Annotated in this window: 55 protein-coding genes (1 of these 55 cut by a window edge); 23 read left to right on the top strand and 32 right to left on the bottom strand. The window is 47.1% G+C overall.

Annotated features, from left to right (window positions below; all coding sequences use genetic code 11):
* On the top strand, positions 1 to 298 hold a 298-nt coding region (locus tag B2X00_RS11380), incomplete at its 5' end, for a helix-turn-helix domain-containing protein (RefSeq protein WP_290487714.1).
* A 31-nt stretch (positions 299 to 329) separates the two neighbouring features.
* Complete coding sequence (locus B2X00_RS11385) at positions 330 to 1,178, top strand: TraB/GumN family protein (RefSeq protein ID WP_290487716.1); 849 nt, start codon at positions 330 to 332, stop codon at positions 1,176 to 1,178.
* Between the two features lie 4 nt (positions 1,179 to 1,182).
* Here B2X00_RS11385 and B2X00_RS11390 read toward each other — a convergent pair whose 3' ends face one another.
* A complete protein-coding gene (locus B2X00_RS11390) occupies positions 1,183 to 2,187 on the bottom strand; it encodes a hypothetical protein (RefSeq protein WP_290487717.1) in 1,005 nt (334 codons plus the stop codon).
* Positions 2,165 to 3,076, bottom strand: a complete 912-nt coding sequence (locus tag B2X00_RS11395) for a GGDEF domain-containing protein (RefSeq protein WP_290487718.1) — start codon at positions 3,074 to 3,076, stop codon at positions 2,165 to 2,167. The genes B2X00_RS11390 and B2X00_RS11395 overlap by 23 nt, the downstream gene beginning before the upstream one ends.
* A 194-nt stretch (positions 3,077 to 3,270) precedes the next feature.
* Between B2X00_RS11395 and B2X00_RS11400 the strand changes: the two genes are divergently transcribed.
* Both B2X00_RS11400 and B2X00_RS11405 read left to right on the top strand, forming a co-directional pair.
* Complete coding sequence (locus B2X00_RS11400) at positions 3,271 to 5,814, top strand: TonB-dependent receptor (protein ID WP_290487719.1); 2,544 nt, start codon at positions 3,271 to 3,273, stop codon at positions 5,812 to 5,814.
* Positions 5,815 to 5,838: 24 nt separating this feature from the next.
* Positions 5,839 to 7,632, top strand: a complete 1,794-nt coding sequence (locus B2X00_RS11405; RefSeq protein ID WP_290487728.1) for a phytase — start codon at positions 5,839 to 5,841, stop codon at positions 7,630 to 7,632.
* Here the strand turns inward: B2X00_RS11405 and B2X00_RS11410 are convergent.
* Genes B2X00_RS11410 through B2X00_RS11420 form a run of 3 tightly spaced genes read right to left on the bottom strand, consistent with a single transcriptional unit; the run spans position 7,629 to position 10,499 of the window.
* Entirely contained in the window at positions 7,629 to 9,500 is a 1,872-nt protein-coding gene (locus B2X00_RS11410; protein ID WP_290487730.1) for an EAL domain-containing protein, read from the bottom strand. The two genes, B2X00_RS11405 and B2X00_RS11410, sit on opposite strands and share 4 nt — an antisense overlap.
* Positions 9,493 to 10,074 (bottom strand): heme NO-binding domain-containing protein, encoded by a 582-nt coding sequence (locus B2X00_RS11415; protein ID WP_290487732.1) that lies wholly within the window; start codon positions 10,072 to 10,074, stop codon positions 9,493 to 9,495. The genes B2X00_RS11410 and B2X00_RS11415 overlap by 8 nt, the downstream gene beginning before the upstream one ends.
* Positions 10,075 to 10,082: 8 nt before the next feature.
* The gene (locus tag B2X00_RS11420; protein WP_290487734.1) at positions 10,083 to 10,499 is read right to left on the bottom strand and encodes a YqaA family protein; all 417 of its coding nucleotides are present in this window, start codon (positions 10,497 to 10,499) and stop codon (positions 10,083 to 10,085) included.
* 105 nt (positions 10,500 to 10,604) lie between these two features.
* Between B2X00_RS11420 and B2X00_RS11425 the strand changes: the two genes are divergently transcribed.
* Complete coding sequence (locus B2X00_RS11425; protein ID WP_006955609.1) at positions 10,605 to 10,832, top strand: YgaP family membrane protein; 228 nt, start codon at positions 10,605 to 10,607, stop codon at positions 10,830 to 10,832.
* Here the strand turns inward: B2X00_RS11425 and B2X00_RS11430 are convergent.
* Together B2X00_RS11430 and B2X00_RS11435 are read right to left on the bottom strand one after the other, a co-directional pair.
* Positions 10,829 to 11,059, bottom strand: a complete 231-nt coding sequence (locus tag B2X00_RS11430; RefSeq protein WP_290487735.1) for a helix-turn-helix domain-containing protein — start codon at positions 11,057 to 11,059, stop codon at positions 10,829 to 10,831. The genes B2X00_RS11425 and B2X00_RS11430 overlap by 4 nt on opposite strands.
* Positions 11,060 to 11,188: 129 nt before the next feature.
* Positions 11,189 to 11,659 carry a DUF4199 domain-containing protein gene (locus tag B2X00_RS11435; RefSeq protein ID WP_006955607.1) on the bottom strand — a complete coding sequence of 157 codons (471 nt, stop codon included), beginning with the start codon at positions 11,657 to 11,659 and terminating at the stop codon, positions 11,189 to 11,191.
* Positions 11,660 to 11,778: 119 nt separating this feature from the next.
* On the opposite strand from B2X00_RS11435, the gene B2X00_RS11440 reads away from it, so the two are divergent.
* Positions 11,779 to 12,321 (top strand): DUF6436 domain-containing protein, encoded by a 543-nt coding sequence (locus B2X00_RS11440; RefSeq protein WP_290487736.1) that lies wholly within the window; start codon positions 11,779 to 11,781, stop codon positions 12,319 to 12,321.
* On the opposite strand, the gene B2X00_RS11445 is transcribed toward B2X00_RS11440, so the two are convergent.
* Entirely contained in the window at positions 12,303 to 13,244 is a 942-nt protein-coding gene (locus B2X00_RS11445) for a D-2-hydroxyacid dehydrogenase (protein ID WP_290487738.1), read from the bottom strand. The genes B2X00_RS11440 and B2X00_RS11445 overlap by 19 nt on opposite strands.
* A 171-nt stretch (positions 13,245 to 13,415) precedes the next feature.
* On the opposite strand from B2X00_RS11445, the gene B2X00_RS11450 reads away from it, so the two are divergent.
* Both B2X00_RS11450 and feoB read left to right on the top strand, forming a co-directional pair.
* On the top strand, positions 13,416 to 13,652 hold the full coding sequence (locus B2X00_RS11450; protein WP_290487740.1) for a FeoA family protein: 237 nt from the start codon (positions 13,416 to 13,418) through the stop codon (positions 13,650 to 13,652).
* Between the two features lie 30 nt (positions 13,653 to 13,682).
* Positions 13,683 to 15,500 (top strand): ferrous iron transporter B, encoded by a 1,818-nt coding sequence (gene feoB, locus B2X00_RS11455; protein WP_290487742.1) that lies wholly within the window; start codon positions 13,683 to 13,685, stop codon positions 15,498 to 15,500.
* Positions 15,501 to 15,505: 5 nt separating this feature from the next.
* On the opposite strand, the gene B2X00_RS11460 is transcribed toward feoB, so the two are convergent.
* Genes B2X00_RS11460 through B2X00_RS11485 form a run of 6 tightly spaced genes read right to left on the bottom strand, consistent with a single transcriptional unit; the run spans position 15,506 to position 24,190 of the window.
* Positions 15,506 to 17,338 (bottom strand): cellulose synthase subunit BcsC-related outer membrane protein, encoded by a 1,833-nt coding sequence (locus B2X00_RS11460; RefSeq protein WP_290487743.1) that lies wholly within the window; start codon positions 17,336 to 17,338, stop codon positions 15,506 to 15,508.
* A complete protein-coding gene (gene bcsZ / locus B2X00_RS11465; RefSeq protein ID WP_290487745.1) occupies positions 17,328 to 18,488 on the bottom strand; it encodes a cellulose synthase complex periplasmic endoglucanase BcsZ in 1,161 nt (386 codons plus the stop codon). The genes B2X00_RS11460 and bcsZ overlap by 11 nt, the downstream gene beginning before the upstream one ends.
* Positions 18,489 to 18,491: 3 nt before the next feature.
* Positions 18,492 to 20,726, bottom strand: coding sequence for a cellulose biosynthesis cyclic di-GMP-binding regulatory protein BcsB (locus B2X00_RS11470; RefSeq protein WP_290487746.1), 2,235 nt, complete (start codon positions 20,724 to 20,726; stop codon positions 18,492 to 18,494).
* Entirely contained in the window at positions 20,723 to 23,239 is a 2,517-nt protein-coding gene (gene bcsA, locus B2X00_RS11475) for a UDP-forming cellulose synthase catalytic subunit (protein WP_290487747.1), read from the bottom strand. Before bcsA ends, B2X00_RS11470 begins: the two co-directional genes overlap by 4 nt.
* Positions 23,224 to 23,973: a cellulose synthase operon protein YhjQ/BcsQ gene (locus B2X00_RS11480; protein ID WP_290487748.1), complete on the bottom strand. Its 750-nt coding sequence runs from the start codon at positions 23,971 to 23,973 to the stop codon at positions 23,224 to 23,226. Before B2X00_RS11480 ends, bcsA begins: the two co-directional genes overlap by 16 nt.
* A gap of 1 nt (position 23,974) precedes the next feature.
* Entirely contained in the window at positions 23,975 to 24,190 is a 216-nt protein-coding gene (locus B2X00_RS11485; RefSeq protein WP_290487749.1) for a hypothetical protein, read from the bottom strand.
* Between the two features lie 125 nt (positions 24,191 to 24,315).
* Between B2X00_RS11485 and B2X00_RS11490 the strand changes: the two genes are divergently transcribed.
* Genes B2X00_RS11490 through bcsG form a run of 3 tightly spaced genes read left to right on the top strand, consistent with a single transcriptional unit; the run spans position 24,316 to position 27,662 of the window.
* Positions 24,316 to 25,875 carry a BcsE family c-di-GMP-binding protein gene (locus tag B2X00_RS11490; protein WP_290487752.1) on the top strand — a complete coding sequence of 520 codons (1,560 nt, stop codon included), beginning with the start codon at positions 24,316 to 24,318 and terminating at the stop codon, positions 25,873 to 25,875.
* Entirely contained in the window at positions 25,868 to 26,062 is a 195-nt protein-coding gene (locus B2X00_RS11495; RefSeq protein ID WP_290487753.1) for a hypothetical protein, read from the top strand. Before B2X00_RS11490 ends, B2X00_RS11495 begins: the two co-directional genes overlap by 8 nt.
* On the top strand, positions 26,055 to 27,662 hold the full coding sequence (bcsG, locus tag B2X00_RS11500; RefSeq protein WP_290487754.1) for a cellulose biosynthesis protein BcsG: 1,608 nt from the start codon (positions 26,055 to 26,057) through the stop codon (positions 27,660 to 27,662). Before B2X00_RS11495 ends, bcsG begins: the two co-directional genes overlap by 8 nt.
* On the opposite strand, the gene B2X00_RS11505 is transcribed toward bcsG, so the two are convergent.
* Together B2X00_RS11505 and B2X00_RS11510 are read right to left on the bottom strand one after the other, a co-directional pair.
* Positions 27,659 to 29,416 carry a methyl-accepting chemotaxis protein gene (locus B2X00_RS11505; protein WP_290487756.1) on the bottom strand — a complete coding sequence of 586 codons (1,758 nt, stop codon included), beginning with the start codon at positions 29,414 to 29,416 and terminating at the stop codon, positions 27,659 to 27,661. The two genes, bcsG and B2X00_RS11505, sit on opposite strands and share 4 nt — an antisense overlap.
* Positions 29,417 to 29,522: 106 nt before the next feature.
* On the bottom strand, positions 29,523 to 30,515 hold the full coding sequence (locus B2X00_RS11510; protein ID WP_290487757.1) for a catalase family peroxidase: 993 nt from the start codon (positions 30,513 to 30,515) through the stop codon (positions 29,523 to 29,525).
* 166 nt (positions 30,516 to 30,681) lie between these two features.
* On the opposite strand from B2X00_RS11510, the gene B2X00_RS11515 reads away from it, so the two are divergent.
* From B2X00_RS11515 to B2X00_RS11525, 3 genes are read left to right on the top strand one after another with little or no spacing between them, the layout of a single operon-like run.
* On the top strand, positions 30,682 to 31,110 hold the full coding sequence (locus B2X00_RS11515; RefSeq protein ID WP_290487759.1) for a MarR family winged helix-turn-helix transcriptional regulator: 429 nt from the start codon (positions 30,682 to 30,684) through the stop codon (positions 31,108 to 31,110).
* 15 nt (positions 31,111 to 31,125) lie between these two features.
* Positions 31,126 to 32,229, top strand: a complete 1,104-nt coding sequence (locus tag B2X00_RS11520) for an HlyD family secretion protein (RefSeq protein ID WP_290487760.1) — start codon at positions 31,126 to 31,128, stop codon at positions 32,227 to 32,229.
* A gap of 13 nt (positions 32,230 to 32,242) precedes the next feature.
* Positions 32,243 to 33,790: a DHA2 family efflux MFS transporter permease subunit gene (locus tag B2X00_RS11525; protein ID WP_290487761.1), complete on the top strand. Its 1,548-nt coding sequence runs from the start codon at positions 32,243 to 32,245 to the stop codon at positions 33,788 to 33,790.
* On the opposite strand, the gene B2X00_RS11530 is transcribed toward B2X00_RS11525, so the two are convergent.
* From B2X00_RS11530 to B2X00_RS11565, 8 genes are all read right to left on the bottom strand, one after another.
* Positions 33,735 to 35,300, bottom strand: a complete 1,566-nt coding sequence (locus B2X00_RS11530) for a phosphoethanolamine transferase (RefSeq protein ID WP_290487762.1) — start codon at positions 35,298 to 35,300, stop codon at positions 33,735 to 33,737. The two genes, B2X00_RS11525 and B2X00_RS11530, sit on opposite strands and share 56 nt — an antisense overlap.
* Positions 35,287 to 35,868, bottom strand: coding sequence for a phosphatase PAP2 family protein (locus B2X00_RS11535; protein WP_286681879.1), 582 nt, complete (start codon positions 35,866 to 35,868; stop codon positions 35,287 to 35,289). Before B2X00_RS11535 ends, B2X00_RS11530 begins: the two co-directional genes overlap by 14 nt.
* 194 nt (positions 35,869 to 36,062) lie before the next feature.
* Complete coding sequence (locus B2X00_RS11540; protein WP_290487765.1) at positions 36,063 to 37,793, bottom strand: ArnT family glycosyltransferase; 1,731 nt, start codon at positions 37,791 to 37,793, stop codon at positions 36,063 to 36,065.
* Positions 37,790 to 38,446: a TVP38/TMEM64 family protein gene (locus B2X00_RS11545; RefSeq protein WP_006955593.1), complete on the bottom strand. Its 657-nt coding sequence runs from the start codon at positions 38,444 to 38,446 to the stop codon at positions 37,790 to 37,792. The genes B2X00_RS11540 and B2X00_RS11545 overlap by 4 nt, the downstream gene beginning before the upstream one ends.
* Before the next feature lie 4 nt (positions 38,447 to 38,450).
* Positions 38,451 to 39,185, bottom strand: a complete 735-nt coding sequence (locus tag B2X00_RS11550) for a glycosyltransferase family 2 protein (RefSeq protein ID WP_272977998.1) — start codon at positions 39,183 to 39,185, stop codon at positions 38,451 to 38,453.
* Positions 39,182 to 40,174, bottom strand: coding sequence for a GDP-mannose 4,6-dehydratase (locus B2X00_RS11555; RefSeq protein ID WP_286681880.1), 993 nt, complete (start codon positions 40,172 to 40,174; stop codon positions 39,182 to 39,184). Before B2X00_RS11555 ends, B2X00_RS11550 begins: the two co-directional genes overlap by 4 nt.
* A 92-nt stretch (positions 40,175 to 40,266) precedes the next feature.
* The gene (locus B2X00_RS11560) at positions 40,267 to 41,250 is read right to left on the bottom strand and encodes an LLM class flavin-dependent oxidoreductase (protein WP_286681881.1); all 984 of its coding nucleotides are present in this window, start codon (positions 41,248 to 41,250) and stop codon (positions 40,267 to 40,269) included.
* 1 nt (position 41,251) lies between these two features.
* Complete coding sequence (locus tag B2X00_RS11565) at positions 41,252 to 41,989, bottom strand: SDR family oxidoreductase (protein ID WP_272978186.1); 738 nt, start codon at positions 41,987 to 41,989, stop codon at positions 41,252 to 41,254.
* Positions 41,990 to 42,157: 168 nt separating this feature from the next.
* On the opposite strand from B2X00_RS11565, the gene B2X00_RS11570 reads away from it, so the two are divergent.
* Complete coding sequence (locus B2X00_RS11570) at positions 42,158 to 42,790, top strand: OmpA family protein (protein WP_071462507.1); 633 nt, start codon at positions 42,158 to 42,160, stop codon at positions 42,788 to 42,790.
* A gap of 13 nt (positions 42,791 to 42,803) precedes the next feature.
* Here B2X00_RS11570 and B2X00_RS11575 read toward each other — a convergent pair whose 3' ends face one another.
* Positions 42,804 to 43,709, bottom strand: coding sequence for an SPFH domain-containing protein (locus B2X00_RS11575; RefSeq protein ID WP_071462508.1), 906 nt, complete (start codon positions 43,707 to 43,709; stop codon positions 42,804 to 42,806).
* Between the two features lie 207 nt (positions 43,710 to 43,916).
* On the opposite strand from B2X00_RS11575, the gene B2X00_RS11580 reads away from it, so the two are divergent.
* Both B2X00_RS11580 and B2X00_RS11585 read left to right on the top strand, forming a co-directional pair.
* Positions 43,917 to 45,758 (top strand): S8 family serine peptidase, encoded by a 1,842-nt coding sequence (locus B2X00_RS11580; RefSeq protein WP_290487772.1) that lies wholly within the window; start codon positions 43,917 to 43,919, stop codon positions 45,756 to 45,758.
* Between the two features lie 280 nt (positions 45,759 to 46,038).
* The gene (locus tag B2X00_RS11585; RefSeq protein ID WP_290487775.1) at positions 46,039 to 47,205 is read left to right on the top strand and encodes a methyl-accepting chemotaxis protein; all 1,167 of its coding nucleotides are present in this window, start codon (positions 46,039 to 46,041) and stop codon (positions 47,203 to 47,205) included.
* On the opposite strand, the gene B2X00_RS11590 is transcribed toward B2X00_RS11585, so the two are convergent.
* The 3 genes from B2X00_RS11590 to B2X00_RS11600 form a co-directional block, all read right to left on the bottom strand.
* The gene (locus B2X00_RS11590) at positions 47,202 to 48,035 is read right to left on the bottom strand and encodes an NAD-dependent protein deacetylase (protein WP_290487776.1); all 834 of its coding nucleotides are present in this window, start codon (positions 48,033 to 48,035) and stop codon (positions 47,202 to 47,204) included. The two genes, B2X00_RS11585 and B2X00_RS11590, sit on opposite strands and share 4 nt — an antisense overlap.
* A gap of 232 nt (positions 48,036 to 48,267) precedes the next feature.
* A complete protein-coding gene (locus B2X00_RS11595; RefSeq protein ID WP_290487777.1) occupies positions 48,268 to 48,864 on the bottom strand; it encodes a response regulator transcription factor in 597 nt (198 codons plus the stop codon).
* A gap of 2 nt (positions 48,865 to 48,866) precedes the next feature.
* Complete coding sequence (locus B2X00_RS11600) at positions 48,867 to 49,952, bottom strand: sensor histidine kinase (RefSeq protein WP_290487779.1); 1,086 nt, start codon at positions 49,950 to 49,952, stop codon at positions 48,867 to 48,869.
* Between the two features lie 122 nt (positions 49,953 to 50,074).
* On the opposite strand from B2X00_RS11600, the gene B2X00_RS11605 reads away from it, so the two are divergent.
* Genes B2X00_RS11605 through B2X00_RS11620 form a run of 4 tightly spaced genes read left to right on the top strand, consistent with a single transcriptional unit; the run spans position 50,075 to position 53,917 of the window.
* Positions 50,075 to 50,776: an ABC transporter ATP-binding protein gene (locus B2X00_RS11605; RefSeq protein WP_290487781.1), complete on the top strand. Its 702-nt coding sequence runs from the start codon at positions 50,075 to 50,077 to the stop codon at positions 50,774 to 50,776.
* On the top strand, positions 50,773 to 51,510 hold the full coding sequence (locus B2X00_RS11610; RefSeq protein ID WP_290487783.1) for an ABC transporter permease: 738 nt from the start codon (positions 50,773 to 50,775) through the stop codon (positions 51,508 to 51,510). Before B2X00_RS11605 ends, B2X00_RS11610 begins: the two co-directional genes overlap by 4 nt.
* Entirely contained in the window at positions 51,507 to 52,760 is a 1,254-nt protein-coding gene (locus tag B2X00_RS11615; RefSeq protein WP_290487785.1) for an amidohydrolase family protein, read from the top strand. Before B2X00_RS11610 ends, B2X00_RS11615 begins: the two co-directional genes overlap by 4 nt.
* A 32-nt stretch (positions 52,761 to 52,792) precedes the next feature.
* Positions 52,793 to 53,917: a methyltransferase gene (locus B2X00_RS11620; protein WP_290487786.1), complete on the top strand. Its 1,125-nt coding sequence runs from the start codon at positions 52,793 to 52,795 to the stop codon at positions 53,915 to 53,917.
* A 28-nt stretch (positions 53,918 to 53,945) separates the two neighbouring features.
* On the opposite strand, the gene B2X00_RS11625 is transcribed toward B2X00_RS11620, so the two are convergent.
* Positions 53,946 to 54,338: a BON domain-containing protein gene (locus B2X00_RS11625; RefSeq protein WP_071462518.1), complete on the bottom strand. Its 393-nt coding sequence runs from the start codon at positions 54,336 to 54,338 to the stop codon at positions 53,946 to 53,948.
* Between the two features lie 133 nt (positions 54,339 to 54,471).
* Between B2X00_RS11625 and B2X00_RS11630 the strand changes: the two genes are divergently transcribed.
* Positions 54,472 to 55,347, top strand: coding sequence for a mechanosensitive ion channel domain-containing protein (locus tag B2X00_RS11630; protein ID WP_083405002.1), 876 nt, complete (start codon positions 54,472 to 54,474; stop codon positions 55,345 to 55,347).
* On the opposite strand, the gene B2X00_RS11635 is transcribed toward B2X00_RS11630, so the two are convergent.
* On the bottom strand, positions 55,344 to 55,538 hold the full coding sequence (locus B2X00_RS11635; RefSeq protein WP_290487787.1) for a hypothetical protein: 195 nt from the start codon (positions 55,536 to 55,538) through the stop codon (positions 55,344 to 55,346). The genes B2X00_RS11630 and B2X00_RS11635 overlap by 4 nt on opposite strands.
* Complete coding sequence (locus B2X00_RS11640) at positions 55,522 to 56,139, bottom strand: DUF2238 domain-containing protein (RefSeq protein WP_290487789.1); 618 nt, start codon at positions 56,137 to 56,139, stop codon at positions 55,522 to 55,524. Before B2X00_RS11640 ends, B2X00_RS11635 begins: the two co-directional genes overlap by 17 nt.
* Positions 56,140 to 56,285: 146 nt before the next feature.
* Between B2X00_RS11640 and B2X00_RS11645 the strand changes: the two genes are divergently transcribed.
* A complete protein-coding gene (locus B2X00_RS11645) occupies positions 56,286 to 56,411 on the top strand; it encodes a DUF3149 domain-containing protein (protein ID WP_083405003.1) in 126 nt (41 codons plus the stop codon).
* Positions 56,412 to 56,423: 12 nt separating this feature from the next.
* On the opposite strand, the gene B2X00_RS11650 is transcribed toward B2X00_RS11645, so the two are convergent.
* On the bottom strand, positions 56,424 to 56,965 hold the 3' portion of the coding sequence (locus B2X00_RS11650; protein WP_290487791.1) for a manganese efflux pump MntP family protein. 34 nt of this gene lie beyond the right edge of the window; the window shows 542 of its 576 coding nt (coding positions 35–576); its start codon lies beyond the right edge, outside the window — the gene reads right to left on this strand; its stop codon occupies positions 56,424 to 56,426.

Below are 56,965 nucleotides of genomic sequence, written 5' to 3' on the forward strand. Positions count from 1 at the left end.
GGACTGGACGCAACAACAACTCGCCGACGCATGTGGTGTCAGCTTGCGTACAATCCAGCGGGTCGAGCGCGACGGTATTGGCTCAAAAGACACCGTGCAGGCACTGTGTGCGGTATGCCAACTCGCACGCGAGGAGTTGGTCGAGGATGCCGACAACAGTGTGCGGAGTGAACCTTCCACCGAACAACCCAATCATACACAGCGACCAACCTGGGTCGATGCGCTGCCACTCTTGGTGACTTTGGTGGTGGGAATGTTTATTGGTGTGGCATTAACCTTATTCATTACCCAACGCTGATCGCAAAGAATAAAAATAAAGGATACATATCATGAAATTAAAAATCGTCATCGTTACGTTATTAGCATTGCTCTGGAGTACGCTAAGCTCGGCGGAGGTCTTTTATAAGGCCGTGCAGGGCGACAAGACACTTTGGATCATGGGTACGGTGCATGCCGCGAAGGGAGACGGTTTTGCACTTTCTGACCAGGCACAAGATGCACTGGCTCAAAGTGAAGTGATCTGGATGGAAGTAGCACCAGAAAAATTAAAGAATGCACAGGCAGCGTTTATGGCTCATGCGATGCGCTCACAAGGCTCGCTAGAAGAGAACGTTGATAGTGAGACTTGGCAGGCGTTTACACAGGTCGCTCAACAATATGGCATCCCAGAGCAAAACCTCAACCCACTCAATGCCTGGTTCGCACAAATTGTGTTAGTCGCTACTGCAGTTAACCACGCAGGCTATGCGCAAGAGGCGGGCGTCGAAAGTAAAATTGAGCAATTTGCAGATGCCAACAGCATGCCTATTAAAAGTTTGGAAACAGTTGAGCGTCAGATCAATGCGTTGGTGCAGGCGCAAAGTGATGTAGGTGAGCAAGAGATTATTGAGCAAACGTTGACTGAAATTGACCAGGTTAATGAGGTTCTAGATGGCATTATCGCTAGTTGGCAGGAGGGCGACTTAACCGCACTCGGCAAGCTATTAAACGACTCAATGCCTCCGCAAATGGCTGAAGAACTTCTCTATAAACGTAACCGCGAATGGATCGCTAAACTCGCCACAGATAACCAAAGCGATAGCGCGTTTATCGCGGTCGGTGCGGGTCATCTAGTGGGTGATGAGGGCGTACTGACGCTGCTTGAGGAAACCGGATACCGTGTCAGTGAGGTGGACTAAACGCTTAAAAACTGGCGAGCCAGCGTCGGCGGGCTCGCCTGAGGTTGTTTGCGTGGCTGTAGCCAAGTTTAGCAGCGAGTTCCGCTTGCGTGTGCGGTTTAGCCTCTGAGTGGTAGAGGAAATATTTCAGCCGCGCATAGTCTGCCAGTCGTTTAAAGTTCATGCCTTGTGAGGCGAGTAGTCGCTTACACGTCGAAGCACTCATGTTGAGGGCGCTGGACAGTTCCACCAGTGATGATTCATCCCCCTGCTTTGCTTTCTTTAACATCCAAGAGAGCGCTTCAGTTAGGGGGGCCTGGGTGTTTAGGGTTTCATGTTGCAGTTCGGCAAATGATCGCGCCTGTTGAAAGTTATTGGCAGAGGCTGTTGGATTATTTGTCGGTAAGTGATGCATGGGCAACGAAAGACATGGAATAGGGCGCGAGTCGATAGTGCCTATCCACGTTTGCCAGCTGACGGGGAGGCTATCGGGATTATGTACGCCGATTCGCCAATCGGACAAATTAACTTGGCAATTCCGAGCTATATGTATTACCAACGCCAACATCAATTTGTCGCATGCGTCACGGAATGTTTTATTGTGTTTACCGGACAGCCCCGAAACGGGAAGCCAGTCTATGTGAAGGCGTTGCTGTAACCGCTTAGGGCGTACCAGTATAAAAGGGTGCAACAACGTTTGATAGCGCAGAGAGTATAGTAGTGCAGCGCTAAATGTGTTGGCGTAGCGAATGCAATCAAACGCGGGACACAGCCTTTGCTGGTGCAGGGATTGAACGACTAGGGGCCAGAGCTGCGCATCGCCGATCAGCTGTTCTGCCGCTGTAATAATATACGCCAGATCCTGCTCACTACAGCGTCCTGCTGAAGGCTTGAGTTCAGCATCAAACACGTGCGTGCCTTTAAGCAGTTGATGAGGACTCACACCGCGCCGCTCGGCGATAGGCAGTAGTGCTTTAAGCAGCGGTCGAGCAATGAGCTCGCGTGATTTAATGATGGGCTCGCGACGCATCGGCAATAATCGCTTCTGGTTGCTGCAATAATTGTTTCATCGCGTGTTTCGGAGACACCTCATTAACACGTCTTACACGTGTTTTTATCGCCATATAATGGGGTAAGGCAAGTTGTTCCCGCAGCATTTCTGCCAATAGTCGAATCAGGCTGAGCGCTTCAGGAAAGTCGGTTGCCGGTAATAGTATAAGAAACTGATCACTGTGGTAGCGACATAGGCAGTCGCCGGGACGTAAGTACAAAGCGGTCAGCTCACTCACTTTGTTCAGTAGAAGGTCGCCGGCCTGCATGCCCATCTCTTCATTGTAACGAGCGAATGCCTGTAAGTTGATACTCGCCATCACCACGTGTTGGCGATGGTGTTTGTGCAGTGCAAGCTCACGCTCAAGCACTTTTTCAAAGTAGGGGAGTGTGTATAACGTCGTGAGTGGGTCAACCCACTCATGGGCACGTAAGTGTTTCTCTCGGACACCGAGTTGACGACGCACTTGGCGCTGCTCTTTTATCCACTCAGCGGCACCAAATCCGAGAATCACTAAACCGAAAGGTTGTGGTAATGATTCTAGCCAACTCATGAGCCGCAGCGCTTCTGGATAGCTGAAAAACTCATCCAGCAGATCCAGTGATAGTGAAAAAATCAGTACACAGCCGCCCCAAAAAAACAGTCGAGTGACAGCCCCATCGAGTCGCTGCGTCACAATCAGAACCAAGCCGACCAAGACAATCAATAAGGTCGAAAACTCACCGATAATGTCAAGCGGATCGATAGCGGAACGGGGTTTGAGGGAGCCGACTTGACTGGCAAGCAACAGTGAGACCGCGAGTATGCACATCATGAAAGGCAGGCGCCAGTCATAAACCATGCGAGATAAAAGCGTATTGCGCGACATACCTGAGCTCCATGCAGTGCCTATGCACATGTTTAAGGTACAGGAGCAGCATGACATTTACATGACAGAAACGTCACTTAATTGAGCTGTTCGGACTGCAATCCGAACAGCTCATCGCAACCTGTTCGTGGCACATAAAATGACATGTTAGCCACCTAGAGTATGTGCCGACCATTCACCACCAGGGCATGAACATGATGAAAAAAACTTACCTCGTTTATTGTGTCGCTGCTGCGCTTAGTAGTAGTTATGCAGCTGCACAAACTCAGCAGACGGAATCCAATACATCAAAACAGCAAGCACAAGACGCACCCATTGAAGAAGTTCTCACGATTGGCTACCGCGAATCCGTTAAAAAGGCCGTTCAGCAACAACGTGATGCAGGCGGTATCATCAACGTTCTAAAAAAAGATGATATGGGCAAATTGCAAGACGACAGCGTGAGTGACGCACTGCAGCGTATGCCGGGTTTATCGGTAGAGCGCGACCAGGGCGAAGGGCGGTTTATCCGTATTCGTGGTTTGGCGCCGGATCTGAACTCTGTGTCTTACAATGGCACGTCATTAGCAGCACCCGAAGCGGGCCGTCGCGCAGTTGCGCTGGATGTGATCCCATCTGACTTGCTTGAATCGGTTGTTGTCAGTAAAACGCTGACGCCGGATATTCCTGCAGGTAGCTTAGGTGGAAATATTGAACTTAAGAGTATGACGGCGTTTGATCGCGAGGGTGCTTTTTACTCGCTTTCATCGGAGCTGGGTTATAACGCACAAGCGAGCGAGACCAACCCGAAATTCTCAGCAGTAGCCAGTAATACCTTTGACATCGGCGACAAACAAGACAGTTTGGGTATCGCTATCGCAGGTAGCTATCAAGATCGTTCATTTAGCACGGATAATGTTGAAACAGGTGGCAATTGGGATTTTGATGAGCCCGGTTTAGAAGAGTTCGAACAGCGTGCTTATCAAGTTACACGAGAGCGAACGGGCTTGGCATTAAATCTTGATTACCGACCAAGTGATACGTCGCAATATTACCTACGTTCGCTGTATAGCAAGTTTGCAGATACTGAAATTCGCCAAGGGATTATCACTGAGTTTGAAGATCCGCTCGCTGAGAATACTGCAAGCGCTGGTGAAGTCACCCGTGAGCTCAAAGATCGCAAAGAGACGCAGGAAATACAGGCCTACATGATAGGTACTGAGCAAACGTGGCAAGATTGGCAATTGACAATAGAGCTCGGTACCAGTGAAGCGAGTGAATCGCAACCGTTTGCGATTGGTGGGGCTCAGTTTGTGCAATCGTTTGATGACGGCTTGGGCTATCGAGGTGTTGAACAACTACAATTACTCGCCCCTGATAGGGCTTATCAAGCTGAGGGGTATAGCATCGATGAAGTTGAAGTCAGTGATGCGTATACCGAAGAGAATGCAGATAGCCTGAAAGTTGATTTGGCTTACGATTGGCTACAACCGAGTTACCAAGTCACCTTCAAAGGCGGTATGCGTATCAGTCGGCGCGAGAAAACCGCTCGTGAGGATATCTTCATTGTTGAAGATTTTGCTGATTTAGGTGTTTCGGCACTTACCCTTGCAGATTATGCAACTAGCAACGTTGACTATGGCTTTGACCGATTTGGTCCGGGTATTTCCGCGGATGCGCTGTGGGGAACATTAAATACGTTAGTGTTGACTGACTTCCGTGATGAGGTGGAGTCACGTATTGCACAGTATCAGATCGATGAAGATATTAATGCCGCGTATTTTATGGCTGATGTGAATTCGGGTCCATGGCAGGTGATCGCTGGCGCACGCTACGAACACGAGCAACGTGATGCGCGCGGAACTCGTTATAATGATGAGTTGAATGAGTTCTCGCCAGAGTATGCCGAATTCAGCGATGCTCAGTGGCTACCGAGTTTAATTGGCCGTTATGAGCTGAGCAACGCGACAATTGTGCGCATGGCTTATAGCACGGGTTTGGTGCGTCCTAGCTTTGAACAAATCCGTCCGAGCTATTTTGTTGAAAATGACGACGGTGATATTAAAGCTGAATTTGGTAACCCTGCACTCGAACCCTTGACTTCACGCAACCTCGATCTGGGGATTGAACACTACGATGAAACCTTGGGTGTTATCTCTGCCACCGCGTTTTATAAATCGATTAAAAACTTTGTTTATGAAGCGGATATTGCGGGTCGTCCAGGTTATGAATCATTTGACGAGGCGGTGACTTACATTAATGGCGATGACGCTTACGTCGCTGGTTTAGAGTTTAACTTAGTGCACCAGTTCAGCGGTTTTAATAACTGGTTAGATAACTTTCTGATTAATACCAACCTGACTTTTACCGATTCTGAAGCAACGGTTGATTGGCTGGATGATGGCGAACTTATGGAGCGTGATATTCCGTTGCCGAGTCAGTCGGATACCACGGCAAACGTTGCGATTGGCTATGAAACACAACAGCTGAGTCTGCGGTTGGCGGCGAACTATAAATCGAAGTACCTCGCAGAACTGGGCGATGTTGAAGACAGCCGCTATGACATTTACGAAGACGATAATCTCACTTTGGATTTCTCCAGCAAATGGCTAATCAGTGATCAGCTCAGTATTAATTTTGCCGTCAACAATATCACTGACGAAGCGTACTTTGTTTACACCGGCGACAAGCGCTACAACGCGCAGTATGAATCTTATGGTCGCAGTTACACCTTGGGTGTGCAGTGGGTTAATTGGTAAGCAACTAGATTAGAGAGATTAAAAATGAATTTATTTAAAGTAGCAGTCCTCAGTGCATCCATGTTTTTGGCTTTTCACACTGGTAGCGCTAAAGCTAACGAACGACACCGTGAGATTTTACCCGATAACTCGGTTTTAAAGGTGACCAGTAAGGGCATTACTCGCGGCGAACAACAGCTGATTGCAGGCGATTTTTATCATTTGAAACATTATGTCTTAGGTGAGCGTGAGTCGATATTGGCAGCGATGGAAGGCGATACCCAAGAGCTGTTTGTATGGCGTTATCATCAGGGACGCTTACTGCCTTTATATAAAGGTGAGATTGAAACACGAGTGGTCGAAGATCTGTGCTTCTATGACAGTGCCGAGAACAGTCAGTTATCGCTGTTCTTGATTGGAGGCCGCGGTGGCGCAGAACAACGTTTGTTAAGACAAGATGAAACTTGGTTGAAAGAGCCGATTACGATTCGTGATTTAAACGTGCCCTACGATTCAACTGCCTGTGCGGTCGACTCGCAGCGTGGCGTGCTCTATGTCGCTGAATCTGATCAGTCGGTTTGGGCTTATAATGCTGAACCCGAAGCAGAGGAAAAACGTCACCTAAAAGCGGTACGTGCTCCTTTTGGACATATTCAAGGTGAAATAAAAGCACTCAGCGTTATGCAGGATGGCCGTTTACTGGCGCTGGAGGAGGCACCTGCGCGGTTACTTAAGATTTCGACTCAAGAAGATACGCTAGGCGAAACCGAGGCACAGCTCATTTCTACCACGCACGAATATCAGGATATTTCTCTGTTGCCGGATGCACGTGTATTGCTGACACGAGAGGCGGGCGACCATATGGTTGAAGTTGGAGTCGTGCAAGGCGATGCCGAACGGCATACCGCGGTGAAACCCATCGCGCAAGTGGCAGCAACGCTTGAAACTGAACCGTCACCGCGTCGTGGCGACGCGATTGATGACCCAGCCATTTGGGTATCACCTAGTGCGGCCGAGGAAAGTCTCATTTTAGCAACCGATAAACGGACTGGACTCTACGTTTATTCAATGAACGGTGAAATAGTGCAGCACTTAGCCGTCGGTCGTTTGAATAACGTGGATGTCAGAGGCAACGTGGCAGTCGCTTCGCTGCGTGACAACAACAGTCTTCAGTTCTTCGATATTAGTCAAGCTGGCGAAGTCAGCATGGCGCAACAGGTGAGTACTGATCTGGACGAGATATACGGTCTGTGTATGGGCTATGAAGAGCACACCGATAGACTATCAGTTTATGTAAACGGCAAGTCAGGTCGCATTCAACAGTTTTGGATCAAGGGCGTTGATGACGTTAAAAAGGTCCGCGAAATGTCTGTTCCTTCTCAGCCGGAAGGGTGTGTGGTTGACGATAAAACACAACGGCTGTTCGTTGGGGAAGAGGATGTTGGCATCTGGCTATTTGATGCGGCCGTTAATAGTGCTGAACAGGGAGAGTTAATCATCAAGGCCACTGATGTCGCCGAAATTGTGCCTGACATCGAAGGTTTAGCGCTTGCGCAATACAATAGCGAGACGCTGCTGTTTGTGTCGAGCCAGGGCAGTGATAGCTATGTGATTTTTGATGCTGAAGCGCCTTACACGTTGCGTCATCACTTCCGAATTCGAACGAACGTTGAGTTAGGGATTGACGGTGCGTCTGAAACGGATGGGCTTGAGGTCACCACACAGTCTCTTGGGAAAGGGTTTGAGCAGGGCGCGTTAGTTGTTCAAGATGGGCGCAATCGGATGCCCGAAGCGGGACAAAACTTAAAGTTAGTCCCACTGCAGACGGTACTCGACTAGTTGCGATGTTGTGATACTTGAGCGATAGCCTGCTCTGCGGGCATCGGGCGAGCAAGTAAAAAGCCTTGAATCGCCATATCACCGATATTATTGAGGAAGTTGAGCTCTTCGACTTCCTCAACACCTTCAGCGACGACGGACAGTCTGAGCTGTGTGGCTAACTCATAGACTGTCTTTATGATTGCGGCTTTTTGTTCATTTTCATGCAACTTAGCGACAAAACTCCGATCAATTTTGAGCGTGTCGATGGATAAACTACGTAAATAGCTTAATGATGAGTAACCGGTACCAAAATCATCCAAGGCAATTCTTACGCCATTGTGGCGGAGTTTATCGAGTTGCAAGGCAGCACTTTTAAAACTCTCGACCAGCGTTGATTCGGTTACTTCGAGTTTTAATCGCTGCGGGTCGACACCTGCACCTTCAAGTTTAGCTAATACATTATCGGCGAAGTAGGGATCTTCAAGCTGTATCGCTGAGACGTTGACGGCGATATAAAACGGATGATTGCGCAGTGCGTTATTCTGCCATGTTTGAATGGTCTCGATGGTGCGGTCTAAGATTGCATAGCCCAATTCTCGCATCAGTCCCGAGTCTTCAGCGATGGGAATAAACTCCCCCGGTGATACAATGCCGAGCTCGGGGTGCCGAAATCGCGCAAGCGCCTCGAACCCAATAAGTTGTTTGGTTTTTCCTGCGTAAATTGCTTGATAATCCGGTGCCAGTGCATTTTGCATCAGGCTACGTCGCAACTCCTGCTCTACGCGAATACGGCGACTATCCTGAGTAATATGGGTCTCAGTAAAAATACACGTTTGCCCTAACTGGCGTGCGCGTCGCAGTGCTGACCAAGCATAGTTGATGAGCTGCTGTGACTGGTCAATTTTTAGCATGGAGGAAGCGACCGCACCGACCGCCACCTCAAAGCGAGCATCCTCTTTAAACGTATTGTGAGTATTGGCACAGTTATCACGTATCTGCTGACATACGTCCTCAATGGTTAAACCGCTCTGGGTCAACTCCGATTCAAAGCCCATGACAGCAAAGGTGATGGCGCTGAGTTTACTTGCTACGAGGTGTACACCATTGACTTGGTTCAGTCGTTCTTGAATTACTGGATACAAGCGAGCATTACTGGCATGCTCGCTTGCATTGAGTATCGCATCGATATTTTCAACAGTGATATAAATCAAAAACAAGGGTTGTTGCTCATCAAGCGCATCTTCGACACGTTCACGTAAGTAGCGCTCATTGGGCATGCCAGACTCTTGGTCAAAGATACGCATCGCGGATATGTCTGTTTGTGTGCCGGCGACGATTGAACATTGCTGCTGATTATCTTTTTGACAAACGCCTCGACACAGCATCCATCGGTATCCGTGGCGCGTTGTTTTGACGCGATATTCGACATTGAGATGCTCAGATTCGCCTTTGCGTAAGCGTCGAATAGCATTGCTGAAGCGCTCACGATCAGCGGGATGAATTTGTTGATACCAAAACTCAGGCGATTGGGTATTAGCGTCGTGGGGGAGTTCGAGCATTGAGTACCAACGACCTGACAATGTCAGTTCATCTTTCGCGATGTCCCAAATCCACACACCATCATTTGAGCCCGCTAAAATGAGGTCAAGTAAAGAGGTACGTTCTTTCACTTTGTCTTCGAGTTGCTCATTAAGTGACTGCATATCAGTCAGCGAGCGGCGTACGTTCTCCAATAAAAAGTTGACGAGTAGCGCAAGTTTTTGACCTTCAGTATCTTGCGTATCAACGCTTACGTGAATATCGAAGTTGTTATCGATGGTGTCGCATAACTGGTCGGCGATTTGAGTAATGACTTGGCGTAGCGACGGGTGATCAGCATCAGTCATGAGCCACCTCCTGACGTTTATGTGGCCACGTTATTATAAATTCACAATGTACCGCGCCTTTATGCATGCAACAGGGTTCGTTGAATTCAATTTCATCGCCATACAGTGAGGCGACTTCAAATGCTAGGGCTTGATACAATCGACAGAGACCATTAGGGGATCGGTAAATGACCCTGACTACACCGGGCTCAATTGGCGAGGCAGAAAACTTATCATTGACATGCTGTCGTTCATCCTGTTGTTTTAATCCGGAAGCCATAACAGCGTGAATGCGCGCTTGCCGTAGCAAGAAACCTTCTGAATCGTCTGCGATTTCAAAAAATCGAGGAAACAAAGACCGCGCCTTTTGAAGAAATGCCGAGGCGTAAAGGGCATAGACTTCGCTTTCGGTAAAACCTGTCTCTTCGACAGACGCTGCAATTAATCGAAGACATTCGTCATCACTGTAGTTTTTGTCAATACGATAATTTACCGATGGGTCAACGTGGGCTCGTTTTAAAACACGTTGTTTAAGTTCTTCGCCACCTTTCTCTTCGAGTAGCTCGAGCAGCACTTGCTGAATGATTCCAATCATATTTATCCCTAAACGCTGGTGGCTATTACGGCATAGCGCGCCACTTTTCCCACAGACACTAACAGCAAAAATAAACCAAAATTAACCCTAGATAAACCAGCAAACAGTGTTAATGGATCACCAATAATCGGTAGCCAGGCAAAAAGTAAGGTCCAACGGCCGAATTTTCGAAAGATCGCTTCAGCCCTTGTCAGATTTGCTTTATAGACTTTTAAGTGAGTCTGCATAAAGCCTTTGTGGAGTAGGTAGCCGACCACGTAGTTGATAGCTGAACCCAGGACATTCCCGACCGAAGCAACAGCAACCGTCGTCACCATTGGCCAACCGTTTTTAATTAACCCAATAAGCACTAACTCGGAGCCCATCGGAAATAACGTAGCGGCAATGAGTGAGGTGAAAAAAAGGGATAGGTAGCCTGCGAGCATTCGAGCGCACTTAGGATAAGAAGATTTATGGCGCTTATTTTACTTGTAAACAGGCTCAATTGATATTATATATAAAAACATATTGTATATTTATGGGGTGTTACCATGAGTGTTGAAAAAGCGGTTACAGCATTTGCTGGCATCATGATTTTATTATCTGTGGCACTAACGGTATGGGTCCATTCAGGATTCGTGTGGTTGACGGTGTTTGTCGGGGCTAATTTATTACAGCAATCGTTTACCGGGTTCTGTCCTGCCGCGATCTTTTTTAACCGCGTGCTAGGACTAAAAACCGAACGAGAACTGGCAAAATTGAATCGAGAGGGTGTTTAATAACCACCCTCGACAAGCCACTTCTCAGAGGTGCGCAGTTCTATCGAGATCTGCGTTAGTAGCTTGCGCGAAGGCGGACGTGTTCCTGATTCGATTTGGGTATATTCAGGTTCGCTTACGCCCAACTTCTTAGCGAGTTGAGTCATTGGAAGCATCAGTGTCTTGCGGCGTTGTTTAACGCGACGCGCAAAATCTTTAGCGATGAAATTTGACTTAATTGGTGACATCTTTACCTCTACTGCAATACAACTGAGCTATGGTTACGCGCCTGAGTCCTAAAGGATCAACAGGCGCATTACGATGGCAAAACTATTTGTCAGAGATAAGACGCTTTTTTGAAGGTTTAGTTGCGTGCGTTACGTGTCTTTTGAACGTAAAAAGAAAGCAACGATCGCACTGGTGATTAACCCTAAGCCGATTGCACCAACAATAGACTGGAAGATATAGGCGGTGAGGGTAAAATATTCTTCAGCTCTCATATCACTCATCATGCCTGAGGCGACCGCGTGATGACGCATATTGTCAAAAAACTCGGGCGATATCGTGGTATGAAAGATTAACTGCACTAAGGGCGCTAAGATAGCCACCACGAGGGTAAGCTTAACGCCGCTGATAAAGCCGGTCAGCCACGTCATTTTCTGCTCGGGTAAACTCTGCTTTTTATCGCGTAGGGCGAGAACGTAAATGGCGATGGCGATAATTGCGAAGATATTGGTGAGAAAGAAATGGTACTCGATATTTTGATGGTGCAAGCCAGCGAGTCGCTCAACCGTCAACCAGAGCAGCATTGCGATACTAAAAATAATACCCCATTTGAGCTCTTTCATAACTCAATCCTTTGTTGATTTTTTGTAATGTACATCAACACTATAAGCGATTATTTGGCTTCGTGATAAGTATAAATTATGCCAAAATAGAGCGATTTCTTATCGTCGGGCGTGTAGGTTTGAATAAAACACGAGTTAAACTCACTGCCGTAGCCGTCGGCGCACTGGTGCTGGTCATCGCGCTGAGTAGTTATTTGCTGTATCAGCCGTTAATGTGGTTCGATCAATCTGGGCAGTTGCAGGCACAAGTCCCGCAGGGACAAGTCGGCGAACGCCTCGGGCAGTGGCTACGTCAGCAAGGCTATAAAACACAGTCACGCGTTTTTCATGTGCTGGATACCCACTGTATATGTAATTGGCGAACAGAAGCTCATAAGCAGGTCGTTAAGCGTAAAGTAAATAACAGTAATGGCACCAATGTCGAATTGTCGCTCAACGAGTTGCCGATGCTTAAGCAATTTTTGCCAGCCACCCCTGCAGTGATCATTTTCGATGCCAACAGTGAGCTTGTTTATTTGGGGCCCTACGCAGACGGCGCGTTTTGTAATACCGAAAGCAGCTTTATTGAACCACTCATACAACGCGTTGGAGCGGCTGCTAAACCGCTCGACTCTGGTTGGGTGAATACCGTGGCTCGCGGATGTTATTGCCCATCATCCTGAAGAAACTGACGCAAGTTATTGGCACTAATATTGATAATTGCTTGGCGTGCCTCTGGCGCTAACCACGCGGAGTGAGGCGTGACGATTAAATTAAGTGGTTCGTTAATCGCATCGAGCAGGGGATTGCCGTTGCGGGGTGGCTCCTTTGACAGTACGTCGACTGCCAAACCAGCAATGATACCGTTTCTTAAAGCCTCAACCGCATCGTGTTCATTAACGATCCCACCCCGAGCGGCGTTCACGATGAGTAATCCCGGTTTGCAGTGCGCTAAATTGTTGCTGTTTAATAGGTCTCTCGTATCATCGGTTAATGGGCAATGAAACGAAATGACGTCCGCTTCGGGCAATAAATGATCGAGGCTGGGGCGTGGATCGTTTTTCTTGCCGGGACGAGCCGCTATCGATACTTTCATGCCAAAAGCTTTTGCTAAGGATTCCACGGCTTGTCCTAACTCACCATGACCGACTATAACCAAGTGTTTGCCGGCTAACTGAACCACCGGGAAGTCATCTAAGCAGAAACGAGACGCCGTTTGCCACGCACCTGAGGCAACGAGCTGATGATACCTTTGTGCTTGCGTCGCAAGGTTAAGCATTAAAGTGAGCGTGTGTTGAGCCACACTGGCGGTTCCGTACGCTTCAACATTAGCGACCTTAATGCCGCGTGCGTTAGCCGTGTCCTGATCGATATTGTTGGTGCCCGTGGCTAAAATGCCTATCCATTTGAGTTGAGTCGCAGAGCGTAGCGTTTCGGTATCAAGCACCACTTTATTGCTGAATACGATATCGGCATCTTGGATACGTTCCACCACTTGCTCAGCTGTGGTTTCATTGAATACTTGCCAGTCATCCAATTGTGCTGCGATGGGTTGCCAATCGACATCATTGCCTAAGCTGGCAGCGTCGAGTATGACTCCTCTCATTTTATACTCCAGTTAGTTAGCTTGCTAAGTTGTACGTTTGGCTTTACGACTCGCCTAATAAGCCCTGCCAGACTGCGTTTTACCACATTAGATAGGAACTTGCTTTGGATCAAGCAATCTATTGAAGATAATCTTAATATTTATGATAATAGTTCTCATTCGGGAGGGCGTATGAAAACACTTTGGGAATTAAAGGCTAAGCAAGCTGCTGTCGTTGAGACAATTAACTCGCAGCTGACGGGACCGGTTATCAGCCGGTTGCAAGAAATGGGGTTCAGTAAGGGGCAGCAAGTCGTGTGCGTCCGCCGCTCGCCCTTTAAAGGTCCTTTGGTGGTGCAAGTCGGTGATTGTGTTTACTCACTCGAACAAGCGGTTGCTGAAAAAATTAACCTTGCTTTGGCCAGCTAAGCCTATCATTTAAAACAACTTGGGTCGTATATGGAACGCATTGTCTTAGTGGGGAAACCCAACTGTGGTAAGAGCTTGTTGTTCAACCAATTAACCGGCTTACGACAAAAGGTCGCAAATTTCCCCGGTGTCACCGTCGAGCTGAAGACGGGTCAATTTGATCAGTTTGAAGTGGTCGACTTTCCTGGTACTTATTCACTACATAGCCTATCAAAAGACGAAGAAATCGCTGTCGAAAAGTTAAACCTCGCTGTAGACGATGATGATACGCGACTCGTCGTATGCGTGTTAGACGCGGCGCGACTTGAGCGTAGTTTAGTCTTTGCACTTCAAGTTCAGGCTTTGGCGCGTAAAAATAATAAAGCCGTTGTTTTTGTGCTGAATATGATCGATGAGGTTGAGCGTTATGGTTTGAATATTGATATCAAAGCGTTGCAAAAGGAACTTGGTGCGCCGGTCTACGCGCTCTCTGCAAAAACGCTTAAGGGCGTTGCCGCCTTTAAGGAAGCTTTGCCAAGCTTGGCGAAACAAGCACAAGCGCCTACTGAGCTAAACATTCAGCTTGGCGAGCAAAGAAAATTCATCGAGCGCGCGCGTGAGATTAACGCGGAGTATGGTATTCGCTCCGATGTGGTGCTCAAAAATCAGAACCGTATTGATACCTTTCTGCTGAATAATGTGCTGGGTGGTATTGCGTTTCTAGCGATTATGTTTTTCTTGTTTCAGAGTATTTTTACTTGGGCGCAGCCGCTCATGGATGGCACCGAGGCGGCTATAGGCTGGATCGCCAGCGCACTAACGGGAGTGATAGGGCCAGGCATTGTTTCTGACTTTTTAAATGATGCTATATTTGGCGGCGTCGGCGCGTTTTTAGTGTTTGTTCCGCAAATCATGGTTTTGACACTTATTATTGGTGTATTAGAGGATAGCGGCTATTTGGCGCGAGCGGCGCTCATATGCCATAAGCCATTGAGTTTATTTGGTTTGTCTGGGCGTAGCTTTATCCCCTATTTATCGGGTCATGCGTGTGCTATACCAGCGATTATGGCGGCGCGTACCATCGAGTCGCCGCGCAAACGTCTGATTACGATGCTCACTATTCCACTGATGTCGTGCTCAGCGCGATTGCCGGTATACGCCTTACTGATAGCCGTGCTTATTCCAAAAGATGCGACGTTTTTAGGCGTGTTTGACCTACAGGGTGCTGCCTTTTTTGGGCTGTATTTCTTCGGGATTCTGATGGCGCTCGTCGTGAGTACATTGATGAATGTGTTTACGCGTAAAAGCAAAGAACTCAAAGACATGCCGTTTATTTTAGAACTGCCTTCGTATCGTTTGCCGCACTGGAAGCCGCTATTTCAACGTGTGATCAACAGTGGTTTGCAATTTATCAAACGTGCGGCCCCCGTTATTTTTGTTATTTCCTTATGCTTATGGACGTTGGGCTATTTCCCCCAAGGCGCAGGTCTAGAAAACTCATTATTGGGTAAAATTGGTCACTTTATTGAGCCTGTCTTTGAGCCGCTGGGTTTAGATTGGCGCTATGGCGTGGCGATGATCATGTCGTTTTTAGCGCGTGAAGTGTTTGTCGGTGCGCTGGGCACGATGTTTGGTATGTCGGGTGCCGAGGAAAATATTGCCGGCTTAGCGGCGCAGATCCAGGCTGATGGATTGACCTTAGGTGCCGGCATTGGCTTGCTGTTGTTTTATGTTGTTGCATTGCAATGTGTTGCAACGGTCGCGATGTTACGTGCAGAAACGGGTAAAAGTCGAATCGCGTGGGGGTTATATGCAGGCTACGGTATTTTAGCTTATCTCATTGCTGTAATCGCAGCCCACATTGTTTAATGAAATTAAAAATCAACGTAACGCGAGGGTGGGTTCGGCGGTCTGAATGCGTTCCCATCACCGTCAAAGTGGTATCGAAAATACAGTTGGTAATTGTTAGGTGTATAGAATTCTGAGCGCTCGATTTGTGCATTTAAACCCACACTCCAATGATTAGTTATTCGGTACTCAAAGGCGGCACGAAAGCTACGACCGAATCCACCACCATCTGGGTTACCGGTATGAATAGGGTTTCCGGCTTGCTGTTGAAGCAGATTAGATGTTGGATAAAATTCAGCATCATCTAAACGACTGGTGGATTGGCCGAATGAGGCACGTAAAATATATGAGAAACGATCGATTCGACCATAAAACTCAATCGGCAAACTCAGCGACGCGTAGTGCGCTGGGCTATAGTAACCACCGTGGCCAAAAGTGGTCTCACCGCGATTTTTATCGAATCCCCAACTCAGTGCAGTGAGCCCTGAAGTAAACGCAAAGGCTTCAGTATCAATGATGCGAAAATAAACACCCGTATAGGCATACCACTGTTTATTACTATCAACATTGCGCCCGCCATAATGGTTGACACCAAAGTTAGACCACCAACCCATCAGGCCGCCCTGATCCCAATTGAGACTGCCTCCAACACCTTGACGAACTACGGGCCCCCAGTGACGCGAGGAAAATGGATCCTGCTGGCCTGAAAAGGTTAAAACGGATGTCGTTTCGATCCTTCGCTCTATACCTAAACTCCAACCGAATTCGCCGAGGTCACCACTGTATTCTAGACCACCTAGCAGTTCAGTTTTATCAAACCCAATGGGGCTTAAGCCTATGTCCGCATGCCAGATATCGCTATCAAAGGCGATGCCGATAGAGGCGCCATTTTCTTTTAAATTAGGCAGTAGACCTTGATTACATGCGGCTGTTTGGCATAGCAACCCCGTTCCAAAACGGTCTTTTTGGAAGGTGTTGGTTAAATCAAATTCGCCAGCTTCGGTGACAAAGCCATCCACTTTAAATGTCCAAATGCCGGTCTCTGTGGGCCTACGGTATTCGAGCAACAGGGTATCGCTTGCAAATGACGTGTTGCCATCGACGGAGTCGCGCTCATTGCGCAGAAAACCGACAGTTAAATAGGGGCCTTGGTTTTTTAGTTCCGAATTGACCGCGTTGCTTGAGTCCGTTGCTACAGTAACCGCTGGCGCGGTACTCAGTGTGGTAGCGCTTCTTGCGGCAGTGCCGCTATCACTCACGATAGGCGAATAGGTCACCGTGCGGGTGCGGCGCGCTTTTGGCGTTGTTTCTGCCTCGTTAGGCGTGCTGGATTCGGTCTCAACCTCAACGACGACAGGCTCCTCAACCGATTGTTGAGCTAACCGTTCTAATTCGCGCCAATCTGAACGATAGGGCTCGAGCCGCGGCTCTTGTTGGTAAACCTGCTGATAGAGTGTCCGCGCAATATCGGTTTTACCTGTCAGCATATTGAGCCTTGCCTGGGCGATGAGCGATTGGTAAGGCGGCTGTGCCAACCGAATCCGCTCCCGACTCCGTTGTGCTGCGTCACCATTGGGTTGTGATTTCTGCAATTCATCGAGGAGTTGTTGGGCACGTGGTAAATCATTACTTGCTAACGCATCAATGAGTCTAAATTCGATAGCACGTGGGTGATTGGGCGCTGTGCGTTGTAACTGTTCAATGAGCCGATCTCGGTGATAGTTTCTGCCCGCTGCTTCAGCTTGCTCTATACGTTCGATTAATAGGTCGATTGCGTCTGACGTTTGCGCTAATGCGGGTAGAGATGCTGTTTGAAAACCCGTAACAAGCAGTAAATTGAGTAACACGTTAATTCGCATAGCAAGCCTTGTTCATATCGCCAGAAGCCCAAAATAGATTGAGGGTGCCATCAGCATTCACTGTAAAGCACTGCTGGTAAGCAAGTCCAAATAAAATGAGTACGTGATCATAGTAATGCTCAGCATAGTCTGTCACTGGCGTGGTCTCGACCCGTTGTAACGCGTGACGGTAGGCGAGTGGTGCTGTTTGCTTAAAGTAGGGGATAAGCAGTGCTGAGAACCCGATATTCGCCTCGCCGCTAGCATCTCCGGTTAACCAATCTAAGGTTTCGGGCGGTTGGGAGCGCGACTGACTTTCGTGCGCCATAGTGAGGTAATGTTCTAACAAACGCTGCTTAGGATCGAGGGCAAACCAATAATAACTGCGTATGGCATCGTAACTACCCTCAGCCTCTTCAGCGTTGAGCACTTCGCCGTTGTCGGACACGGTCAACCAATCGGCTACGACGCCGCTCGGGTTATGCTTAAGCATGAATCTCTGCTGTGCTTGCGCGAGCGCGAGCCAACGCGCATCGTTACTCAAACGATACAGGCCATCTAGAACAAAAAGCGGCGCATAACTTGGGTTAAACGTAATGCGATCGGCTTTGTTAAATCCGATAGGCGCGGGTAACAGAAGCAAGTCGCCATTTCTAAACGTGACCGTTTGTTGCATTAGGTGTTGCGTGAGTGCCTCTGCTGTCGCTCGATAAGCAGGTTTTTGCCAGACATCTGCTGCATGATAAAGCGCGTAAATTAACAGAACGTCGACGTCGGTCGCCGAGTTGGTATCGAGCACTTCCCAACTGTCTGTCGGGGCGTTGTAGCCCCATTGCCATGCGGGTAATTGTTTAGTGAGGTCACCGTCAGCAAGGTTGTTTTCGAGCCATGCTAATAGTTTTTCAAAATGCTCTGGTTGGTTTGCAAACAAACTAAAGAGCAGGCTATAGACCTGACCCTCGGACGTGGTTATTAAAGCGTCGCTGCTACGATCAATAACTCTAAACTGATCGTCAATGAGTTGTTCATTAAAGCGCTGCCAGTGATAACCGAATTGCAGTGTTTGTGGTTTGGGTTGCCACATTTCAGTTTTTTGTTGGGGTGACCTGTCACAACCACTCAGGATGGCTGTGACGATCAAACACAGCGGGAGCAACCAACGCAAACCCATAAACTATAGCTCCTGCTTACGTTTGGCACTGCTTCTTAGCCAACGGTACAGACCCAAGGCAACTACGAGTACGGCAAATAATACCACTAACACCAAAATAAAGGGGTGCTGAGCCGTGTGGTATTTAACCTGATTCCAAAAACTTAAGTCACCAATAAAATACTGCTGAGTTGCCGCGTAGTTGGTGATACCCGCGACAGAAACCAAGCTTAAAAAGCCATGAAATTGGATACTATCGCTGGGCGAGAGCAAGCGTTCCTTGAGCATATTGAGATGCTCACTGGACGTAGCCGTTTGCATCACTACTGACGCTGCCGGATTTAATGGTGATTGAAAGGCAACCAAAGCCGCCAACGGCCCACTATTTTGTAGTACTGCGTTTGGGTTAGCGAACAATTGCGATTGACCCGCTAGTTTGTGCCCTAACAGTTGAGCCGTTAGGTTCTTATCGCCAAACCGCGCTAACCATTGTTGTGTCGCGCTTTGACCCAGCACCAAAATATCCTCGCTAGCGTTGTTCGGCACCTGTTCAACGTGAGTCACGCTCAGGTTGTAAACGGGATAACCGGTTGATGCACTCATTTTAGCTATATTGGCGAAAAATAGTGAGAGCAGGTCAAGACTCGGCTCTTCGTCTAGCACGATCAAAGTATTTGACAGGTCATCGTACCGTGAGAAAGGGTAGCCTGCCTTTGCGAACAGCTGTAAGTCGGGCAGTTGTGCATAGTGATCAAAACCGACAAGATCAATAGTACTTGAACCATCTATCGCGCCGATCGATGAGTTAGCGGGTTGGAGACTACAACCTCCACCGATCTGGCTGAATTTAAAATTAAACTGTAATTGGTTCACTACGCCGAGTTTAAACGCGGGTAACTCTAAATTGTTACCACTCAGTATAGGGGTGTCGATGATAGGTACGCGTAATTCACCTACGCCGCTGGCAACACCTGACTCATCGAGTTTGAACGATTTTACAAACTCGTTGTTTATGGATACCAACAAGCGACTATCATCGTTCGAGATGGGGGCGGTATAACGGTATTCAAGATCCAAAGGCACGCCCGACTTCTGCCATATAAATAGGTCTGGTGGGAGTCGGAGCGGGACAGAAATTGGCGGCGCCTTCACACCATGACGTTGTAACTCGCTCACATCACTTACCAATTCAGAGAATTTGACTTCGCGCTCAGTCGAGATCCAATTAGGCGCAGCGTAAGGGTCTCGAGGCTCCGCATCAAACTGATTGAATGTGGCATAGGCACCACTGAGTGAACCTGCGGCAGCGGCTAACGCTTGTGCAGCATCAATTAAACCTGTGTCATCAGGCGCCATCACTGCCAGCACTTTAAGCTGAGGATACAGCGGGTGGTCAAGTAACTCGACCCGCGGTTGAGTAATCTCTGGCAGTGGCTTAAATGCCGCCGGGCGTTGCGCATTGGTCATAAATACTACGGCATGATGGCGACCCCAAGCGGTAAGCAGTTGATCATTAAGGTCACGTTTTTGCTGATAAATATGCGGTTTAATATCTAACAGTCGCCATTGTGTTTCACTGGCAAAGTAACTGGCTAAGATACCAGCGCCTGTCAACAACTCAGTGCTTTGTTGCTCAGGCAAAAAGAATGGAATATTGACGTTTGAAAAATCCGACCGATAGAAAAATGGCTCAGGGAAATAAGCCAATTCATTAGCGACTGGAAGCTGCAGGTAGTTCACATTTAACTGGCTGCCAGAGAGAATTTCAAACCAAGTACTCGCGCTTGGTGCGCGACATTGTTCATTAACGCTTTGTGCGACAAGTTCAAAAGTGATTCGGTTATAGTCGGTAAATAACGGCGCCGGTAGATCGACCCTGATTGTCTGAGTTGTGTCGGCGTCATTAGCGTTGAGCGAAATAGTTTTAACGGTTTCAGAGTTAAGCAGGATATTAACTTGACTGATATCTGCAAGTATTGCCGGTGAATAGCGATAATTAAGCGTCAAGGTTGCGCTATTGACCAAGCGATCTGCGCGACTACCCAAGCCCAGCTCAATACTTGGCGTAAAACCATCCAAGCGTAACTGTTGCAGGGACGTAAGTGCGTCGACCGGATATTGGGTGCGATAAGTCAGCACGTTTGAGTCATCATTGAGTTCGCGATTCGGCGCGTTTTCCTGCGCCTGAATAGAAGCTGAACCGAGTGAGCATGCAATGATGCTTGCAATAACAAATACCACTAACTGACGCGTGTTCATGATTTTCTCGCCTTACCTGGGTAAATAGGCAAAAACGTGGAGAGCTTTTGCCAAATCCAATTTAAATGTTTAAAAAATGGTAATAGATACGGGGCTATTTGCGCCGCGATTCGTTGGTAACCTGTGAGACCATAACCGACCACTTCACGCAGACTAGCAAGCGGTTGTTCGTCCTGGTGCGGCCGCCAACCAAGCCACGCATCAAGACGTCCAAAAGTGGCCATAACAAAAGCTTGTTCCTCTTCTGCATTGGCAAATTTTAGTTCTACACCCGCGACATCGTCTCTGCATGAAATAACCTCAGCACGTAAAGCACGGCGCGATGTGGCTTGTTGAATATTTAAATATATGGATTGTCCGGGACGAAGTAATTGCCGGCTCGGCAAAGTGATCCCCACGCCTTGTGCCGAAAAGTCGACCATGCGTGCGCTGAAACTATGCTCCGACTCAGTGATGACATGTATTGGAATATCAACCGCAACACGGTGAGCGGATCGTTGCTGCTTGGCCTCCTCAGCAACCGCTACTGCGCCACCTAAAATGATTAGGTTGTAGGTGAGCCAGACCATATTAATAATGACCGTGAGTTGTTGATCGTCTTCAATGGTGAAAAATTTGTACACACCAAAAATGAACCCAAGTAACGAGATTAAAACGAGCACGATATAGGGCGTAGAAATCTGCCAGTTAAAATAGTTTTTATCGACTCGCTGCCCTTTTGAGGTAACGTTAAATTTACCTTTATGAGGCGCAAACAGTGCGACAGTTGTGGGTTTAAGTATGTACCAAGCTAACACGGTCTCGTACATTTCCGCCCAAAATGAGTGTCGATACTGACCTTGCTTTCGCGAGTTGGTTAAATTCGCGTGGATGATGTGTGGTAATGCATACACGGCAATCATGACGGCGGGTGCATAAACGATATAACTGCCTAATAATAAGAATGCAAGCGGCGCAGTTAGAAATATTAAGCGCGGACCTCCGTTCAAAAAATAGAGCATTGCATTGCTATAGCATAATCGTTGTGCCCAGTTTAAGCCTTTGCCTAATAACGGATTATCAAGCCTGAAAATTTGTGCCATACCGCGCGCCCAACGCATCCGTTGACCGATATGATCAGCAAGGCTTTCTGTCGCTAAACCGGCAGCAAGAGGGATGTTCAAGTAAGCGGTTTGATAGCCTCGACGATGCATTTTCAGCGCTGTATGGGCGTCTTCAGTAACGGTTTCAACCGCAATTCCACCAACCTCCTCGAGTGGTTGACGCTTCAGTACGGCACATGAGCCACAAAAAAACGAGGCATTCCACATGTCATTCCCGTCTTGAATTAATCCGTAAAAAAGTTCGCCTTCATTTGGACGGTTACGGAAAATTGATAAATTACGCTCAAAAGGATCGGGCGAGAAAAAGTGGTGTGGGGTTTGCACGAGCGCCAGTTTAGAGTCTTTAAAAAACCAGCCCATGGTCATTTGCAGAAACCCGCGAGTGGGCACGTGGTCGCAATCAAAAATGGCAATGTAATCGCCACTTGTTTTGGTCAACGCATGATTTAGATTGCCTGCTTTGGCGTGAACACCATTAGGTCGCACGATGTAACCCACCCCTAATTGCTCACAGAACTGCTTATATTCACTGCGTCTGCCATCATCAAGTAAATAGACATTGAGCTTGTCGGCAGGCCACTCGATCGCCTGTGCCGCCATGATGGTGGGTTTAACGACAGCAAGTGGCTCATTATACGTCGGAATATAGATATCGACCGATGGCCATTCATCAAGGTTGTCAGGCAATTTCGCAATTTTCCGCTTTAATGGCCAGACTGTTTGCATGTAACCGAATAGCAAGATAACCCACGCGTATATTTCTGCGCTTAATAAGATGAACCCAAGTGTGCCATCAAGTGGGTGACTCCAGTTAATGGTCTCTGTAATACGCCAATAAATATAGCGAGTACTTACAAAGAAAGAGAGTAACATCATCACGATCATTGGGAACTGGCCCGCTTGCTTACGAACCCACAAAGCGATACCCCAAAAAATAAGTAGCAGAAGGCCTTGTTGCGCGGCATCCATCGGCAGGGTAAGCACAAACGCTAAAATCGCTAAACCCATAGCGAGTAAGCCGATATTGGCACGTCGTTCGCTACGCACTAAAGGTCTTAAGGGGGCTGAGGCAATCGTGAGCAGGCGATTGACGCTACTCCCGAAATAGCCCAACCACTGAGTACGTCGCTTAACTTGAGACGGTGAAGGGCGCGCCGATGACTCGGGTGGTTGATAAATAAATGCTAGCCAACCCACTTGTATCAACCAGCGGATAGGGTCGAGCAAATGTATGCGTCTCTGACCAAGTTGCGGCATCCAGTAGGCGATACCCTGATCGTTTAAATGCACGTCCTTAGGGCGATTAATAAAGACCAGGTCTAACGCTAAAACAGTGAAAAGCCGGATACTAGCGAGACGACTTTTAGATTGGCGAGCTTCACGCCATTGATTAGCTAGGCGGGCGAACATCTTTTAACGACCCAGTTGGCTAACTCAGCAAAATCAGCGTTAGCGCTTGCTGCGATGCTGTATTCATAACAACTTTGCTGTGTCGCAAGCGCTTCGGCGACATGTTGATCGCGCATAATACCGACAGGCGATGTTACTTCATCGGCGAGTTCGTGATTGATGATATTGCTAATATCTCGGTTGAGTTCGAGTTGAGGAGCGACGCCATTTTCTTGAAACACAAACGCGTTGGGCACTTCACTGTGGAGATTTTGTTTAACAATAAACTGTTGCATGCGAGGATACACGCGAGGCTCAGCTTGCCAGACGCCTAAATGTAAATCGACATATGGAATCAATGCTTGGTATAACCGTGTGCAGTGGCTTGGTAAATTGATGATCAACCAATCATCACTGCCCGCTTTTAACCAACTGAGCCATTGCTGAGGGTCACTCTCAATTCGATTGGTGAGTTGATCATAGTTATCGTTGACTTCACCTAACGGCAGAAAGGTCGCCCCGAAATCGCTACGAAATGCAAATTCACGGCTATCACTGATGTTATCGAGATAACCCAACGCCCAGCCTCCGGACTGTGAGAGCGGCATACCATACCAAAGTCGTAAATCATTATGGGAGCACGCATCAACTGTGCTGAGTTTAGTGCCTTGTCTAAGTAGAGCATTACTTAGATTGGCTGCAATGGTGGTTGCGCCAGCGCCCGAAAATACGCTTTGGACAGTGATGATAGCCAATTTATTCAGCGCCTCGTGAGTGGTGAGTACCGTACTCGTTGCATAACGACTTGAGGTCGGAGGCGAATAAGCGCCAATAGGTACGAGCGCGCTGCACGCGAACGGGCGCGTTCAGCTCTAGAAACTGTTCTTGCTGCCATCCCGCAACATGTTTCTCGAAGCTTTGCGCTTCATTTGTTGATTGGGATAAGTTATTGCGCCAAAGTTTATTTGTCATATGTTTAAGTTACAAATATTTTAACGTAATTTATATTGTAATAATTATGATATAAAATTAATATTCGTACAACATGATTTTAGTTGTTCGTTTTTTAGGTGACCTGTTAAAGGATTATATGACTCGTGAGCATTAAACTGGGTCGACTCATCGGTGACGAGAGTGTGTTACCTCCGCTACAGTTTGGCGAGGTGCATGCGTGCTTGAGTGATAGCCGAAATTGGTTATTGAGTGTTGTTAAAGAGTTGAGCAAAGCGCATGCTACTCAGGTTTTTTTATCGCGCGACACCCATCGTTTGTTAAAGCAAGTCGATGCTAACGCATCATTGACCGCCTATGTTGGTGTGGCTGAGTGGAAATATCGCTCGAAGATGAAACAGTCAGATTTATTTAATCTGCTCGATAAAATGAGTCAGCATGCAGACTGCATCGTGTTTATTTCACAGTTTTCTGATCCCCTCATTGCTCACCTATTAAATGACCGTGAAACACTGCTGCTATTAGCGCGCTGGGCGCTTAACCGTAATAAGCTCGTTTGGGTTGCCTATTTAGGTGATGAAACGACACCTTTGGGAAGAAGCTGGCTAAGAGCGCATCGCATGAGCTTTACCTCAATGCATCTCATGGAGGAGGGAAGACCATTCTCGGTATGGACGATCATGCATTGGTTTGTTGGTGATGATTTATTGCAAGAGGAGATAACTCTTCAGCGTCTCTCTGAGGAACAAGGTGGCGGTTATCTAAAAGTGACGCCCTTTGAGTCTGAGGGCAAACCGACATTTAAACGCCTCGCTGGATCGATGGTATATGCCGTTAGCGATGCCGTTAAACCGACAGAAATCGCACCGAATCATTGGCAAATGTTATCCCACACGGCGCGATTAGAGGATGCATTTAAACAGGGCAGTAACGATACACTGATCATTCACGACTCGTTAACAGCTTCGCGCAAGCAGCTTATCGAGTTGGTCTATCGTATTCGGAGTAATGCAGGACCCTTCCTCAAAATTATTATTAGAGAGGTCGACTACAGGATTCGTCATCACGATGAACGGATTCTAGTTAATGCGGGTGCGACCTATGTAGCGCCCAAGCCGCTCTCATTAGACGAGATTGATAGTATTATTGACTGTCTACCTATGTGGCAGTTTGAAGGGAATCTACCAGAACTGGCTACCCTACAACAGTTGTTTGTGCCTTCTGAAGTCGAGGGTTACCTTGCGCCACCTCAGTTTAGTCAGCAAGTACGCCGAATGACTGAATTAGCGAATTACCAAAAAGTGGATATTCAGCTGATTGTCGGTGTGGTAGCGACAGGCATTAAAGCCGACGCAATTTTGTCGCGTTTCGCGGTAAGACGGCAAGGCGATGTGTGTACCGCCGTCGGTAACACGGTGTATATTTTTCTTTTTGCCTGCGAGAAGTCAGAGGTCGACCGCACGTTACTTCAGTTGTTAGGGTTTTCTTCACGTAACTTATTTAGTCGCGAAGCGCGCTTTGATTCCACTTTCGCTATCAAGGAAGCGCTTGATGAATTGCTTGTTATTGCTGATGCGCAGGGTTGGCGTCCGCCAGAGTTAGTATCATCGTCCCCTGATAGCGAACAAAATGATAACCAATTTGAGTACTTCCATCCGCTACCTGCTCCAGTCGCTCGAGTGAGAGGAGACTCTAACGATGCCTGAAAATGTAACCGAGGTTTATGTTGTTGTGAGCTTTGTACTTGGTGTGCTAGCGGGTTGGTTGACTCTAGCGCTATGGCGGTGGCTTGCGAAGCGGTTGGCAAGCATGACTGTGAAATTTGGTTTCGTTCGTGTTGTAAGTACGCCACGGCGGCATAAGCCGTTAAAAGGATCAGGACGTCATGGATAACCATCAGTACCAATTATTTCGCGAACAATGGCTAAGTAGTGCCTTATTTAGCTTCCGTAGCCCGGGTCGATGGTCTTTCGTATTTTTGTTGAAAGCAGTTTTATGCTGGCTTTCGTTTATGTCGTTTTCAATGGTTTATAACCTTGCGGTATTCACCCTCATTGTTGTGCCGATTAAAGGGCAATGGCTATCGCGGTTACGAGATATTCTAATATGGCCATTGATGATCGCGTTATTCTACTATGACAGTCATTTGCCTCCTATTGAGTCCTTGATTAACAACTTGGAGCAGCTCGCGCAATTTAGTTTGGGTTATTGGTTAGAGTTGGCAGAACGTTACATTTCGATGGCGATGATTGCGTGGTTAGTCGTGGCGTGGATTGCATTTCTTTATTTTAAAAATATTTTTAGAATGGGGAGTCTTGCGTTACTTGCGATTATTTTTACCGGTGTGTATTCCCACGTATCAGAGCCTGCTGGTCCCATGGTTGCCTTAAAACCTATTGCAGAAAAAAGCCAAACTGGAACGCGTGCCGAAAGCCCCGAGATGTTTATCAATGATTTTTATCAAAGGCAAGATGAGTGGCTGGTAAATGCGCCCAAAATAAATGCAGAAGCGAGCGGTGCATTCGATATTTTACTCGTCAATATCTGCTCCATCTCATGGGAAGATATCAAAGCTGTCGGGCTCGAAAATCATTCGGTTTTCTCTAAGTTTGATATTATTTTAGATAACTACAACTCAGTATCATCTTACTCTGGGCCGTCGGCCCTGCGCATATTGCAGGCGAGTTGTGGTCAAAAGCCACACCAACAGATTTATCAACCGAGTCGACAGTGTTTGTTAGCTGATGATCTAACACGACTTGGTTTTAAACCTGAACTGTTTATGAATCATGATGGGGAGTTTGATAACTTTAAATCGTCATTATTAAATAGCGGTGGAATAAAAACTTACAAAGATATTCAACGTTCGCTCTCGCCGACTATGATTGCGTTTGATGGGGCTGCTATCTTTGATGACAAACAAGTTATTGATGGTTGGCTCGCGCAAAAAGAGCAAGATCAAGCACGTTTCGGTTTCTACAATTCACTGACCTTGCATGATGGCAACCGAAAACTTAATTCCAATCAAACAAGCTTACAAAGCTATAAAGAGCGGGCATTGTTGATGTTCGAACAAATAGCAGCGCTCATTGATCAGGCTGAGCGACAAGAGCGTAAGCTCCTACTTATCGTGGTTCCAGAACATGGCGCAGGTTTGAAAGGCGATGGTGTTCAACTGGCGGGCTTGCGCGAGATTCCGACTTATCCGCTGACTCATGTGCCCGTAATGCTTAAACTCATTGGCGCTGGGTATTCAAATTCGAAGCCTATACGTGTTGAGAAACAAACCAATCAAAATGCGATTTCATCACTCATTATGAATGTCTTGGCGCAACAACCTTTCTCAGGCGGTGAATACCAGCCACAAGCACTGGTAAACAGTATTCCCGAAACCGAATGGGTGAGTGAGAATAAAGATATCCGCTTTATGCTGTGGCAGGATAAGCACGTATTAAAACTCAAAGGACAAAACTGGGTCGAGGTCCGTGATTAACTCTCTCGACGATTCAGTTTTTCCAGTGTCTCAGACAGTTCAATGAGCAAATGGTGATTATTTGAAACAACGCCATCTATCTCGTTGGCTGACTGACCGGCTTTGGCTGCGAGTCCTCTTACCTCGTCCGCTACCACAGAAAAGCCTCGTCCTGCGTCGCCTGCGCGTGCAGCCTCAATGGCGGCATTGAGTGCCAGTAAATTAGTCTGATCAGCAATTTGGTTGATACTGGACACCATGGCATTGATGTTTTCACCGGATTGTTGCAGTTGCTTCATGACTCTATCACTGGTTTGAACAACAAGCAGGCGTTCGGAAATATCCGCTCCGAAAAGAACCACTTTAGTCAGCTTACCTGTCACGTCGAAAATACCTACTAAAGTGGCTGCAATGGCTATCTCACGCTGATTAAGCTGAATAAGCACCTCCTTTTGGATGCTATTGCCGCGCTTCAAAGCTTCTTGCTGTGTTGAACTGAGCAAGTCGGTCCATCGGCCTATGGCTTTGGCAAGCTGTTGGTTTTCAACTTTATAGTGATTTTTCGCGAACTCATTAATATTGCTAATTTCGCCATTATCAAACCATTCGACCATCAGCGTTGATTGGCTGATGGCCTTAAAACGGGCTTCATATTCCATCGCTTTTGATTTTACTGAGGTGATATCAGCAAGGATGATAATAAAATGAGCATGGTGCCCTTTTTCATCATAAACGGGGTTACTCGTGACCGATACCCAGAGCGAGCTTCTGTCGCTTCTGTGTATCTCGATTTCATCATAAAACGCATTAGGCGCATCAAACTCTCGCGTCAGTCGCTTACGGGTTTCTTCATCGGTTCTTTCACCGACAATGAGTTCTTTAAGCGTACGGCCTTGAGCTTGTTCCAGGGAGTAACCTATCATTCGCTCAAAACCTGTATTGGCATATATAACAGTGCGCTGAGTATCGGTAATGATAACCGCGTTATCGGTCTCATTTGCCACCATGGATAACATTTTAATTTCTTCTTTCTTACGAATTTCAGCAGTGATATCCGATGCGAACTTAATAATTTTGTAAACTTCGCCTTGCTGATTTCGAATGGGGTTATAAGTTGCATGAATCCATACGTATTCGCCATTTCGAGTGACGCGTTGATAATCAGCAGTTTGGTATTCACCTTGTCTTAATTTTTTCCAAAAGTGTTGGTAATCGGATGACTGGGCTTCTGCTGGGGGAACAAATAAGCGGTGGTGTTTACCGATGATCTCGCTGTTCTTATAGCCCATCAAGGATAGAAAGTTTTCGTTCGCAGTTAAAATAGTGCCATCAAGCGCAAACTCAATAACAGCTTGTGCTTTATTGATGGCATCGATTTGAGCTTGATACTCGGTACGCTGTTTTACTTTTTCCGTTATGTCAGATGCAAATTTAATGATCTTTTTTACTTTACCGTGCTTACGGATCGGTGTGTAGGAGGCATGAATCCATACTTCATCACCCGACTTAGTGATACGCCGAAACTCTCGCGTTTGAGCTTTTCCCTCACGCAGTTGCTGCCAAAAGTTTTGGTAGCGCTCACTGTTTGCTTCATGTTTATCAACGAAGATACGGTGGTGTTTGCCTTGTACCTCATCGAGCGTGTAGCCCATGAGAGCAAGGAAGTTGTCATTAGCAGCTTGTATTTTGCCGTCTAAATCAAATTGTATAACAGCTTGAGATTGATGAATCGCTTTAACAACATCATTTGCGTCACCGTTAAACAAAGTAAACATAACTCCTCCATGAGGCTCACATGCCTATGAGTTATTATCGAACACTTTGTTAAAAAATTAAGAGATTAAACAATCAATATTTCGAATGTTTAATCTCTAAAAAGATTTATTGTCCTTGCAAACGTTTGCCGTAGGAAATTGCATAGGCAGGCGAGCGTATTTGGAGCACCGGATCTTGACTGGTAGAGATACCGTCAGTGACTTGATTCGGGTCAAAATTGATCGGTGTGCATGATTCTCCACCTGACTCGGTTATCTTTAGAGTACCGACATTGATGGTTTCTCTATCCTTTGGCCATACTTGTGACGGGTCATTGATTGGATCACCTTCTTTAGCAAGCTGCCAGTGCCATTCGTATTCGACGGGTCCGTCCTTAAGGCGCTCACTGAGTCGTTTGGCAAGGAAAGACTTAGGTAAGTTTTTCTGCTCTTGCTCGGTAAGCAGAGTTTCGCCGGCCTTAGGCACTAATGTCCATCGAAATGCCTGTAATTCGCCGTTAGTCAACGTGGTATAGAATGTGTGGATGCCAAAATAGTTAGCCGATGTGTATTCGGCTGCCGGTTGATGAGATTGCAACCACTCGCCTTGATGTGCGGCTTCTGGATTGGCTTCGAGATAGGCTTGACGATCTTCTTTAGTCGCCTCGCCCTGGGCAATAGCGTAGTTAATACGTAAAAGACCGAGGAATTGTTCTGGATTTTTGCCGGCAAACATAGGCGTGGTTAATCCAGCAATTTTGTGTTGCCTGTTGTTGTTTAAATCAAACATCACTGCCATGCCGCGAGGGGCGTTCGCTGCCTCATTGGCATTTGGATTGCCGCCACCCATTGAGAAGCGTAAGGTAATCGGCGCTTGATCGCTGAATAAGGGGGTATCAAAGCGCGCTTGCGCAGTCGCAGACGGTTCAAATGACCCCAGCGCACAAACACCTTTGGCATGACCTTTACGCACGCCAGGATGTTCGCCACTCAATTTTTTAAATACCTCTATAAAGTCATTCGCACTAGCCGATTGAGGTGCTTGAGTAGGCGACTGCTGTGCGGTGGCAGTGAATGATAAAAGTGACAGTAGGGCAATGAAAGTCGTTGTGGTTTGCATAGTTTACTCCCAGTAAATACCGAGTTTTATTACGCGCATAGAAGCAATACGGATTGCGCCATGTTTAGAAGAGTTGCCAATGAGTTAAGACTTATTAAACCAATTTAGTTTAGAAAGAAAGTAAGCTAACTTATAATAATCTTAATTACTAATTTGGAGAGGCGCTATGGAACATCCCGACAGAGAGTTGATGTTCTTGCTTGCGGACGTTGCACGCATGGCTAAATGTGATTTTGATGCGCGCGCTAAATCACTCGGTTTAACGCGCGCTCAATGGTCTATTTTGGCACGTCTCGTTCGCTGCCAAGGAATTCAACAGTCACGTTTAGCTGAGCTACTCGAGCTCAAAGCGATCACGGTTGCACGCCATATCGATCGACTGGAGCAGGGCGGGTGGGTTGAACGCAAAGCCGACCCAGACGACCGACGTGTATGGCGACTGTTCTTAACCGAGCAAGCAGAACCGGTGTTGAGCCAACTGCGAGAGCTCGGGGCGCAAACGCGCGCGAAAACCTTGGCGGGGATCTCTGAAGCGACCCGCCATGAAATTCTTAACGCGCTGAAATCCATGAAACACAATTTAACCGAAAGCTAAAGGACGCTCTTCACTATGAACACCCGGTATAACAATCCGCTCCGAATGTCGGGCGCTGTTAAGTTACGCATGATTTTATTGGTGCTGGTACCCGCTATTGTCATTTTGATATCAGGTGTGATCTACCTCACCGGCGGGCGGTTTGTCGAAACTGAAAACGCCTACGTGCAAAATGATAAGGTGTCTATTGTACCTGAGATATCGGGTAACGTTGCGCAACTTTTCGTGGCGGAAAACGAGCCAGTAAAAAAGGGTGACATATTGTTTGATATCGTTGATGCGCCTTATGCGATTAAGGTGGCACAGGCGAAATCTCAGGTGGCACAAGTAGCTACTGAAATAGAAACGTTGAAGGCGCAATACGCAGAACAGCAGGAGCAGCTCGTTCTCGCGCAGTCAAATGCCGCATTTGCCGAGCGTGAATTTGCGCGTCAGCAACGGTTAGTAAAGTCGGACTCGGTGTCAGAATCGACCTTGGATAAGTATCGCCACCAGTGGCGCGTTGCTAAGGAAAATGTGAAGTCGGTTGAGCAAGGACTGAAACGTATAGCGGCTAGTTTAGCGGGGCAACCAAATATCGACGTTAAGCAACACCCGCGTTATCTGCAAGCCAAAGCTGCGTTAGATGAGGCTGAGCGAAATCTTGAACAGACGCATGTGGTAGCACCGATGGCAGGTTTTGCTAGTAAAACCCCCTCTGCAGGTCAATACATTGATCCACGTAATCCAGCGATGGTGGTCGTTGCGACTGAGGCGCCATGGATTGAGGCTAACTTAAAGGAAACTCAGCTAACGCACGTCAAAGTGGGACAGAAAGTGGTCATTCATGTGGACGCTTATCCTGATATCTCATGGCACGGTGAGGTAAAAAGTATTGCTGCTGCGTCAGGTTCTGAGTTTGCGCTCTTGCCTGCACAAAACTCGACAGGAAACTGGGTCAAAGTCGTTCAACGGATTCCTGTTCGCATCGCTGTTTCGGATACGCGCGATAAGCCACCACTGCGAGCCGGTATGAGTACGGAAATTTCTATTGATACGGGTTGGCACAAGCGGGGACCTCAATTTTTGCAGCCGCTAGCCCACTGGATGCAAGCATTAAGTAACGATAAGCCGGCTTAAGGTAAACGTTGTTATGAATGCAAAGCAGCTCGCGAAGAACCGTGGCTTAATAACAGTTTCTATCATGCTTGCGACCATCATGCAGGCGGTCGATACCACCATAGCTAACGTGGCGTTGCCTCATATGCAAGGCAGCATGTCGGCTACGTCAGAGCAGATTGCCTGGGTATTAACGTCGTATATCGTAGCAGCAGCAGTGATGACACCGATGACCGGCTTTCTTGCTGCGAAAATTGGCCGTAAGCGACTGTTCCTACTGTCGGTATTTGGCTTCACAGCCGCCTCGGTCTTGTGTGGTGTTGCTGTTTCATTGGAACAATTGGTGTTTTTTCGGTTATTACAAGGCGTATTTGGCGCCGGATTGGTGCCTTTATCGCAGGCTGTTTTGCTCGACACGTATCCGAAAGACAAGCACGGTTCTGCCATGGCTATTTGGGGCGTCGGTGTCATGGTGGGTCCCATTCTTGGGCCTACACTCGGCGGATACCTGACCGAGTATTACAACTGGCGTTGGGTATTTTTTATCAATATCCCGGTGGGTTTATTGGCGTTTGCAGGTATTGTTGCCTTTGTTAAAGAGACAGACACCGAGAAACGCCGCTTTGATCTGTTCGGATTTGCGTTGCTTTCGCTGTCGATAGGCGCCTTGCAACTGATGCTCGACCGTGGTCAAGGCGAGGATTGGTTTGCTTCCAGTGAAATCATTATCGAGTGCGTTGTTGCGGTCCTGTTTTTATATTTGTTTGTCGCACATATGCTGACCAGCCGTAATCCATTTATAGAACCCGCGTTGTTTAAAGATCGTAATCTTGTTACAGGACTTATCTTTATCTTCATTGTGGGGATTATCCTACTCGCGACGTTAGCGTTACTACCGCCGTTTTTACAAAATCTAATGGGCTTTCCAGTGATTACCACGGGCGAGATTTTAGCGCCGCGAGGGATTGGAAGCATGTGTGCCATGCTTATGGTCGGCAGGCTAATTAATCGTGTCGATGTACGCTGGCTAGTGGGGTTGGGCTTATCGCTGACAGCCTACTCGCTATTTGAAATGGCCGCATTTAACCTGTTTATTAGTCCGATGGATGTGGTCAGGACGGGTATTATTCAGGGCTTGGGTCTAGGCTTCGTATTTGTGCCGCTGAGCACGGTGACGTTTTCGACACTGGCGCCTCAGTTGCGAACCGAAGCCACGGCAATGTTTAGTTTAATGCGTAATATCGGCAGTAGTATTGGTATTTCGGTCATGGTTACACTGGCTGCGCGTGCCACACAAACTAATCACGCTGTACTCGGTGAATCGTTGACAATGTTCCGAGCACCTGTGAAAGAGGAGTTTATACGAATCGCGATTGAAAATGGGCCAGGTATGGCGGTTGCTGAAATGAATCAGCAATTAACTCAGCAAGCCGCCGCCATCGGTTATCTGAATGATTTTAAAGCCATGGCGTGGATGGCTTTATGTTCGCTACCGTTGTTACTATTGTTCCGCACCGAGTCATCGACTAAGGCGCCAGTTGCTCCGCCAAGTCAAGCTGAGGTTGATAAAGCGAAGTCTTAACATTGAAAAAGCCGAGCAGTGAATGTGCTAAATAGTCATGATTAACAGGGTACGTTGCGGCCGCATCTGGGCGGTCTGCCCAAGCCTTGGCCGGCCATACAATCCATGGTACGTGACGTTGTTCATCGGGAGCCATCCAGTTAGGCAGCCCATGCAGATAGACGCCGTTATCTCCAAGTGACTCGCCGTGATCGGAAATGTACATGAGGCTCGTGTCGATGTTAGATGCTTGTTTTAGCGTATTAATCGCGCCGATGATGAGTTGGTCGGTTACGACTAGACTATTGTCATAAGCATTTCTGATGGTTTCAACTGGGCATTGGTTGAGCTCAGTGGTTGTGCACTCGGGAAGAAACTTTTTCAACGCTTGTGGTGAGCGTTTATAGTACGCTGGACCGTGGCTTCCCATTGAGTGTAAAACAATAATACTGTCCTGTTTGGCTTTAGCTAATTTGCTTCTTAGCACTTTGAGCATTTGGGTATCAAAGCACTCTTGCTGGCTATCACAGTAATCTTCTGCGGTAATTTCTTCCACTCGGTCACAGACATTCTTACAGCCCGAGTTGTTTTCAATCCACGAGACATCGATGCCCGCATTATTTAACACATCCAATACATTACTGGTCGATCGTGCACGGTTATCGTAATTTTCAGCCTGATAAAAACTAAACATACAGGGCACCGAAATGGCCGTCGCGGTACCACAAGACGTCGCATTTTTGAAGCTAATGAGTTCACCTTGCTTAGCGAGTTGCTCGATACCCGCGGTGGTTGGACGCGGGTATCCATTTGAGCTGAAATGATCAGCCCGTGCCGTTTCTCCAACGATAACAACCATGACTTTAGGCGTTTTGTCATTATCTGGTTGCTGGGTGGCATCTTGACCCAGCGCGATGAAGGCTTCTGGCGTCGATAATTTGGCTTTAGCAACCGAAACACTGGCAGATATGACATTGAAGGGGATGACTCGGTATTTAACGTCACGGTGATTGCGAAATAGTGATGAATACTCACTGTATTGGGTCATCAGTACGCCCATAGCAACGGCAATAAGGATGCACCCGGCCCCTAAACTCAGCAATGTCGTACGTACCCAAGGTTGCGGTTTCACCGGCATCCAAATCAAAACTATTGCTGGTACAACGCCCCAGAGAAAGACAGACAAAATGAGTTTAACTGAAATCAGGTCGCTGGCTTCAGAAGTATCTGTTTCGAGTGCATTGATCAGCATATCAGGATCAATCACTACACCGTACTGATTCATCCAATAGGTGACCACCGCGGCGGTGGTAAATAGCACGAATATAGCGCCTTTCAGACAATGAAATGCGCGTGCAATTAAAAACAGTACAGCGTATACACAGGCGATAACAAAAAGAAAGCCCATTTGTGCGATAAGCGAAGTTTGATAATCGTTTAGCGAGGATAAAAGGGGACCGCAGTAGGCTAAGGTCAACCACAGCGTAGCGATCAGTATCAGAAGTCGACTGGATAACTTAACGGTTTTCATTAGGCTTATCTCCAATAAATATCAATGCACTGATAACCCAGCAGATAAAAGCCGTGGTGATATCGTCTGAAATGAAATGTGCGCCGCGCAACTGCTGCGCAAAACCAAGTAATAAACCAATGAGTAGTGAACCGACTAGGGCTTTGCGGGCGATAACAGGGAAGTCTTTGCGTAGGTAAAAAAATAACGAAAACCAAGCGTATCCGATACTTGCGTGTCCTGCTGGAAAGCAGCGTCCGGGCTCGGGTTGGCTGGCGGCTAACCAAAGAGGTTGGTAGTCAAAGCGACCGCCAAACATGTTGAGATCCCAAGGACAATGCATCCCTGTGACGCCTTTCATCAGGTTCACGACAATAAAAGACAGCAATAGCGCACCGATAAATTGTGATAAGCGGACAAGCGAGGTTACACGTAGAGGTTTGAACCATTGCGATAGGTAAAAAATTAAGATACCGGCGACAATTACGATGTTAAGTGCACGAAACCCATCATGGAGCACAGACTCGGTAATTAGGTTATGTTTTAACGCCCAGGCATGACCGGAAATTGAGAAAAACCATTGGGACACATCAAATTTTATCCCGAGCCCGTCAAAAAAAATAAATAAAGCCAAGTACAAAGGTACTGAAACCAACAATAACGAACGGCTAGAACGGTCGGTTAAATTGATAAAAAAATTCCGCATAGTTGTCTTAAAAAATTAGTCACTATGCGGAATTTATAAAAACTATATTAATTAAATCTTAAATTTAAACAGATTGTTTATTCATTAATATCACTGGCTGGGCTTCGGTAGCGAATCACTTTGGCAGGTGCCGGGCATGATTTGGCTGCATCCTTGGCGCTAAAAAGCAGCCAATGCTCGCGATGTGCGATACCTAATGACTCTCCATCTGCTGGGTCAAAACACTCAAAATGCATATTATCCGGCGCCATGATATAACGATTGGGTGCTTCGTTTATCCATAGCCATGCGTTACGAAATTGTTCAGCATTGCCTGTAAAATAGCTAAAGTGAGTTAACGGAATAGGCGAAAAAAGCAAGTGTTGCTCTTTGAGATCGAGAATAGCCAATTCGCCGCCATCTACTTCGGCAGCCGCGGTAAGCATGACGTTTTGGGGTGTGCGTAAGGGCTCCGCGAGAGGATACACGAGCCAACTCACAGTAACGCATATAATAGCCACGGCTGAGCCATATTTGACCCATAAACTCTTACGCCATAGCACTACACACGCGAAACAAATAGCACCCACGATAATCGCAAAAATAATGGCGAGGCTATCTAGCAGTTGAAAGCTCTGCGTGTAGTTGTCGAGTTTGTCGACAAGCTTGTCATGGTGTATCGCAGCAAAGTAAGTCAGTGCTGTGAAAACGGTGATGATTAATGTGAGCAAGGCGCGTAAAAACCATCGACTGGCACGATTAAGCGAAAGATCGGGCCAGGCGGCGGCTAACGCGACACAGAACATGGGTAATGCAGGCAGTATATAAACGCCCCGTTTGGCAGGACTTAAGCTAAAGAAGAAGATGACTAAAATAACCCAACCAAATAACACCGCAATACGGGGGTCCTGCTTAATCTGCTGTAAGACGGTTTTTAACTGCGTCAGTAATAATACACTCAGCGGTAACCAGAATGCAGGTACCACGCTACTGATAAAGTAATGCCAAGGCTTAAAGTGATGCCATGGATCCACATAGCGTTCGCCGGTTTGTTTAAACAGGATATTATCGCGGTATGCGAGATATTCTGGACTACCGTTTTGACTGACAATCAAGTACATGGGTACGAGCCAACATGCCACTACAGCGAGCATAACGATAGGGCCTAGCAATGCGCGCCAACGCCAACTGCCTGTTAAGCGTTGCTGGGTAAAGTGATAAATTGCAATCGGTAGCAGCATCAGCAGGGGCAAAAAGCCAACGCCTTTAGTTATAATACCTAATCCCATGAAGCCCCAGCCGAGGAAATACCAACGCCAATGGGGACCGCAGAAGAAGTGACGCAATAGACCATAGCAACCCAGTGTAATCCAACAGGCGACCATAGCATCGATTTGGGCAAATTTTGCCTGAATTAAAAATTGTGGCGTAATGAGTAGAAGCAGCGTTGCGTGTCTCGCAATACGCATGCCCCATATCCGTCTACTGATATCAAATACGGCCACTAAACTGACTAAGCTGCACAGCGCGTTAGGCACTAACGCGGCTATTTTTATATTGCCAATCAAATAATAGCATAGCGCGATAGCCCACATGAAAATGGGCGGCTTATCGGGATAAAACTCCTCACCACGGGCAGGAAAGAACCATTGCCCAGTGACGACCATCTCACGCGCTACATCAGCAAAACGGGGCTCGTCGGGTGGCCAAGGCGAGCGAAGCCCAAGTCCCGAAAAGATGAGTAAAGCCGCTACAACCAATAGCCAGAATAGGAACTCACCGGTGCGTTCGGATGAGAGTCGTTGCTCAAATGCGTCCAACCACTTCATGAGGGCACTCCTTCTGACAGGCTTTTTTGTGAGCGGTAGAGGTGGATACCAATAGCTGATGCGATGACAAACAATAAACCACTGATAAGTAATTTCTCAGATTGGGCGAGGCCAATACCACTGCCGACTAAAACAAATACCAGAGTTTGTGGGATATAACCGAGTATGCTTCCGACGAAAAAGCGTTTAAAGTCGACATTGGCTGCGCCCGCAAATAAGTTCGTCAAAAGATTACTGCCAACGGGCATCAGTCGAATCATCATGGTTTTTCTTGTTGTTGCTACATTAATCCACTTTACCAGTCGCTCGCTCTGGGTTTTGAAACGTTTCCTTATTAACGGCTGTAAAAACATGTGTGCAGTAAAGTAGGTGACCGCGAGTGAAAGACCGCTCACCAATAATGCGGCGACGAAGCCCCAACCGGTTCCTAGTATAAACCCCAATACGAGCGCGATGAGCTGGCGCGGACCGCCAATTGCCATAAACAAAGTGGCGGCGGTCAATACAATGGCATAGCCTTTGACGCCAGCTTGCTTGATCGTCTGCATGGCTCGTTCTGACGTCGAAATAGCATCTAACCATCCTTGTTGAATGGCCAACGCAAGCGCAAAGAAAACACCGACAATCGCTAATAGTTTGATCGCGCGTTGCATCGGATTAGGACTCCTGACTGCGCTTTATAGCTTTAATTTGCGGCTTTCTGGAGCGGTAAATCAGCCAAAGAACACCCAAAATATCAAGTAGGCCAGCCCAAGCACGATTCCAAGCATTATATTTTGAGATGCCTTGTAACCGAGCGCGATGGTTCACAGGAACACTTTTTATTTCTCCTCCCATGCGTTTGACCAACGCGGGTACGAAACGATGCATATGGTGGAAGTAGGGGAGTTGTAAATAGGTATGACGAGGGAGGATTTTCAACCCACAGCCAGTATCCGGTGTATCGTCTTTCAATACGGCCTGTCTAAAGCGGTTGGCAACACGCGATTGAAATCGCTTCCAAGTCGTATCTTTTCGTTGTTGACGGTGCCCAATTACGCAAAAGTGGTGCGATTGCAACTCGTTTGCTACCTGCTTTAATGAAGGAATATCCGCGGGATCATTTTGGCCATCGGCGTCAAGCACCACGATAAACTCACCGCAGGCGTGTTGTGCCGCTGTATAAAGCGCAGTGCTTTGACCACAGCTCGACTGATGTTGAATAACCGATACTTGTCCTTGCATGGTTTTAGCGGTCGCTAATGCCTGCTCTGCTGTTGCATCTGTACTACCATCATCTACTAGCACCACTTCGTATGAGCTGCCTTTTAAGGCGTCGTCAATCTCTTTTAGTAAAACACTAATATTATCGGCTTCATCTTTTGCCGGGAGTATCACTGAAAACTCAATCATGCTAATTGTCCATGTGCATTGTATTTTTTGTACCACTCTGCGAATTTTTGAATGCCAGACTCGATATCGATCTGTGGTGAATAACCCGTTATTTTACTTAACTCTGTCACGTCCGCCCAAGTTGTGCTTACATCACCATCTTGCATTGGAAGATAACGTTTTTTAACCGGTTTTTCGAACGCGCTCTCGAGTATTTCAATAAACTTAAGCAAGTTAACAGGTTCGCCGCGACCTATATTTAAGACGCGATGGCGCGCACCCTCTGACTGCGTTTGAATAGGTTTATCTAATAAGCGGTATATGCCCTCTACAATATCATCGATAAACGTAAAATCACGCGATAGGTCACCATGGTTATAGACATCAATTTGACCACCTTGCATAATTTGTTTGGCAAACTTCATCGGTGCCATATCGGGACGACCATAAGGACCGTAGACGGTAAAGAAACGCAATCCAGTCGCAGGGATATTATATAAATGGCTATAGCTTTCAGCCATCAGTTCGTTAGCACGCTTCGTCGCTGCATACAAAGATACCGGTTTGTCGGCGGTCGCGTTCGTCGAAAAAGGGACACGCTCAGTATTACCGTACACCGAGCTTGATGAGGCATAAATAAAGTGGTCTACAGGGTGACTGCGAACCCACTCGAGTATGTTGAGAAATCCGATCAAGTTGCTTCGCCCATACGCTTGCGGATTATCGATTGAATAACGCACACCTGCTTGAGCGGCAAGATGAATGACATCATCAATCGTATAATCGGCTAGGCAGTCTGACAATGCGATAGGGTTATCAATATCGATCGAATGAAAGGAAAATGAGTCAAATTTCTTAAGTTGATTTAATCGATCATACTTAAGCTGAACTGAGTAATAGTCGTTGAGGTTGTCAATTCCAACGACGTGAAACCCTTCTGAAAGTAGGCGCTTGGCCGTGTGAAACCCAATAAAACCAGCGGCTCCAGTGATTAAAATCTTACGAGACATAAAGTCGGCTTAATTAAATTAAAATTAAACCGACTTTATAACAAAGAAACCTTAAAAATACCTTAAGAATAGCTTGGGTCACCTGATTAATATTAGTTTAGTAGTATTTCTGCGCCGATTTTAAACGAGTTTAGGCGATCTGATATATCGTAGGCGTTGCAGGTCAAAATCAGCTCGTCGACCTCAGTTTGTTCAATAAACTGTGTGAGGTGACGCGCGACGGTGTCTTTTGTGCCCACCGCGGTAAAGTTCAGCGCGTGATTAACAGCCGCTAGTTCATAGGGGTCCGCTATGGCTTTAATATCCTCAACAGGGGGCTGCATGCGCCCGGGCATCCCGCGACGTAAATTAATGAACTGTTGCTGCATCGATGTCATCATGCGGCGAGCGTGATGGTCCGTGTCGGCTGCGAATAGATTCAGTGCCGCAGCAGCGTATGGTTTATCAAGATAACGCGAAGGCTTGAATTGCTTGCGATATAGTGTAAGCGCGTGACTCAGGTGATCGGGCGCAAAGTGAGATGCAAACGCGTAGGGCAGCCCGAGTCGGGCAGCTAGTTGTGCGCCAAAGGTGCTCGAACCTAAGATCCAAACGGGGATGTTTTGCTGAAAACCAGGAATGGCTTTGATGGTGTCAGTATCTTCTGCTTCGGCGAGATAGCCCAACAGCTCTTGCACATCGTTAGGAAATTGTTCAGCGTCGTTCGGTGAACGCCTTAAAGCACGCAGGGTTTGTCCATCTGTACCAGGTGCTCGGCCCAGTCCCAAGTCAACCCTGTTGGGATACAGAGCATCGAGCGTGCCGAATTGTTCTGCAACAATATACGGTGGATGGTTCGGCAGCATAATACCGGCTGACCCCACACGAATGTGTTGGGTTCGACTCGCAATATGACCCAGAACAATAGCGGTTGCCGCGCTGGCGATACCTGTCATATTATGATGCTCGGCCATCCAGTAACGATGATATCCCCAACGTTCGGCTGCTTGAGCAATACTTACAGCGTTTTTTAGCGACTCAGCAACTGTGCCGCTTTCAGGCACAGGTGCTAAATCCAAAATACTGACTTGCGGCAAACTACAACTCCTGCTTGGTAGGACGAATGATCATCTCATTGACGTCAACATCACCTGGCTGTTCAATCGCAAATGTAATGGCTCGTGCGATTGAGTCAGAGCCAATTGCATCTTGATAAAGATCATCTGCCATTTCCTTCGAATCCTTGTGACTGATGTGGTCAGTCAACTCAGTACTCACAGCGCCCGGTGAAATATTGGTCGCTCTGACTTCGCCATTTGATTCTTGACGAATCCCTTCACTGATTGCTTTTACAGCAAACTTTGTCGCGCAGTAAACGGTTGCACCTGGAAATACCACGTGACCTGCAACTGACGATAAGTTAATAATATGACCTGATTTTTGCTTACGCATGCTCGGCAGCACCGCTGCGACACCGTACATAACGCCCTTAATATTGACATCTATCATTTGGTCCCACTCATCGATTTTCAACTCGTCCAGTGGTGCTAATGGCATTAAGCCGGCGTTGTTGACCAACACATCAATGCGTCCGAACTGCTCAAGCGCAGCATCGGCAAGGGCTTGTACTTGCGACTTATCGGTTACATCCACCGTTTTGAAAATGGCTTCACCACCGTCATTTTTGATGCTATCGGCCAGCGCTTTTAGTCGCTCTTCACGACGCGCCCCCAAGACTAATTTGGCGCCTTTGCTGGCGAGCATTTTAGCAGTTTCTTCACCTAAACCGCTACTCGCACCTGTGATAATAACGACTTTGTTTGCTACTTCAGACATCTTTTACTCCAATTTACTTTATATGTGTGCCTTTGTTCTACGTGTCGTAGCTATTTTGGATTGATCGTTTCGCTTTAGCACATGCGTAAAGATCATGAAAAGCGCTACAGATATTTTGTAAAGACATGCTAATTTTAGTGGAACGAATATAGGCAAAGAGGATTGTTTATGAACAAACGACTCATCGTTTTAGGTGTGGCGAGTGCGTTGGCACTGTCGGCTTGCTCGAATACCATGAGCAATACACAGAAAGGCGCGGCAATTGGTGCGGTCGCAGGTGCCGTTATCGGTAAAGGCACGGGCGATCATGATAAAAGCCGTTATCTCTGGGGCGCAGCTGTCGGCGCACTTGCGGGTAGCGCCATCGGAAACTACATGGATAAGCAGGAGGAGGCTTTTCGTGAAGAGCTAGCCGGTTCTGGTGTGCAAGTGATTCGTGATGGCGATAATATTCGTTTGCAACTGCCCGGAAACATCACCTTTGCGTCCGATAGTGCGAATATTTCTCAGAATTTCTATCCTGTGTTGGAAGACGTAGCCGCAGTGCTGAATAAGTACAATAAAACGACCATGATGATTGAGGGGCATACGGACAGCACGGGATCTGCTGAACATAACCAACAATTATCGCTGAATCGAGCCAACGCGGTGCGTAACTATTTAGTCGGTTATGGTGTCGACTCACGTCGTGTGACGACGCAGGGTTTTGGTGAGAGTATGCCTGTGGCGAGCAATGACACTGCACAAGGTCGTCAACAAAACCGCCGCGTCGAACTACGCATTATTCCAAACCAGGAATAACTAAGTCATGAGGCTAGTCTTTAGCGCTAGCCTCATTTCCTCGAATAACGGCCTGATTAAACTGCTCAAACTGATTCGTTGGCATCGGTACCATAATCACTTTGCTATTTGCAGTATCAAGGGCTGCAAGGGTGTCGACATAGTTAGTAAATTTAAGAAGATCGATAACATCATGAGCGCTGATATCGCTATCTTCTTTACGCACCAACGCGATACTTTCGCTTAAGCCTTCAGCGATGGCTTTGCGTTGTCCCGCGACACCTTCACCTTGTAGAATTTTTGACTCTTTATCGGCTTCAGCTTTCTTAACCGCGAGGATTTTTTCAGCTTCTGCTTGGTGTTCTGCTGCTCGACGCTCACGTTCGGCTGCGTTGATCTTATTCATTGAATGCTTGACCTCTTCATCAGGGTCAATGTCGGTAACCAATGATGCAATAATATTGAAGCCGTAGCCTTCTATAACGCTCTCTAATTCTGCTTGCACTGCGTCGCTGATCGCATCTTTATTATCAAATACTTCATCGAGTGGTTGTTTAGGTATTTGCGCACGCACCGAATTAAAAATGTAGCTTTCCATCTGACGCTCGGGGTCTTCGAGTTGGTAGAAAGCATTGTAAACGGCGTCTTTATTCTCGACTCGATACTGCACACTGACGCGGACGGTTACAAAGACATTATCTTGTGTTTTCGTCTCAACACTGACTTGTAACTCTCGCGTTCGCATTGACTGCTTGTGAGCTACGCGTTCGATAATCGGAATAATAAAGTTTAAGCCAGGAGTGAGCATACGGCGATATTTACCAAACAACTCAATAACATAAACTTGTTGCTGCGGAACGATTCGAACGGATAGCACTAATAAAATGATGATCGCTAAAATGATCAACAGCGTGGGTAAGGGAGATTGAAATGCTGACATTTGATTTCCTCAACTTGGTTTTATTGGAGCATATAGTGACACCCCGCTAAAAACAAATACAGACGTTGCTTATGCCTTTTCGTGATGTCAATATGTGTAAATGTAATGTAAAATTGACGTCATATTTGTTTACACAAAATATACATGTGTTAATGATAAGTAACTGGCTTTGGTCAGTGGTCTTCAAATAACAAAAAAAGGTTAACCATGTATAAACATATAAGTTCTAAGAAAAATCAAAGACTTGCCGTGTGGGTGAGTGCTGCACTTTCGACCGCAGTGGTCCCCTCAGCTGTCGCGGTTAACCAATCTTTTCAGCCGCCTAAGGCGTCAGTAGGACTTCCGTCACAAAACATAACGCCTCAACAATCGTTGACGACAGGCTTCATTGTTACCTTTAAAGAACGTTCACAAGTAATGAATGAGATGGCGAATCAAGCAGCGCAACGAGGTCTTAATCGTGCAGCCGCAGTAGCCAATGCAGCGAGTCGTGTCGCACGCGATTTCTCTGCCCAGACCGGGGGTTCAATTAAGTTTGAGCGTGAAATGGGTCTGGCTAACCATTTTGTGTTTGATCTTGATAAGAAAATTCCGCCCGGACAGGCGAAAAAGATGATGGCGCAAATTGCCAAGCATCCTGAGGTGGCGAGTGTTGAAGAAAACAAATTATTACGTCACTTTGCGACTCCCAACGATCCGGATTACAACGATCAGTGGCACTATTACGAGTCCACTGGCGGATTAAATGTAGAAAATGCGTGGAACAGCGTGACCGGCGCAGGCACCGTGGTGGCCGTTTTAGATACGGGGTATCGCCCTCATGGTGATCTTGTAGGTAACATCCTACCGGGCTATGACATGATTTCTAATAGTTTCATTGGTAATGATGGGAATGGTCGTGACTCTGATCCGCGTGACCCGGGTGACTGGGTAAGTGCGGGAGCGTGCGGTAACGGCTATCCTGCTCAAGATCAGGACTCAAGCTGGCACGGTACGCATGTGGCAGGCACCATCGCAGCCGTGACCAATAATGGTCAAGGCGTAGCTGGGGTTGCTTACGGTGCAAAAGTAGTACCTGTGCGGGTACTCGGTCGATGTGGTGGTACTACGGCAGATATTGCTGACGGAATTATCTGGGCGTCAGGTGGTTCGGTATCGGGCGTTCCGAGCAATGCAAACCCAGCTGATGTGATCAACATGAGCCTAGGTGGACAAGGCACTTGCTCGAGCGCAACGCAACAAGCGATTAATATTGCTCGCGGTAACGGTACCACTGTGGTTGTGGCGTCAGGTAATAGTAATGACAACTCGACCAATTATAACCCAGGTAACTGTAGTGGCGTGGTGAACGTTGCGGCGACTAACCGAAATGGAAGCCGAGCTTACTACTCTAACTACGGCTCTAACGTGGATGTTGCTGCACCGGGTGGCGCAATGTCTTACGCCAATGATCCGAATGGTGTACTTTCTACCTACAACTCGGGCAGTAGCACACCAGGCAGTGATACGTACGGCTATAGTCAAGGAACTTCAATGGCGACGCCTCACGTAGCGGGTGTAGCCGCATTAATTAAAGAAGCTAATCCGAGTGCTAGTCCAGATGATGTTGAGAGCATTTTGAAGCAAACAGCACGCAGCTTTCCCGGAAGTTGTAGTGGTTGTGGCACCGGTATTGTCGATGCCAGCAGTGCAGTAACCAGCGCTTCGGGCGGCGGCTCGGGAGATCCGGGTGATGGCGGCGCGACCGGTGGTGGCGGCAGTGTCAGCGACCTTTCCGCATCAACAGGTAACTGGGTGCGTTATACGATTGAAGTACCTGCGGGTATGAGCAGCTTAGATATTGATATCTCAGGCGGCTCAGGTGATGCCGACTTATATGTCCAATATGGAAGCCAACCCGGAACCAATAGTTACGATTGTCGTCCTTATTTAAGTGGCAATAATGAAAGCTGTAGCTTCTCGAATCCACAGTCAGGTACTTGGCATATTGGAATTCGTGCTTATCAAAGCTTCAGTGGCGTAACACTGGATGCTTTCTATAATCCATAGTCAAGATTGCCTTAACTAACTGATAAACGCAGGCTTTCATCAGCCTGCGTTTTTGTATTTAAAACGTACTCGATGGCTAAATCTTCGCCGAACAGTGCGTTCGCGTGTTCTTTTGATTAGTTTTTTAGTGAGTTTTCAATTATTTTGAAGCATCGACCCTCATGACTGCGCATATTCGGTTAAAATATAGAAACATCTGCTTTTTATAACAATAAACATATAGCGGTCGCTCAACAATGGGTCATCATACTTGTTGAAAATTCATTAATGAGCCGTATCAATGACGTTTAGAAAGTTACCTGTAAATACCCTCAACACCATTAATCTATTAGCCGTTCTGCTGCTCGCATGTTGTTTTTTGATCAGCACACTTGTTGGTGCATCGGTGCTACTCAATGGCGTTATAGTCTTACTTATTTTGTTATCCATTCTGCTGTTTATATTGGTTCGTCGTAGTCTACGCTTTGGATTGACCGAACTTTCGCAGATGGCACAAGCGATTGGTGATGGTAACTTAGATGCTCGAGTTGATCTGGATAAGGAAAATGAATTTGGGCGCATCGCACGTAATTTAAGTAGAGCGTTGAAGCGTTTCCAACGTATCTTAAGAGAGGTCGATGACTCGGCGGAGCAACTGAATAAACTGGCAGAGCAGACTTCGAAAAGCTCTGACCGCTCGCGGTTGACTTCCGATAGACTGAATGAGCAGTCGAGTCAGTTAGCGACGACAACAGAAGAAGTATCGACAAGTATGTCCGAAGTGGCCCAATCCATTGATCGTGTCAATGAAAATGCCGAGCAGGTAAGTGAACTCAGTCAAAGCTCTAATGCGCAGTTTCAGTCTCTGCTTGAGCGACTAAAAGCCTTGACCGCAGCTGTTTCTCGGTTTGATGTGAGCTTTGATAAAGTTGAGAAAAGCGCTGCTAAAATTCATGATTTTGTAGTGATTATCGAAAATATTGCTGAACAAACTAATTTATTAGCGCTGAATGCGGCGATCGAAGCAGCACGGGCGGGTGATCAAGGACGGGGTTTTGCGGTCGTTGCTGATGAAGTGAGAGCATTAGCGCATAAAACCCAGCAATCGACCAAAGATATCACGAGTATGACCGAAGAATTGCGCGCATTAATCGCCGAGTCAGCGAACACTTCCGATGAAGCGCTTGAATCGTCAAAGTACGCGGAAAGCATCGCGGATAGCAGTATCAGCCAAGCACAGACCATGTTGCAGATGATTACTGCTATTAGCGACGAAATAGCGGCCGTACGGGATGCAACACAGGAGCAAAATCGTGCTACAGACTCTATAAGTGCTAATGTTCAGACGCTAAGTGAACTGTGTGATGATGCATCTGACCAAGCCGATTCTTTGCATGATAATACACTCGCATTATCACAATTAAGTGAACGTATCGTCACCGCTATGGACAAACTGGACGATGATTAGTCGATGAGCAAATGGCTCAATTGAATTAATGTGCTAGTGATGTTTGCGTCGACTTTTAAGGTAGCGAGATCATCGGCACGAGTAATGCCTTTAGTAAGAAGAATAACGGGTTTATTCTGTTGATGAGCGTATCGGGCAAAGCGGAACCCCGAGAAAACCTTTAAAGAGGAGCCTACGACAAACAAGCCTGCACTGTTATCAATGGCTTGATAACAGGCTTCAACTCGTGCTTTGGGTACATTATCGCCGAAGTAGACCACATCAGGTTTTAAGATTCCGCCACACTGATCGCAATGGATGAGCTGAAACTCATCCGTTGGTGCTGACAGTGTTGCGTCGCCATCCGGTTTAATGACCGTGGCAGATTGATTAAATTGCGGATTAAGCTGGGCATAGCGTTGATGTAACTCGAAACGAGGTGAGCGATCGCCACATGTCATACAGACAATGTCGTTGGCATATCCGTGAAGGTTAATCACCGTTGAGCTGCCCGCCTTTTGATGAAGCCCATCGACATTTTGCGTAATAACGGTATCTATTAACCCGTGTTGTTGAAACTGTGCGATAACCTGATGTGCGCGGTTGGGTTGCGCATGATATAAGTTTAACCAGCCGCCCAGGCTACGCGCCCAATAGCGTTTTCGCGCCGCATCATTATTCATAAAGTCATGATGTTGCATGGGTGGCGCGTGAACCCACTGACCTTGAGCATTACGGTAGGCGGGGATGCCCGAATCGGTGCTGAGTCCTGCGCCTGATAACAATGTCAACGGGGCGTTGGCACGCAGCAAGTCAGCAGCGTTAGCTATTTCAGATGCGTGATCATACATAAAAATTGAACTTTTTCTGAAAAATAGGGCCTAAAAGGTTGCGCATTCAAGCGTATCACGATGTACAAAGCATTGACACGTGAGAAATCTTTTTCTATAACAATACGTTAACAAAAATAACAACAAATTGGGGGCGCTATGAAGAAGCATTCGACGGCATTATTCGTACCAATTATAACGTTAACTTTATTGCTCATGGGGAGTTTGTGGTTAACGGTACCCAGTTAATAATTTATAACCATCCTTTTAACTGAGCGATACGAGCCGCTTCGACGCGGTTTTTAGCACCGACTTTTGCAATCGCTTCCGATAGATAGTTACGTGCGGTGCCCTCAGCAATAAATAGCTGCTTGGCAATCGCTGATGTTGCCAATCCATCGGCGGCTAGTCGGAGTGCCTTGCGTTCTTTTTCTGTTAGCGGATCAATTTGATTAAAGCTGTTGAGCAGTAGCTCAGAGTCAATGACGCGTTTGCCTGCCAAAATAGCAGTTAATGACTGCATGAGTTGGTCGACTGGCGCATCTTTTAGTAGAAAACCATCGACGCCCGCTTGGACAGCGCGATTCACGTACCCACAGCGGTTAAACGTAGTAATGATCACCGTTTTAGTGGTTGGTGCATTAGCTTTGACCCACTGCACTAGGTCAATCCCGGTCATGTGAGGCATCTCTATATCGGTCAGTAGTAAATCGTAAGCGTTGTTTTCAAGACTATCTTTAGCCTCGCGTCCGTCAGCGGCTTCGTCGACCTCATAACCGCCATCCAAGCGGAGCAGGCTCGCTAAGGCAGTTCTTACCATTGCTTGGTCCTCAGCCAATAATATTTTCATAGTCAGGACTCCACTGCGGCTGCGGGTAAGAATAACTTTACTTGGCAACCTTTTGTTGTGTTGATATCAACATGCCCACCGAGGCGTTCGATACGTTCATTAACTCCTAACAAGCCATTACCCAATTCGAACTCTGTCACATATCCATTATCGAATACTTCAATGTTGGTATTAGCAGCCTTCTCTTGAAGCTTTATAAACACATGGTCACCCTCACTGTGACGAATAATATTTGTCACGAGTTCGGTGAGCGCCAGAACCAGCGGCGTTTCATAAGCCCTATTTAACTGAGTAAGCGCGCCCTCTACGTGTACTTTGAATCCAGCTTCCTGTAAGCGCACGGAGAGTTGTTGTAGCACAAAGTCAAAACCGCCATGTTTATAGCCGGTCACGCTCTCCCTGACTTGCTTTAAACAGGTCCGTGCAATGTCGGTTAGTTCTTTTAAGTGGTGACTGGCGGCATCACCCTGACCAGAATGGATGTGGCGCTGCGCTAATTCAGCTTTGAGTAGCACGCTCGTGAGCGTGTGTCCTAAAGTATCGTGTAGATCGCGTGCAATGCGCTCACGCTCTAGCGTCGTAGCGAGTTGTTCAATTTCTAAATCCGTGCGCTGCTGACTCAATAAGTGCTTTTGACGCACGCGCTCGACACGTCCAATGATAAGGATCGCAGCGCTTAATATTGCGCCGTAATAAACAAACCAAGACCACGTATCGACGACATAGTAGTGCAACAACGCAAGCGTCAGTACCACAGCGATTAGCCCCAATAGAGCGGGTAGCAGGCGATAGGCGAACCCCAGGAAAAAGCCAATAAAGGCGAACATAGTGATTGATGCGGGATTAATGGGCGTAATCGCGCATGCGATCACATACATAATGATTATCGGCTTCAACATGTGGGCTGAAGAGACACTGAATGCCCAGTAATAGCTTGCCACAAAGCCTAAAAGTGCGGCGGTCATAGCGACGTATTCTAATACCGTGAACGGGTATAGAAACATGGGCACGACGAAAAAGCCCAGGTTCATCAGGTAAACCCAAGCGTATTTACGTTCAAGAGAAAGCTGCGGCTGTTTTAATTTCATAGTCGCATTATGAAACGAACCTTCATTTCATGCTAGTGACAATTGTCATCACAATAAAATGACAAAGATGACTGCCTCCGTTCGGGGTAACTCACTAAGCTAGCAGAAAATGGAGGTGAGTAATGACGGTTCTATCAATTACAAATTTATCGAAGTCCTACGCTAACACGCCCGTATTAAGCGAATTTTCTTTGAATGTTAACGGTGGTGAGGTCGTTGCGGTGCTAGGTGAGAATGGCGTCGGTAAGACAACACTGATTCGCTGCATTCTTGGACTGACTGCTCCAGACGCGGGCCAAATTGGCCTGTTTGATGAACAGCAGCCAAGCAAGTATCGGAGTCCCTCATTAAAGCAGCGCTGGGGCGTGGTCATGCAGGTGGGGGCTGTGAACGGGCAATTGACTGTACACGAGCAGATTACGCTATATCGAAGTTATTACAGCAATCCAGTCGATATCGAGGAGTTAAAGCAGCTGCTACCTATCGGTTCATTATTAGACAAGCGTTTTGCTGTCTTGTCAGGCGGAGAGCAGCAGCGTGTCATGTTTGCGCTCGCACTCATCGGCCGACCGCAATTATTGTTTTTGGATGAACCTAGCGTTGGGATGGACCTGAATACACGACAACAGATGTGGCGTTGTATTGAGTCACTGAAAAGTCAGGGTGTCGCCATTATTTTAACCACGCACTACATAGAAGAAGCCTATCAATTGGCTGACTCTGTGGTGCTCTTGCGTAAACAGGCGCCCGCCGAGAAGTTACCCATAAAAAGTATGTCTTTAGAACAATTGATGTCCACATTGATAGGAGAAAACGCGTCATGAACCAATGGTTAGTCGAAGCTCAAATGGATATGCGGGTATTATTGCGATCGCCTAGTTTTTACCTACCGGCGTTTGCGTTTCCGGTCGTGTTTTACTTCTTTTTTGGCATCATGGTGGATTTTTCCAACGGTCATAGTGATTACCTTCTTATTTCATATGCTTGTTTTGGGATTATGGGTCCGCCGTTTTTTCACCTTGCGGTGAGTATTGCGAGTGAGCGCACTCATGGATGGCTCACCTTAAAGCTATTATCGCCAATGAAGTTCAATAGCTTTATTTTTGCCAAGCTCGTCAATAGTGCCGTTTTTTCTGCAGTTATCCTACTCTTGCTTTACATCGAGTCTGCTTGGCTCGCTGGTGTCCGGTTATGGTTTTGGCAGTGGGGACTCTTAACACTGATTTTTACGTTAGGTACGTTGCCTTTCGCTGCATTAGGGATGCTCATTGGAGCCTTAGTCGCTGATCGTGCTGCAGCCGGTGTCGTTAACCTGATTTATCTGCCCATGGCGCTGCTGTCTGGCTTATGGTTTCCTCTGTTTTTAATGCCTGATTGGGTGCAATGGGTCGCTTATGGGCTGCCGAGTTATCACTTAGTGCAATTAGGTTATGCGGTCATCGGAAAGGCCGATGAGGTCAGTTGGTATTGGCATATTATTTATTTGTGCCTATTCAGTGTCAGCATGATGGCAGTGCTGAAAGGCCTATCTGGACGCTTTAGTGGGAGCCAATCATGAGTAAACTTCCGTGGATCGTCGGCGTTGTTGTTGTGGCTGCGTTATTGTGGTTATTACCTGAGCCTGCGCCGGTCGAAGAGAATAGTTTTACCGTTGGGCCTATCAATGTATTCGATGGTGAGAAAGTGTTACAAGCGCATTACGTGTCGGTCGAAGAGGGTGTTATTGTACGCGTTGATTCGCAGCCACCGAACACTAATCAGCGCGTTTACCCCACCAAGCCGGGCCAATGGCTTATTCCTGGACTGATTGATAGCCATGTTCACGCGTGGGGTAAGGCGCGAGAACAAGCACTTGATTTTGGTGTGACAACGGTGATTGATCTATTCGGGCATCCAAGTGAGTTAGTTAAAGCTCGGCAACAACGGAGCTCAGTACAATTGCAGCAGGAGGCTGATATGTGGGGAGCTGGCCGGCTGGTTACTGCGCCGCAGGGGCATGGAACGCAGTTCGGGTTTAGCCCTCACCCGCTTGCTGACAATGATAGCGCCGAAGCGGCTGTATCGGAACGTATTGCTGAGGGTTCTGACTTTATTAAGATTGTGTACACCGCAGAAGGCGCTGCTTACCCTCACCGCCCATCGATCAGTTATCAACAACTGCAGCGTGTTATTCAAGCGGCGCATGCTCAGCAGGTGTTAGCCGTGGTGCATATCGCCGACCACCTTTCTGCAGAGCACGCCGTTGCTGCCGGCGCTGATGGTTTGGTGCATGGTTTTTTTGATAAGCCCATGAGCGAAGAATTGATGGGTGTAATGGAAGATTCACAGGTATTTGTCGTGCCAACCAACATTATTTATGAGCACCTAGTGCACGGTGAATTTAATACAAAGGTACTATTGCCCGCCTGTGGAGACTGTTTTAATCAGGGGAATGCAAATAATTTAAGCGGTGGTGGCGCGACTATGGCATCAACCTCATTTTATAATAACTTACAAACTAACACCCGGCTGCTTAATGAAAGCGAGATTGACGTACTGGTGGGGAGCGATGCGCCCAACCCAGGTACCGCACACGGCATTAGTCTGATTGCAGAGCTGATGTGGCTCGAAGCACAAGACGTAAACTGGCAAGATGCGATTAATTCAGCGACCGCGCTCGCGGCTAGTCGTTGGAGAATTAACAATCGAGGACGATTGGCGGTGGGGCAACGCGCCGATATAGTATTGATTGACTCATCACCTGAGCAGGGGATGCAGGTTTTACTAGAGCCTCAGGCTGTCTGGAAGAATGGCTATCAAGTAAGATAAAATAGTGTCGGGTCATTGATTAGGTTAATGCTGTGAACTTAAAAGAACTGCTCGAGCAATACAGTCAGGCGCTTGCAGATAGCAGGGCTTTTTGGGACATCGTTGCATTCGAACACTGCGAATGGCCGTGGGAAGGTGAGTCGACGCTAGCTAGGACACTTGAGGGCATGCGGTTATTAGTTGATCCCGTTTGGCCATATGAACCGAATGAAGCCTCGGAACCGTCTCCGCCATTTTGGCTTACCCAAGGCATCAAAGGCCGCAAACTAGCGCAAGTGCGAGCGTTTATTGCTCAGGTACCGGAGCACCAAGCGATGGCCATAGAGTGGTGTGCTGGCAAGGGGCACTTAGGGCGATTATTGAGTTTGGCCCAGCAACGCCCAGTAACCAGTATTGAATGGCAATCTGCGCTGTGTGCGGAAGGCTCTGAGCTTGCACTGAAACACCAGTTGCCACAAACGTTTATTCAGCAGGATGTATTGGCGACGGCGGGTGATGGTAAGATTCAGCAAATACTTCGCAACAGTCGAACGGCAATGGCACTGCACGCGTGCGGCGACTTACATATTAGGTTGTTGGGGCACGCGAGTGAGGCGCAGGTGCGGGACATTTACGTGGCGCCATGCTGCTATCATTTGACTCGACAGGTACACTACGAGCCGTTATCAAAGGCTGCGCAACAATGTGATTTGAAGCTCAATAAAAACGCGTTAAGGCTCGCAGCTCAGGGACTTGTGACAGCAGGTAGACGAGCGCGAGGGCTACGTCATACGGAGCTTGTATGGCGCTTGGGTTATGAGTCTTGGCGTCAAGAACAGCTGAATGATCCAAATTACCGACCGCTCAACTCCGTATCTAAAGCAATCTTTATGGGCTCATTTGAGGATTTTTGTCGGTGGGCTGCAGCGCAACATGGGGTGAGTCTCAACTCAAGTTTTGATGCTGACTACTGGCTGACAAGAGGTAAGCAACGGTTTGAAGTTACTGAGGCGATAGAACAGGTAAGGTTGAAGTTTCAGCCATATATTGAACGTTGGTTATTGCTCGATAGAGCTGTTTTTCTAACGGAGCAGGGCTACGAGGTTTCGTTAGAGGCATTTTGTGATCGCGAACTGACACCGCGCAATACGTTAATAAAAGCACGAGCCCGTGTTTAAACGGGCTCGAAACTCAAGCAACAACAGCTTAGTTGCCTACTACAATGTCATTTTCAACGTCTTCAACACCGTCTACGCCTTCAGCTAATTGACCGGCGGTTTCAGCATCATTTTCGGTCGCTACAGTACCGCTTAAATAAACGGTTTTATTCCGAGTTTCGACACTGATTTTTGAGCTATCTAAGCCGCCGTTGTCAAACAGAGCCGTTTTAACCTTTGCAGTAATAGCAGAATCCGAGAGATACTCACCGGCCTCTTCCATTTTTTGTTCTGCAGCATCGCCCATTTTATCGGCTGTATCTTTTGCAGACTCCATTGCTTGTTCAGTCTTGTCTTCTGCTGATTCTTGTGAACACGCAGCAAGACTCAAGCTTGCTAATGCCATCAAACTTACGAGTGATAAAGTTTTTACTGATGCCATGAAACACCTCCTGTTTAATTAGAACGATTTCTAATATAGTAGAAAAATATAGCTGTCACAGTGTATTTACACGAGTTTTGCAATAAACGATCATAATAGTTGAACGTTATTTTCTATTTTTTGAGGGTTATCTATGTCAGACGTCATGCAGTCGGCACTTAATGCATTTATAGAGGAGTTAAAAAACTCCGAGTCGTTGATTCGTCTGACGATTAGTACACTACTTTTGATCTTGGTTGTGGCAGTGAGTCGCTTTTTGCTGCGTCGCTTTATTCGTCGCAATATTCAATCAAGTGAAATGCGTCGACGCTGGCTTATCCAGTTGCGAAATATTTTATTGATTATCCTAATTCTCGGCTTAGTGGTGATTTGGGGTCATGAATTAAGGACTTTTGCATTATCGATGGTCGCTATTGCAGTCGCGCTCGTTATTGCTACCAAAGAGCTGATTCTTTGTGTTTCGGGGGCTCTAATTAAAGGGGGCGCGCGCTCGTTTAATATCGGCGATCGCATACAGGTTAAAGAGTTCCGTGGCGACGTTATCGATCAGAACCTGTTGACCACAACGATTCTTGAAGTGGGGCCGGGCAAAGCTATGCAACAGCGTAGTGGCCGACTCATCGTGTTACCTAACTCATTGTTTGCGAGTGAGGCGGTGATCAATGAAAGTTACTCGCAAGACTTTGTTTTACATACATTCAGTGTACCGTTTTTGCGTCAGCATAAATGGCGACCAGCGCAAGAGAAGTTATTGCAATTAGCACAAAAATACAGCGAACCCTACATTGATCAGGCTAAACGACATTTTGCACGCCTGAGCTATCGGACAGGGCTCGAACAACCTGTCGTTGAACCGCGCGTAACTATCCAACTGCAATGTGCGGAAGAGCTGCATTTAATTGTTCGATTGCCGACAAAAGAGCATGATAGGAACCAAACCGAGCAAGCCATTCTCGCCGAGTTATTCGCTGATGATGATTATTTGGGTGACTATTTACCGCGCGCTTAGTCTGACTTATCGTCATCCGAGTCAGGCTTCTTTTTAGTTGCAAAGCCATAGGCGGCGCCGAATGCGACGCCTAATGCAACACCCATTGCAAGTTGATCCATAGCAACACCAATAGTGGTGCCTAGGGCGATGCCGATGCCCATACTCAAACCTAGATTAGACTCATTGTTTTGTTTATTGTGTTCTGCCATAGAGAGAGCGCTTCTGTTCAATTTGCCGATTATGTATTCCTGAGAGTAACAACAAAGCTGATGTTGCGCCAATAAGCGCAAATGCCATATCGGACTGTGTATCCCAAGCATAACCTTGTGTACCCAAGAAGGCCTCTGCACCTTCGCCAGTGGCCACAGCAACCCACCACTCAATTAGCTCATAAAAAGCACTGAATGCTAAACAAAATGAGGTAATGAATACAAACTGCCATAAGCGCCCGAAAATAAGATGATTGCGCACGACGAATTCACGCACGATCATGGCTGGGACGAAGCCTTGAGCAAAGTGACCGAGTTTATCGTAATTATTCCGTTGCCAACCAAAATAGTCGCCGAGGGTGTCAAAAAATGGGACTTCAGCATACGTATAATGGCCACCGATCATTAAAATGACGCAATGTACGAGGGCTAAACCGTATACCAAACGCGTAAAGGTAAATCGCCGATAGGTGACCGCTAGCAGAAGGGCGCCTAGCAAAGCTGGAAGCACTTCTAACCACCATGTCATCGGATCGTTCGGATGATAAGCTGACCAAATTAAGCAACTCGTAAAGATCAGCACCCACACAAGCTTGTGCATGAAATCGTCTCCATTAGCGAATCATCAAACCATAGTTAACGCATTTAACCTGTCTTGCAAGTTAAAGTTTTCATGACTTAGGTCAATGGGTTAACTGGGTTGAGTTATTAAACTGAGCGGTAGATAACTTGTTTGGAGATAGAGCGATGAGTATTTGGCAACAGTTCTTTAAAGACCCCGTGATATTCTTTTCATTTACTGGCCTAGCGATAGTGATTGGGCTGTGTGTTTTTTATGCAATTTACTTTTATGTAAAGACTAAAAACGCCTAAACAACCGTCGGGTTACCCCAGTAACCCGACGTGCTCGGCAGCTATAGCGATACCGACACCGATGAGTACGATACCGCCAACTATTTCCGCATAGCGACCGATAATATGACCCGCGTAACGCCCGATCATGACGCCAATAGTAACTGCTGCAAAGGTAGAGCAGCCTATTATCACGGCAACAAGGAAGATATTTACATCAAGAAATGCCATGCCCACACCGACCGCCATTGCATCGATCGACGTGGCAATACTGGTCAGAAATAGCTTAAAAAAGGGTTGTTGGGTTGGGTCAACTTCACTGTCCTTATCATCGTCTGGCGACAGGCCCTCTTTTATCATGTGCAGGCCTAACAGACTGAGTAATGCCAACGCAATCCAGTGATCGTACTCTGAAATGACCTGCGCAGCGGCTTTACCCAATAACCAACCCAGCATCGGCGTAATCGCCTCGACTACACCAAACAAGACACCTATTTTTAATGCTTGTTTGAGAGTTGGCTTACGCATAGCAATACCTTTACCGATTGCCGCTGCAAAGGCATCGGTTGACATTG

Origin of the sequence: Idiomarina sp. UBA3162 (assembly GCF_002364475.1) — a bacterium.
Taxonomy (GTDB): Bacteria; Pseudomonadota; Gammaproteobacteria; order Enterobacterales; family Alteromonadaceae; genus Idiomarina.

What these genes read in the sequence shown, in the direction of transcription:
- B2X00_RS11385 (WP_290487716.1), top strand. Translation starts at nt 330, where the DNA reads ATGAAATTAAAAATCGTCATCGTTACGTTATTAGCATTGCTCTGGAGT.
- B2X00_RS11390 (WP_290487717.1), bottom strand. Translation starts at nt 2,187, where the DNA reads ATGCGTCGCGAGCCCATCATTAAATCACGCGAGCTCATTGCTCGACCG.
- B2X00_RS11395 (WP_290487718.1), bottom strand. Translation starts at nt 3,076, where the DNA reads ATGTCGCGCAATACGCTTTTATCTCGCATGGTTTATGACTGGCGCCTG.
- B2X00_RS11400 (WP_290487719.1), top strand. Translation starts at nt 3,271, where the DNA reads ATGATGAAAAAAACTTACCTCGTTTATTGTGTCGCTGCTGCGCTTAGT.
- B2X00_RS11405 (WP_290487728.1), top strand. Translation starts at nt 5,839, where the DNA reads ATGAATTTATTTAAAGTAGCAGTCCTCAGTGCATCCATGTTTTTGGCT.
- B2X00_RS11410 (WP_290487730.1), bottom strand. Translation starts at nt 9,500, where the DNA reads ATGACTGATGCTGATCACCCGTCGCTACGCCAAGTCATTACTCAAATC.
- B2X00_RS11415 (WP_290487732.1), bottom strand. Translation starts at nt 10,074, where the DNA reads ATGATTGGAATCATTCAGCAAGTGCTGCTCGAGCTACTCGAAGAGAAA.
- B2X00_RS11420 (WP_290487734.1), bottom strand. Translation starts at nt 10,499, where the DNA reads ATGCTCGCAGGCTACCTATCCCTTTTTTTCACCTCACTCATTGCCGCT.
- B2X00_RS11425 (WP_006955609.1), top strand. Translation starts at nt 10,605, where the DNA reads ATGAGTGTTGAAAAAGCGGTTACAGCATTTGCTGGCATCATGATTTTA.
- B2X00_RS11430 (WP_290487735.1), bottom strand. Translation starts at nt 11,059, where the DNA reads ATGTCACCAATTAAGTCAAATTTCATCGCTAAAGATTTTGCGCGTCGC.
- B2X00_RS11435 (WP_006955607.1), bottom strand. Translation starts at nt 11,659, where the DNA reads ATGAAAGAGCTCAAATGGGGTATTATTTTTAGTATCGCAATGCTGCTC.
- B2X00_RS11445 (WP_290487738.1), bottom strand. Translation starts at nt 13,244, where the DNA reads ATGAGAGGAGTCATACTCGACGCTGCCAGCTTAGGCAATGATGTCGAT.
- B2X00_RS11450 (WP_290487740.1), top strand. Translation starts at nt 13,416, where the DNA reads ATGAAAACACTTTGGGAATTAAAGGCTAAGCAAGCTGCTGTCGTTGAG.
- feoB (WP_290487742.1), top strand. Translation starts at nt 13,683, where the DNA reads ATGGAACGCATTGTCTTAGTGGGGAAACCCAACTGTGGTAAGAGCTTG.
- B2X00_RS11460 (WP_290487743.1), bottom strand. Translation starts at nt 17,338, where the DNA reads ATGCGAATTAACGTGTTACTCAATTTACTGCTTGTTACGGGTTTTCAA.
- bcsZ (WP_290487745.1), bottom strand. Translation starts at nt 18,488, where the DNA reads ATGGGTTTGCGTTGGTTGCTCCCGCTGTGTTTGATCGTCACAGCCATC.
- B2X00_RS11470 (WP_290487746.1), bottom strand. Translation starts at nt 20,726, where the DNA reads ATGAACACGCGTCAGTTAGTGGTATTTGTTATTGCAAGCATCATTGCA.
- bcsA (WP_290487747.1), bottom strand. Translation starts at nt 23,239, where the DNA reads ATGTTCGCCCGCCTAGCTAATCAATGGCGTGAAGCTCGCCAATCTAAA.
- B2X00_RS11485 (WP_290487749.1), bottom strand. Translation starts at nt 24,190, where the DNA reads ATGACAAATAAACTTTGGCGCAATAACTTATCCCAATCAACAAATGAA.
- B2X00_RS11495 (WP_290487753.1), top strand. Translation starts at nt 25,868, where the DNA reads ATGCCTGAAAATGTAACCGAGGTTTATGTTGTTGTGAGCTTTGTACTT.
- bcsG (WP_290487754.1), top strand. Translation starts at nt 26,055, where the DNA reads ATGGATAACCATCAGTACCAATTATTTCGCGAACAATGGCTAAGTAGT.
- B2X00_RS11505 (WP_290487756.1), bottom strand. Translation starts at nt 29,416, where the DNA reads ATGTTTACTTTGTTTAACGGTGACGCAAATGATGTTGTTAAAGCGATT.
- B2X00_RS11510 (WP_290487757.1), bottom strand. Translation starts at nt 30,515, where the DNA reads ATGCAAACCACAACGACTTTCATTGCCCTACTGTCACTTTTATCATTC.
- B2X00_RS11515 (WP_290487759.1), top strand. Translation starts at nt 30,682, where the DNA reads ATGGAACATCCCGACAGAGAGTTGATGTTCTTGCTTGCGGACGTTGCA.
- B2X00_RS11520 (WP_290487760.1), top strand. Translation starts at nt 31,126, where the DNA reads ATGAACACCCGGTATAACAATCCGCTCCGAATGTCGGGCGCTGTTAAG.
- B2X00_RS11525 (WP_290487761.1), top strand. Translation starts at nt 32,243, where the DNA reads ATGAATGCAAAGCAGCTCGCGAAGAACCGTGGCTTAATAACAGTTTCT.
- B2X00_RS11530 (WP_290487762.1), bottom strand. Translation starts at nt 35,300, where the DNA reads ATGAAAACCGTTAAGTTATCCAGTCGACTTCTGATACTGATCGCTACG.
- B2X00_RS11540 (WP_290487765.1), bottom strand. Translation starts at nt 37,793, where the DNA reads ATGAAGTGGTTGGACGCATTTGAGCAACGACTCTCATCCGAACGCACC.
- B2X00_RS11545 (WP_006955593.1), bottom strand. Translation starts at nt 38,446, where the DNA reads ATGCAACGCGCGATCAAACTATTAGCGATTGTCGGTGTTTTCTTTGCG.
- B2X00_RS11550 (WP_272977998.1), bottom strand. Translation starts at nt 39,185, where the DNA reads ATGATTGAGTTTTCAGTGATACTCCCGGCAAAAGATGAAGCCGATAAT.
- B2X00_RS11555 (WP_286681880.1), bottom strand. Translation starts at nt 40,174, where the DNA reads ATGTCTCGTAAGATTTTAATCACTGGAGCCGCTGGTTTTATTGGGTTT.
- B2X00_RS11565 (WP_272978186.1), bottom strand. Translation starts at nt 41,989, where the DNA reads ATGTCTGAAGTAGCAAACAAAGTCGTTATTATCACAGGTGCGAGTAGC.
- B2X00_RS11570 (WP_071462507.1), top strand. Translation starts at nt 42,158, where the DNA reads ATGAACAAACGACTCATCGTTTTAGGTGTGGCGAGTGCGTTGGCACTG.
- B2X00_RS11575 (WP_071462508.1), bottom strand. Translation starts at nt 43,709, where the DNA reads ATGTCAGCATTTCAATCTCCCTTACCCACGCTGTTGATCATTTTAGCG.
- B2X00_RS11580 (WP_290487772.1), top strand. Translation starts at nt 43,917, where the DNA reads ATGTATAAACATATAAGTTCTAAGAAAAATCAAAGACTTGCCGTGTGG.
- B2X00_RS11585 (WP_290487775.1), top strand. Translation starts at nt 46,039, where the DNA reads ATGACGTTTAGAAAGTTACCTGTAAATACCCTCAACACCATTAATCTA.
- B2X00_RS11590 (WP_290487776.1), bottom strand. Translation starts at nt 48,035, where the DNA reads ATGTATGATCACGCATCTGAAATAGCTAACGCTGCTGACTTGCTGCGT.
- B2X00_RS11595 (WP_290487777.1), bottom strand. Translation starts at nt 48,864, where the DNA reads ATGAAAATATTATTGGCTGAGGACCAAGCAATGGTAAGAACTGCCTTA.
- B2X00_RS11600 (WP_290487779.1), bottom strand. Translation starts at nt 49,952, where the DNA reads ATGAAATTAAAACAGCCGCAGCTTTCTCTTGAACGTAAATACGCTTGG.
- B2X00_RS11605 (WP_290487781.1), top strand. Translation starts at nt 50,075, where the DNA reads ATGACGGTTCTATCAATTACAAATTTATCGAAGTCCTACGCTAACACG.
- B2X00_RS11610 (WP_290487783.1), top strand. Translation starts at nt 50,773, where the DNA reads ATGAACCAATGGTTAGTCGAAGCTCAAATGGATATGCGGGTATTATTG.
- B2X00_RS11615 (WP_290487785.1), top strand. Translation starts at nt 51,507, where the DNA reads ATGAGTAAACTTCCGTGGATCGTCGGCGTTGTTGTTGTGGCTGCGTTA.
- B2X00_RS11625 (WP_071462518.1), bottom strand. Translation starts at nt 54,338, where the DNA reads ATGGCATCAGTAAAAACTTTATCACTCGTAAGTTTGATGGCATTAGCA.
- B2X00_RS11630 (WP_083405002.1), top strand. Translation starts at nt 54,472, where the DNA reads ATGTCAGACGTCATGCAGTCGGCACTTAATGCATTTATAGAGGAGTTA.
- B2X00_RS11635 (WP_290487787.1), bottom strand. Translation starts at nt 55,538, where the DNA reads ATGGCAGAACACAATAAACAAAACAATGAGTCTAATCTAGGTTTGAGT.
- B2X00_RS11640 (WP_290487789.1), bottom strand. Translation starts at nt 56,139, where the DNA reads ATGCACAAGCTTGTGTGGGTGCTGATCTTTACGAGTTGCTTAATTTGG.
- B2X00_RS11645 (WP_083405003.1), top strand. Translation starts at nt 56,286, where the DNA reads ATGAGTATTTGGCAACAGTTCTTTAAAGACCCCGTGATATTCTTTTCA.